This window comes from Streptomyces sp. NTD91 (assembly GCF_059510455.1).
This window is the reverse complement of sequence record NZ_JCAJZW010000052.1, coordinates 1-51432: the sequence shown is the minus strand read 5'-3', so window position 1 is coordinate 51432 and position 51432 is coordinate 1. Positions and strand designations below refer to the sequence as shown.

The window sequence follows — 51432 nt, the reverse complement described above, 5'->3', positions numbered from 1 at the left end:
TAGGGGGTGAGGGCGCGCAGGTGGTCGCGCAGCCCGATGCCGTAGGCCGTCGGTGTGCCGTCGTAGGCGGAGATCAGGGACGGTCCGGAGGAGCAGTCCCAGGTGTTCCAGGTCCAGCCCAGATAGGACAGGTCGTGGTCGTCGAACCACTTCATGACCTGGTCGACGAACGAGTGCGCGCAGGTGTTCTCGCCGATCTCCCCGGCGACCAGCGGCACCCGGGCCGCCACCGGGGCGAGGGTGGAGTTCCAGCAGCTCTCGCTCGAGCAGGAGTTGAAGTTGTACACGTGGTAGGCGGCGACCAGATTGCCCGCGGGATCCGACGGCTCGTACGCGCTCCACTGGCTGAGGTCGTTGGAGTACGCGAGCCCGCCCGCCATGATGACGTTCTTCGCGCCGGCGCCGCGGACGCTGTCCACGAGGTCCTGCATGCCGGCGACCTCATAGGAGATCCCGGGGCAGGTCCCGCCGTCCCGCCAGCACTTCCAGGCGTCGGGCGCGCTGGAGGCCGCCCGGTCCGGATAGGGCTCGTTGAACAGGTCGAACACCGGCGCCGGGTCGTCCTTGAAGGTGCTCGCCACCGACGCCCAGAACGACGGGCTGTACTGCATGTCGGGCATCGGCTTCTGGCAGGTCGCGAGCACGTCGGAGCAGCCGGCCGAGTTGCCGGTGTACTGCCCGTGGGTCCAGTGCAGATCGAGGATCGGGGTCATGCCGTGCGCCTCGACGCGCGCCACCAGCTCCTTGACGGCGTCGATGTAGTTGGCGCCGCCGTACTCGGGTTTGATGTTGGAAAGGCCCAGCCAGCACTCCTCGTTGAGGGGGATGCGCACGGCGTCGGCCTTCCAGTCCGCGATCGCCGCGATCGCGGAGTCGTCGACCGGGCCGTCCCAGATGCCGCGGCCCTGGACGCACATGAACTCGCCGCCGGAGCGGTTCACGCCGAGCAGGCGGTGGACGGTGCCGCCGGCGTCCACGAGCGTGTTGCCCGAGACGTGCAGTGCGGGTGCGGTGCCGCCGCCCGACGGGGGCGGTGTGGTGGGCGGCGGGGTCGGTGTGGTGTCGGTGTTGCAGGTCGTGCCGTTGAGCTTGAACACGGTCGGCGCGGCGTTGGACCCCGACCAGGAGCCGAGGAAGCCGACGGTGACGCTCGCGCCCGGGCCGAGGGAACCGTTGTAGCTCTCGTTCCCTGCGGTCACGGTGGTGCCGGACTGGGACCATCTCGCGTTCCAGCCCTGGGTCACCTTCTGACGGTCGGTGAAGTCGAAGGTGAGGGACCAGTCGCTGAGCGCGGCCTGGTTGTTGGTGAGGGTCACCGAGCCCTGGAAGCCACCGGCCCACTGGTTGCCGACGGCGTACGCCACCGTGCAGGCGGGTGTGGCTCCCTGCGCCGACACGACCGGTACGACCGCGCTCCCGACGAGCGCGACCGCGCCGGCGGCGGCCAGAAGCACTGAAGGCGGGGGGTGTCGCATGAGCGACTCCTTGCAGCTGGGCGCGCCGTGACGGGCGCGTCGACCGACTGGAACCGCTCCCACTGGTGCGAAGGAAGGTAGCGCCAAGTAGCCGGGTTGCACAGGAGAGTTGCCGACTTTTCCGCACGCGCCGCCGTCAAATCCTTTCGACCCTTCAAGCACCTTGACCGCTCGCCGGGTCGGCTCCATCATGGGAGCGCTCCCACTGGTTCGAGCCTTGACCTCCCCGAGGACTCCCTCACGAGCAGCACCCCCACCGAGGAGGAACCGGCACATGGATCCCGGACGCAGACGCAGAGCCGTGCGGCGGTGGTGGACAGCCGTGGCGGCCGCGCCGGCCCTGCGACGTCTACGGCATGCACTGGATCGAGGACGTCGACAACGTCTACGGCTACGGCGACACGCCGGGCGGCACCTGCGAGGGCGGCCCGACGGCGAGCGGCCCGCGTATCCGAACACCTTCCAGCGCGGGTCCGACGACGATTTCCGTGGCCGCGTTCTCGGTCAGCCGGTTCGCCGGGGCTCGTTCTCCGTGGCCGGTTTCCGGAACGCGCGCACCGTGAACACCGGGTCGGGGCGGGGGCGGTCCTGGTCCGGGAGGCGGGACAGGCGCGCGGCGAACTCCTCGGTGCGCGGCTCGTCCGGTGGCAGCTGGGTGAACCAGCCGCGGCGCAGGTCCGCGACGGTGGTGCGGGGGCTGCGTCCCTGGCCGATGCCGGGGAACGAGGTGCGGCCGGCCGACCGTAGCCCGTGCCGGACGGCGTGTGCGACGACGGTGGCGGTGTCGTCCCCGGCGGGGCGGCGCGGGCGGGCGGCAAGGACGGCGTCGATGTCGCTGCCGACGTCGTGGGCCGCGGCCTTGTCGACGGTGGTGACGTAGACCCCGCCGGGCCGCAGTACCCGGGCGCACTCGGCGACGACGGCGCGGACGTCCTCGGGGTCCTGCAGCAGGTGCAGCAGCCAGACGCTGGTGACGGCGTGGAAGGTGCCGGTGCGGAACGGCAGACGGCGGCTGTCGGCCCGTAGGACCGCGCCCGGCAGCCGCGCGCCCGCCCTGCGGACCATGGCGGCGGCGAGGTCGGCACCCGTCACCCGCAGCGCGGGGCGGTCGGCGGCCAGGCGGCGGGTGACGATGCCGGTGCCGCAGGCGATGTCGAGGAGGCGGCCCGGCGAGCCGGGTATCAGGTCGAGGACGGCTCGTGCGGCCGCCGCGGCGCGGGCCTCGCCGCCCCGGGACGCGTCGTAGGCGTCGGCTTCCTTGTCGTAGTCGAGCACGCCCCTCAGTGTGCGCCGTGGCCTGGGGCGACGTCCTCCACCCTGCGGGCGAGGGCGAAATCCTTCTCGGTGAGGGCGCCCCCGGCGCTGTGGGTGTGCACGGTGAGAGAGACGGTGTTGAAGCCGAGAGTGAGGTCGGAGTGGTGGTCCAGCTCGTCCTGCACGGCGGCGATGTGCATGACCAGCGCGGCGGCCGCGACGTGCGAGCGGAGGCGGTAGGCACGGGTGAGCCGGCCGACGTCGTCGACCGACCAGCCGGGCAGCTCGGCGAGCCGGTCCTCGATCTCCTTCTGCGACAGCGGTTCGACGGCCATGGCGCCGCTCCTTCCCGGTGATGCGACACGGACTCCCAGCGTGCCACAGCCGTGGCGGGACGGCTCCGGTGGATCACGCCGGGCCGAAGAGCCATCCGCGGATCCGCACCGCCCCGAGGTCGTCGGCGAGCACGGCGATCCTGGGCCGGCCCTCGACCCGCTGGATCCACTCGTGCGGAAGGGCGTGGTCGCCGTACTGCGCGCCGAGGAGGTTTCCGCAGATGGCACCGGTGGAGTCGCTGTCGCCGGAGTGGTTGACCGCCATCAGCAGCCTGGTCTCCAAACGGCCCGGATGCAGCGCGCAGAAGACGGCGACAGCCAGCGCCTCCTCGGCCACCCAGCCCGCGCCGAGCTTCTCGACGCGCTCCGGCGGCGCCACCGAGACGTCCCCGGCCTCGGTGACGGCGCGCTCCAGGGCCTCGGTCGTCTCCTCGTGACCCGGGTAGCGGGCCAGCAGCCGCATCGCGCGCAGGACCGCGCCCTCCATGGAGTCCCCGGCGACGAGGTTGGCGACGATCGCGGCCAGTGTGCCGGCCGCGTAGTAGCCGGTGGGGTGTCCGTGGGTGATCTGGGCGGCGCGTGCCGCCATCTGGAAGGCGACGTGGTCGTACTGGGCGACGAGGCCGAAGGGGGCCGAGCGCATGACCGCGCCGCAGCCCTTGGAGTCGGGGTTGACCTCGCCCGGACGGCCCTCGAGGGGCAGCCAACGGCCGGGGGCGTACCGCTGGGCGACGCCGGACAGGCAGGCGTTGCCGGGGGCCCGGCGGGCGTACAGCCACGGCTCGGTGACCAGGCCGTCCGGGGGGCCGGTCGGCACAGGTGCGCTTCCCGGGCCGGAATGGGACTGGGTGTGCAGCCAGCGCCCGTAGGCCTGGAGCATCATCTCGGGCCAGCGGTCGGAGATGTCCCCCGTGCTCGTGCGGTCGTGGCGTTCCCCCTTCCTTTCGAAGGCGTAGGCCTCGACGAGGGCCTCGGCCGTGAAGAGCGTCATCTGCGTGTCGTCGCTGATCAGTCCCACCTCGCCGTGCGGGCCGGCGACCAGGTCGGTCACCCCGTGGGGGCCGTGGGCGGCACGGATCCGGTCGACGGTGTCGAACTCGACGGGATAGCCGAGCGCGTCGCCGATCGCCCCGCCCAGCAGGCAGCCGCGCACCCTGGCGCGGTACTGCGCCGCGCCGTCCCTGTCCCACGGTCCGTACATGCATGCACTCCTCGACTACGGTCGTACCCATGACCATTGTCGCGACCGGCAAAGCCGCCTTCCCCGCCGCCCCGTCCGACAAGGGCGTCGGCCCGCTGCTGCGCGCCTGGCGGGAGCGGCGCCGGGTCTCCCAGCTGGAACTGGCGCTGCGCGCCGACTCCTCGGCCCGGCACATCAGCTTCATCGAGACCGGCCGGTCCCGGCCGAGCGAGGAGATGGTGCTGCGGCTCGCCGAGCATCTGGACGTCCCCGTCCGCGAGCGCAACTCCCTGCTGCTGGCGGCCGGTTACGCGCCGCACTATCCGGAGACCCCGCTGGACGACCCGGCGCTGGAGGCGTTGCGCGACGGCATGGAACGCCTCATCCAGGGCTACGAGCCGTATCCGGCGCTGGTGGTCGACGCCGGTTACACGGTCGTCGCCGCGAACCGGGGCATCGCGATGCTGCTGGACGGCGTGCCGCAGACCCTGCTGTCGCCGCCGAACGCGATGCGGCTGACCCTGCATCCGCACGGCCTCGCGCCGCGCATCCGTAATCTGCGCGAGTGGCGTGGGCATCTGCTGGCGCAGATGGAGCGGCAGATCGCGCTGCAGCGCTCGGACCAACTGCGCGCCCTGTACGAGGAGGTGGCCGCCTATCCGGTGCCGCAGGACGCTCCGGGTGACGAACCGGCCGAGCCGGTGCCGTACTTCGCCCTGCCGCTGCGGATCGAGCACGACGGGCGCGTGCTGTCGTTCGTGTCGTCGATCTCCACCTTCAACACGCCGATGGACGTCACGGTAGCCGAACTCGCCATCGAGACGTTCCTGCCCGCCGACCCGGCGACCATCAAGTTCCTCCAGACACTCGTGGGTTGACCGCCGCCGTGCCCACCGTCCGACCCGTCCCCTCATGCCTGGCCGAATCGCTTCGGACCGGTGTGCGAAACGGCATCGCATGGCAGACTGCCGGGGTACTTCGGCGCGTGGGGAGGGCGTGGCGTGAGTGAGCGGCGGGCTGCGCCCACCGTGGGCCAGGTGGTGCTCGGGAAACGGCTGCAGGAACTGCGTGAGGCGTCGAACCTCAGCAGGGAGGAGGCCGCCCAGGTCCTCAGGGTGGCGTCGGCGACCGTGCGGCGGATGGAGATGGCCGAGGTCGCGCTGAAGATCCCCTACGTGCAGGTGCTGCTGGACACCTACGGGGTGCCCGAGGAGGAGGCCGCCGCGTTCGTGCGGCTGGCCGAGGAGGCCAACCAGCCGGGCTGGTGGCAGCGGTTCCACGACGTGCTCCCGGACTGGTTCAGCCTGTACGTGAGCCTGGAGGGCGCCGCCCGGATCATCCGCTCCTACGAGCCGCACTTCGTCCCCGGTCTGCTGCAGACCGAGGACTACGCGCGCGCGGTGCTGGCGGCGGGCACGATCGGGCAGACCTCGCCCGCCTCCGTGGAGCGGCATGTGTCGCTGCGCATGGAGCGGCAGCGGCTGCTGGACCGGGACGACCCGCCGCACCTGTGGGTGATCATGGACGAGACGGTGTTCAGGCGCCCGGTGAGCGTGCGCCCCGAGGTGATGCGCGCTCAGGTGGACCGGCTGCTGGAGTACGCCGAGCGGGACCGGGTCACGCTGCAGGTCGCCGAGTTCGCGGCCGGCCCGCACCCGGGGACGTACGCGCCCTTCACCCTCTTCCGGTTCGCGGAGCCGGAGCTGCCGGACATGGTGTTCACCGAGTATCTGACCGGCGCCCTGTACCTGGACTCCCGACGCGAGGTGGCCGCGCATCTGGAGGTGCTGGACCACATGACGGCCCGCGCCGCCTCGACCCAGCGCACGCGCACCCTGCTGCGGGAGTTCCGCATGGCCTTGTGACCGCACGACCTGGTGACAGCACATCCGCACCGACCTCAGGGGGAACAGCACAGATGACCGCCCGCGATGTCACGCCCGCGTCGATCGACACCAGCCGTCCACACCCCGCCCGGGTGTACGACTGGTGGCTGGGCGGCAAGGACAACTATCCGGTGGACGAGGAACTCGCACGCAGGATCCTCGCGGTGGACGACACGGTGGTGCGCGGGGCGCGCGCCAACCGGCGGTTCATGCACCGGGCCGTCCGTACGGCCGCCGAGGCCGGCGTACGGCAGTTCCTGGACATCGGCACCGGCATCCCGACCGAGCCCAACCTGCACCAGGTCGCACAGGGCGTGGCCGCGGAGTGCAGGGTGGTGTACGCGGACAACGACCCGATCGTGCTGCGGCACGCCGAGGCGCTGCTGCGCGGCACCGCCGAGGGCAGCACGGACTACGTCCACGCCGATGTCCGCGATCCCGGCACCATCCTGCGACTCGCCGGTGAGTCCCTCGACTTCGCCCGGCCCGTCGCCCTGTCCCTGGTGGCGCTGACCCATTACCTGGGTGACGCGGAGGACGACGTGTACGGGCTGGTCGAGCGGTACGTCGACGCGCTCGCCCCCGGCAGTTTCCTGATCCTGTCCCAGGTCACGCAGGACCTGAGCCCCGAGGGCGTGGCCCGGGCCGCCGAGCTGTTCCGCCGAAGCGGGACGCCCTTCCATCCGCGTACGCTCCCGGAGTTCTCCCGCTTCTTCACCGGCCTCGACCTGCTGGGCCCCGGTGTCATCCCGGTGTACGGCTGGCGTCCCGAGCCGGTGGACGTGGCAGCCCAGGCGGAGGGTGTCGTGCCGATGTACGCAGGGGTGGCGGTCAAGCACTGAGCAGTACGTGCCGGTTCGTGCGTCCGGCGGGGAGGCCGGGACCCCGGTGGCATCGGCCGGCCCGGGCGGACGGTGTCATCGCCGAGCACGGCGGGGGGTGCGGAGACGGTGAGGCGGTGCGTGGTCGCGCCGCCGGGCGGTGGGGACCCGTCCCGGTATCGGGTCCGCGCTGTGTGCGGCCGGCAAGCGCTCCGGCCCGGCGCGGGTGGAGATCGAGCCGGGCAATTGCCCAAAGTGCCTGACCGTCCGCGGCGATATCCAACCGGTCCCACGCGGGGAGCCCGGTTCCGTGGTGCTGAACCCGGCCCGGTGCGCGGCGTCGCCCCCCGAGGGGGCGGGGGCGGTGTCGTCCTCGCCCTCGTGGGTCGCGGGCGCCCCGGCAACGGCGATGCCGCGCCCCCGAGCGGGACGCGGCATCCGGCGTCGTACGGGGGTCAGGCCAGCTCGGCCGTCAGCGTGATGGTCGTACCGGACAGGGCCTGGCTGACCGGGCAGTTCTTCTTGGCGTCCTCGGCGGCGGAGGCGAAGCCCTCGGCGTCCAGGCCCGGCACCTCGCCGCGCACGGTGAGATGGATGCCGGTGATGCCCTCACCCGGCTGGAAGGTCACGTCTGCCTTGGTCTCCAGCCGGGTGGGCGGCGTGCCGGCGCCGGCCAGGGCGTGCGAGAGGGCCATGGAGAAGCAGCTGGAGTGGGCGCCGGCGATCAGCTCCTCGGGGCTGGTCTTGCCGTTCGCGTCCTGGGAGCGCGAGGCCCATGTGACCGGCTGCTGCGCGATGCCGGAGGAGTCGAAGGTGACGACGCCGTTGCCCTCGAGCAGGTTGCCTTCCCAGAGGGTGTGCGCGGTGCGCGTGGTGGCCACGGTGGTTCCTTTCTCGTGGGATCCCGTGACGTGAGGTCCGTTACGGGGTTTTCCGTGCCCCTATCCGATCACATCCGGGCTCGTCGCACTCTGAAGACGGGCCCACGCGACGTGAACGGCAGGCGACGTCCCTGCGGGATCGGACAGGCGTGCTCACGGCGTACCCGCAGGACGCCGCGCCGGCCGTCTGTGATATCCAGCACCGGTGCGCCGGGCGGGAAGTCCTCGGCCCGGTGCAGCGGGTTGACCAGGGCGGAGGCCGGCGGCCGGGCGAGGGCGTTGTCGACGGCCAGGTTGCCCGCAACCACCGCACGTCTCGCACGCCTTGTCCACCTCACGTCCCGGCCCTCGCCGCCCCCGCGACGGAAGGCCCCCCTGCGGCTTCGCCGGCCCACCGGGCCGGGCCCCACCTTGTCATACCGGGCCCGGCACGCCCGGAGCCGTACCGGACGCGGGCGGCCCCTGTGGGCTGGTGGGCCGGGTGTCAGCGGCCGTCGTAGCCGGCCGTCGGCATGGACAGCCGACGGTGCACGCGGGCCTTCATCTGCGCGTCGTACGACGGCTCGGCCCGTCCGACGGTCTCCACCCGGACGCCGCGGCGCGCGCACTCGGCGGTGAACGCCTCCACCGAGGACAGGGCCCTTCGCAGGACGCGCAGGCTGGGCGCGACGAACACGTCCACGCCGGGCCGGACTCCGTCCCACAGGGCGCCGTGGTCGAAACGCAGTCCGCCGACGAGGAGTTCGCGGGCGATGACGTATCCGTGCTCGGCGGCCCAGCGGGCGCACATGGCGTGCTGGCTGCGGGAGTCGACGAGGAAGGGGTCGTCCTCCAGTTCCTCCAGGGGGGCCAGGCTGGCGATGGCGATGACCCGCACCGGCGCGGATGCGGGCGCGGGCGTCTCGGAGGTACCCCGCGTCTGTCCCATGGCGTCCCCCTCACCTCCGGGTTTCGCCGCCGACCCTACTCCTGCCCGTAGGCTTCGGGGAGTCGCGTGAAGGAGGCGAAGCAGCGCGATGCCGCGTCTGGTGCGGCGGTTCCCCGCGCCCGCCTCACTCGAGCACCTGTGAAGCCCCGACCGGCAGATCCCACAGGTCCTCCCGCTCCAGCCCTGCCTTCTCCCACGCCGCCCGCACTCTGGTGAGCGGTTCCAGGACCGGCTCGGCGGAGAGGATGAAGGTGCCCCAGTGCATGGGGGCCATGCGGCGGGCGCCGAGGTCGAGGGTGGCCTGGACGGCCTCCTCCGGGTCGCAGTGGACGTCGCTGAGCCACCAGCGGGGGTCGTAGGCGCCGATGGGCATGAGGGCGAGGTCGATGCCGGGGTAACGGCGGCCGATCCGGGAGAACCAGTGGCCGTAGCCGGTGTCACCCGCGAAGTAGAGGCGCTGTCCGTCGGCGTCGGTGAGGACCCAGCCACCCCACAGACTGTGGCAGGTGTCGGTGAGGGTGCGCTTGGACCAGTGATGGGCGGGGACGAAGTCGAAGCGGACGCCGGACAGTTCGGCGCCCTCCCACCAGTCCAGCTCGGTGACGCAGGTGAAGCGGCGGCGCCGGAACCAGCGGCCGAGGCCCGCCGGCACGAACACCGGGGTGGCGCGGGGAAGTTGACGCAGGGTGGGCGCGTCGAGGTGGTCGTAGTGGTTGTGGCTGATGACGACGGCGTCGACACGGGGCAGGGAGCCCCAGGGCACGCCGACGGGGGTGATGCGGGCCGGGGTGCCGAGGATGCGGCGGGACCACACCGGGTCCGTGAGGACGGTGAGGCCGCCGATCCGCACGACCCAGCTGGCGTGTCCGGCCCAGGTGACGGCGAGGGTGCGGGTGTCGACACGGGGCAGCGGGGCGGGTGCCCACGGGAGCCGGGGGATGTCGGCCAGGCCCGCCGAGCCGGGGCGTACGGAGCCCTCGCGGGCGAAGCGGGCGAGGGCCTTGAGGCCGGGCAGCGGGGCGGTGAGCCGGTCGTGGAAGGTGCGCGGCCAGACGCGGCGTTCGCCGAGCGGGCGGGGCACGGCCGGCGGAGGGAAAGGGGGCGCCAGGGGGACCTGGGAGCTGCGGCGCGGCGCGGTCGTCGCGGCCGATGGGGCTGTCGCGGTCGCCGTCGTGGCGCTCGCCGGAGTCGTGCCGGTCGGCGAGGTGGTGGCCTTCGTGGCCGGTGCGGGCTCGTGCGTCTCGGGCTCATGCGTCTGCTGCGTCATCGAGGAGGCTCCCATCGCTGAGCGTCGTCGCGGAGATCGTCGAGGACCGACGTCAAGGAGATCAACGCGCGTTGCACGTGTGGCAGTTCCAACGGCGCGGGTGAGGTGAGACATTCCATGCGTTCGTCGTCCGTGCTTCCCAGCAAGGGGCCCGTGGCGAGGCGTACGCGCAGCGCCCCGAGGTCGTCGCCGAAGCGGTGGCCGCCCGGCGCGGGCATGCCGAGGCGGTCGGTGAGGAGGTCCTCCAGTTCCTGGGCGTCGCCGATGCCCTGTTCGGCGAGGGGTTCGCGCAACGGCCCGAGGTCGGCGTACAGATGGCGACCGGCCTGCGGCGGGCGGGCGAGCGCCCCGGCGGCGACGACGGCGGCGTGCGCGGCAGCGGCCACACGCGCGTGCAGGCGTACCACGGCCTCCCGGCGCTCGGTGACGGGCGGGGGTTCGTCGAGGGCGTACCCGGCGGCGGCGGCGACGGGTACGGCGATGCGGGCGCCGAGCGCGGTGAGGATGTCGAGCACGCGTGCGTGGAGCCGCCGTCCGGGTTCGGTGGCGGGGAGGCGAGCGACGGCGGCGGGCCAGCCGGGCGGGAGCAGGGACCCGGCGAGGTCGGTGACGACGGTGACCCGGTCGGGCGCCATCTCGGCGGGGCTGAGCAGGACGGTGTCCTCGGGGTGGTGCAGGCTGTCGCGCCAGGTCTCGTCGCTGACCAGGTGCAGGCCTTCGGCCGTGGCGGCCTCGACGGTCTCGTGCAGCAGTTCGGGCGGGGCCACGGTGGCGGTCGGGTCGTCGGCGACGGACAGCACGAGCAGCCGGGGGTCCCCGCCCTCCGCGCGGACCCGGCGGACGGTCTCCAGCAGGGCGTACGGGTCGGGGACGCCGCCACTCTCGGCGGGGGTCGGCACGTGGTAGGCCGGCCTACCGAGGACCCGGGCGTACGGCGCCCACCAGGCGGCGCAGGGGCGCGGGACGAGGACGTCGCCGCCGTCCGAGGCCAGCGCGGCGGTGAGGGCCAGCAGCAGTGCGGGAGCGCCGGGTCCCGCGGCCACCTGGTCGGGGACGGTGGGCAGTCCGCGCCGGGTCCAGTAGCCGCAGGCCGCCTCCAGGAGTGCGGGGGCACCGCCTACGGGCTGGGCGTCGGCGCGGCTCGCGGCCGCGGCCAGTACGGCGGTGAGTTCGGGCAGGACCGGAAGACCGTCGCCGGGCAGGGGCGGGCCGTAGCGGACGGGGCCGTGGTCCTCGGGGTCCGTCCGCCGCATGTCCGCCTCCGCGCGGTCGTGGTGCCGGGTGCCGCCGGTCCGGCGGGGGGCCGGGGCGGGCTGTGTCGTCGTGGGCTGCTGTGGGGGATGTGGGGCGTCGGTGGTCTGTGCGGCTTGCTCGGCGTCGGTCCTGGGCTGTGGAGCCGGTCGGCGCGAGGGCCTGTCGGTGCCCTCGGGAGGGTGTGTACCCGCCGGGCGACAGTGCAAGGGGGTGACGGACGTCCTCCGGCTCACACGTCCGCGGACCGGCTCACCGCGGAGCGCCAGCGGCCGTGCAGCCGGTAGCCGGCTGCGCCGCAGGCCGCGGCGATGAGGGTCACGCCGGCGGCAAGGGCCGGGACCGAGTCGGTGAGGCTGCCCCCCGTACCGGCCTCGACCCCGTGCCGCAGGGTGGGCGGCTCGCACCTGTCGCCGCCGTGGCCCTGCGCGCAGCCGCGGCCGGCGTCCGAGCACGCCCCGGAGCCGGTGCAGTCACGGCCGTCGCCCTCGCACCGGCCGGCCTCACGGCACGGCGTCCGGCCGGCGCACGACTGCCCCGGTAGGCACGTGCCGGTGCCGTCACGGCCCGGAGAGATGCCGCCCTGACCCGGGACGGTGCCGTCACGGCCAGCGGTGAGGCCGTTCTGACCCGGGACGGTGCCGTCACGGCCAGCGGTGAGGCCGTTCTGACCCGGGACGGCACCGACACGGCTCGGGGCGATGCCGTTCTGACCCGGGACGGCACCGACACGGCCCGGGGCGATGCCGTTCTGACCCGGGACGGCACCGACACGGCCCGGGGTGATGCCCTCGCGGACCGGGGGGAAGGTGTCACGGCTGGGGGTGGCGCCCGGAAAGGACGGGGCGACTTGCGGGGACGGAGCGACGCCATAACCGTTCGGAGCGACGTCCGGTGCCGAGTCGTCACGGGTGGGCGTGACCCCGTCGAGGCTCGGGGCGCCCCCTGCACCGCTCGGAGCGGCGGGGTCCTCCGGGGCGCCGCCGGGGAGGGCGGCGTCGGGGAGGGCGGCGTCGGGGAGGGCGGCGTCGGGGAGGGCGGCGTCAGGGAGGGCGGCGTCGGCAGACCCCCCGCACTGCTGGGGTGCGGCACACGGTCCGGGGACGCTGTCCGGGATGACGCCCACGACGCTCGGGGTCGGGGGCGGCGCGCCCGGATCGAGGATGGCGGCCGAGGCGGGCCCCGCGAGGGCGAGCACGGCACCGGCGGCGAAGGCGACGGACAGGGCACGGGCGGTGCTGCGGCGCATGGGAAGGGCTCCTCGGCAGGCACGGCGGGCGGCTATGGCGGGCGGCGGCACACCGGACGCCGGTACGGCGGTGCGTCGGGCGTCGTCGCCGGTACGGCGGGGACGGCGGTGCCCGGGCACTGCCCGACGGCGTCGCGGGTGCGGGGCACGGGCGTGCCCTCGCTGCCATCACAGCCCGCGCGGCGGCGCTGCGCGCGCGGCCGGACCCCATTCGCGGGACAGCGGGGCCCAGCCGGGTGACGCACACCGCCCGCCGGTTTCGCCGCGGCGTCCCGCCCACCCCGCCGGGGCCGAACGGCACCGCACGCCCCCTTCCTCCGCACGGGCACCCGGCGTCCCACCGCACGCTCCCGGCGCCGCACACCGGCCCGCAAACCCCCCGTCTCCACCCCTCCGGGAGGTTTTCCGTCTCCAGTGCAGGTGACTCGGTGTGTGCTGACCGGATCGTCCGCTCGCACCCCCATGGGGAGGTCCTTTCATGAGCACCAAGGTCTCCGACCACATCCTCGAGCGCCTGCGGGCCTGGGGCGTGGAACAGGTCTTCGGGTATCCGGGTGACGGCATCAACGGGCTGCTCGCCGCATGGGGACGTGCCGAGGACCGGCCGCGGTTCATCCAGTCGCGGCACGAGGAGATGTCCGCGTTCGAGGCCGTCGGGTACGCGAAGTTCAGCGGCCGTATCGGCGTGTGCGCGGCGACCTCGGGGCCGGGCGCCATCCATCTGCTCAACGGCCTGTACGACGCCAAGCTCGACCACGTGCCGGTGCTGGCGATCGTCGGCCAGACCAACCGGACCGCGATGGGCGGTTCCTACCAGCAGGAAGTCGACCTGCACACCCTCTACAAGGACGTCGCCTCGGACTTCGTGGAGACGGTGACGGTACCGGAGCAACTGCCGAACGTCCTGGACCGGGCGGTCCGCACCGCCTACGCCCGGCGCTGCCCCACCGCGCTCATCATCCCCGCCGACGTGCAGGAACTGGACTACTCGCCGCCCACGCACGAGTTCAAGATGGTGCCCTCCAGCATGGGCATGAGCGAGTACACCATGACCCCGACGGACGAGGCGCTGCGCCGGGCGGCGGACGTGCTGAACGAGGGCGACAAGGTGGCGATCCTGGTCGGCCAGGGCGCGGCCGGCGCGGTCGCCGAGGTGCAGGAGATCGCCGAACTGCTCGGCGCGGGCGTCGCCAAGGCACTCCTCGGCAAGGACGTCCTCAGCGACGAGCTGCCGTACGTCACCGGCCCCATCGGGCTGCTGGGCAGCCGGCCCTCGTACGAGCTGATGCGCGACTGCGACACCCTGCTGACGATCGGGTCGTCCTTCCCGTACACCCAGTTCATGCCGGACTTCGGCAAGGCGCGCGGGGTGCAGATCGACATCGACGCGCACATGATCGGCATGCGCTACCCGTACGAGGTGAACCTGGTCGGCGACGCGAAGGCGACGCTGCGGCGGCTGATCCCGCTGCTGACGGCCGACCGGGGCGGGCGCGAGTGGTACGACACGGTGTGCGCGAACGTGCGGCGCTGGCACGACACGATGGAGCGGCGCGCCCATCTGTCCGCGGACCCCATCAACCCCGAGTACGTGGCCCGCGCGCTGGATCCGCTGCTGCCGGACGACGCGATCCTGACGTCGGACTCCGGTTCGGTCGCCAACTGGTACGCGCGGCACATCACGATGCGCCCGGGCATGCGCGGTTCGCTGTCCGGGACGCTGGCGACGATGGGACCCGGTGTGCCGTATGCGATCGGCGCGAAGTTCGCGCATCCGGACCGGCCGGTGTTCGCGCTGGTCGGCGACGGCGCGATGCAGATGAACGGTCTGGCGGAGATGATCACGGCGGCGAAGTACAAGGACCGCTGGTCGGATCCGCGGCTGGTGGTGGCGGTGTGGAACAACCACGACCTGAACCAGGTGACGTGGGAGATGCGGGCGATGGAGGGCTCGCCGTCGTTCCTGCCGTCACAGGAGATCCCGGACGTGCAGTACGCGGCGTTCGCCCGCTCGCTCGGTCTCACCGGTGTCCGGGTGGAGAAGCCGGAGGGCGTGGAGGCGGGCTGGCGCGCGGCGCTGGAGGCCGACGGGCCGTGCGTGATCGAGTTCCTCACGGACCCCTCCGTGCCGCCGATCCCGCCGCACGCCACCTGGGAGCAGATGGAGGCGACGGCCACGGCGATCCTGAAGGGCGACGCCGAACGCAAGTCGATGATCAAACAGGGGCTGAAGGCGAAGGTGCAGGAGTTCCTGCCCGGCAAGGACAAGAGCTAGCGCCCTGGAGGAAGACATGCAGCGAGGCAGTGACCGGCTCAACGTCCACCGGGACGACGAGATGAAGCACGAGCTGAAGGGACTGCTGAGGTCCGGGCATCCGACGCGGGTCGAGGAGTGGCACGACCCCGAACCGGCCGCGGACGACGACCCGGAGGTGTGGAGCGGCCCCGTGGGCGGCCTGGGATCGCCGGCGTCGCTCGAGCGGGTGCGGTCGGAGCTGACACGCGCCCTGAACAGGGGCTCGTTCCCGGCGACCGCGCGGGACGTGGCCCGGATCCTGCGCAGGCAGAACGCGCCGGGCACGCTGGTCGACGCGGTGGCCCGGCTGCCGCAGTCGGCGCGTTACGAGAACGTCCAGCAACTGGCGGAGGCGCTGGCGGGCGGCGCATGAGGCGGGGCCAGGCGGCCGAGATCTCAGAGGGTGTCGCTGTCGACGCCGACGTGGCGACCGTCCGGTTCCTGCTGTACGGGCTGCTGCCCGGCTGGTTCGCGCCGGGGCTCGCCGACTGGGCGATGCACCGGCGCACCCGGATCGAGGACACGGCGGGGACGAAGGAGTCCGTCATCCACGCGCTGATGATGGCCGAGGTCGGCGTGCCGATCACGCTGACCCTGCGCTACCGGGTCAATCCCCGGCTGCTGACCGTGCTGCTGGCGGGCGCGCTGGTGCACGAGGCGACGGCGTGGTGGGACGTGCGGACGGCCGTCGACAGCGACCGGGAGGTCAGGCCGGCCGAGCAGCACATCCACAGCTTTCTGGAGTCGCTGCCGTTCGGTGGGCTCGCGTCGCTGGTGTGTCTGCACGCCGACCAGGTGCGGTCGCTGGCGCGGGCAGGGCGCGGGGATCCGGACGCCTGGCGGCTGCTGCGGCGCCCGCGCCCGCTGTCACCGGGCTATCTGGCGGGCATCGGGGTGGCGATCTGCCTGTGCGTGGTGCTGCCGTACGGCGAGGAACTGCTGCGCTGCCGGCGGGCCGCCCGGGAACGGAAAGGAGAGCGAGGATCATGCGTATCGCGTTCTTGGCGGCACCGGAGGGTGTCGAGCAGGTCGAGCTGACCGAGCCGTGGAAGGCGGCCTCGGACGCCGGGCACGAGCCGGTGCTGGTGTCGACGAAGCCGGGGAAGATCCAGGCCTTCGACCATCTCGACAAGGGGGACACGTTTCCCGTGGACGAGGTGGTGGGCGAAACCTCGGCCGGGTCGTTCGGCGGTCTGATGCTGCCCGGCGGGGTGGCCAATCCGGACTTCCTGCGGATGGACGGCAAGGCCGTGGCGTTCGTGAAGGAGTTCTTCGAACGGGGCCGCCCGGTCGCGGCGATCTGTCACGCGCCGTGGACGCTGGTGGAGGCGGATGTCGTACGGGGGCGGGTGCTGACCTCCTGGCCGAGTCTGCGGACGGACATCCGCAACGCGGGCGGCACCTGGGTGGACGAGCAGGTGAAGATCTGCGACCACGGCCCCAACCAGCTGGTGACGAGCCGCAAACCGGACGATCTGAAGGCGTTCTGCGACGCGTTCCTGCACGTGTTCGCCGGGGAGCCCGGCTGAGCCGCCGTATCCCATGAGGGCCGGCCCGCACGGGCCGGCCCCCTTTTTCACGCCCGGGTCCAGGCGCCCGGGTCCTGCCACGCCCGGACCCGCGGGCCGGCCGCGGACGGTGCGCCTCAGGTGCCGGACGTCCCCGGAGTCACCGCCTCGCCGCAGCGGCGTTCACGGGCGCCCTCACGGGTGCGGCCCGCGCTGACCAGGCGGCGCGGGTTGCGGCGAAGATACTCGCCCTCCAGCTGCGCCATGCGCTCGTTGTGGGTCCGCAGCGCGTCGTTCGAGCCGTACAGGAGGGTGTCGTGGCGCGTGCGGTGGATCGTCTCCAGCTCCTTCATGAGCTGCTGGTCGTCCAGTCGGCTGGGGTCGACTCCGGTCATTGGTACCCCGCTCGTCGTGTCCGTGTCCTGGGTCCCGGTCCGGGTACCCTCCCGGCGGGCGCTGCCCCCGAGCGGTTTCCGCCAGGGATCCATGGAGCTCGCGTTCCTGAATCCACTGTACGAACATCCGGGGTCCTGGGCCTCCGCTCACGGCGACAGGCCCCCCACGCCGGGACGGCGAGGGGGTCATCAGGGTGTCCCCACCCGGGGCCCGGAGGAACGGCGGGGCGCACCAGGGTGCGCTGCCGCGGGTGACGCCCTGCCGGAGCCGGCCGCGGGACCCCGTGGTCGGCCGGCCCGTCACCTGCCCTGCGCGGCGGCGGCCGCCGACGGGCTGCCGCAGGTGGTCAGGCGGCGCGCGGGCACGGGCCGGCCGAGCCGCTGATCCGCCCGGTCGCGCCCGACACGCACCGCGAGGTGCGGATCGCCGAGGACCCCGACCAGCCCGCCGCCCGCTGGAACGACCCGAAGGCCGTCGGCGAGCGGAGGACGGGGCGGGCCCGCGCCGACGGCGCGCGCTGGTCCGGGCGGCCGTGATGATCGACGCGCCGGTCCTGTCGCTGCCTCCGGTGCCGGCGGACACCGGCGACGACGAGGCGGGCGGCCCGGGCACGCCGCTGCGCCGGAAGTGACGTCCCGGCGGCCCCGGTGAACCGGGTGGGCCCGCGAACGGTCCGTCCGCCCTGTCGGGGTGGGGTCAGCGGGCCCGCTCGACCCTGCGTTCGTCCCAGACCGGTTCCGGCGTCTCGCGGACGCGCCCGTCGCTGCCGAAGACCAGGTAGCGGTCGAAGGAGCGGGCGAACCAGCGGTCGTGGGTGACCCCGACAACCGTGCCCTCGAAGGCCTCGAGGCCCTCCTGCAGGGCCTCGGCGGACTCCAGGTCGAGGTTGTCGGTCGGCTCGTCCAGCAGCAGGGCGGTGGCGCCGGCCAGTTCCAGCAGCAGGATCTGGAAACGGGCCTGCTGTCCGCCGGAGAGCCGGTCGAAGGTCTGCTCGGCCTGGCCGGTCAGCTCGTAGCGGCGCAGCCGGGACATGGCGGCGCCGCGGTCCTGGGAGTGCTCCTTCCACAGGATGTCGAGCAGGGTGCGGCCACGGAGTTCTGGGTGCGCGTGGGTCTGCGCGAAGTGCCCCGGTACGACGCGTGCGCCCAGCTTCCACTCCCCCGTGTGCGCGACGTCCTCGCCGGCCAGCAGCCGCAGGAAGTGGGACTTGCCGGAGCCGTTGGAGCCGAGAACCGCGACCCTCTCGCCGTAGAAGACCTCCAGGTCGAAGGGGCGCATCAGGCCGGTCAGTTCGAGTCCGGCGCAGGTGACGGCCCGTACACCGGTGCGGCCGCCCCTCAGGCGCATGGTGATGTCCTGCTCGCGGGGCGGCTCCGGCGGCGGGCCCGCCTCCTCGAACCTGCGCAGCCGGGTCTGGGCTGCCGCGTACCGGGAGGCCATCTCGTGGCTGACGGCGGCGGCCTGCCGCAGGTTCAGGACCAGTTTCTTCAGCTGGGCATGCTTCTCGTCCCAGCGGCGGCGCAACTCCTCGAAGCGGGCGAAGCGTTCCCGGCGGGCCTCGTGGTAGGTGCCGAAGCCGCCGCCGTGCACCCAGGCGTCGGCGCCGGCCGGGCCGGGCTCCACGGAGACGATCTTCTCGGCGGCGCGGGCGAGGAGTTCCCGGTCGTGGGAGACGAACAGGACGGTCTTGCGGGTCTCCCGCAGCTGCTCCTCCAGCCACCGCTTGCCGGGTACGTCGAGGTAGTTGTCCGGCTCGTCCAGCAGCAGCACCTCGTCGGTGCCGCGCAGCAGCGCCTCCAGCACGAGGCGTTTCTGCTCGCCGCCGGAGAGGGTGCGCACCTGGCGCCACTGGGCCTTGTCGTACGGCATTCCGAGCGCGGCCGTGGTGCACATGTCCCACAGTGTCTCGGCCTCGTAGCCGCGCGCCTCGGCCCAGTCGGCCAGGGCCTGCGCGTACGCCAGCTGGGCGGCCTCGTCGTCGACGGTCACGAGGGCGTGCTCGGCCTCGTCGACCGCCCCGGCCGCCTCGCGGATGCGGGGCGGCGCGACGGACACGAGCAGGTCCCGTACGGTCGTCTCGTCCCGTACGGAGCCGACGAACTGGCGCATCACGCCGAGGCCGCCGCTGACGGTGACGGTGCCGGCGTGCGGTTTCAGCTCGCCGGAGAGCAGCCGCAGCAGGGTCGTCTTCCCCGCGCCGTTGGGTCCGACCAGAGCGACGGTGGAGCCTTCGCCCACCCGGAAGGACACATCCCCGAGCAGGGTCCTCCCGTCGGGGAGGTGGTACTCGAGGTGCGCGGCTTCCAGATGTCCCATGGGCAGGGATTCTCCGGGCGGCGCAGGTGAGGGGCAAGCCGTTATCGGGCGGGGCCGCCGAAAGCACTCCCCCCTGCCGCCCGGACGTGTCCACCGGGTCGGCTGGACGGTGGTGCCCGCCCGGGGCAGGGCCTCCCAGCGACGGCGCGGGCGCCGCTCGCGGCGGCGTCGGCCTCACGGCGCCGGACCGGGCCGGGGCCGCCACGCCGCGGGACGCCCACGAGGATCGTGCGCCTGTACCGGCGGCGTCGCCCCGCTCGAGCCGACGCGCCGGTGGTGGGCCGGGCGCGCAGCAGGGGGCGTACAGGGCGTCGACGTCCTCGTCGGCGAGCGTCTTTGACGGCGCGGCGCCCTGCGCCTCGCAGAGCGGCGTCGGCGCGGGCCCGGTACGGCGGCGTCCAGCAGGTGGCGGGCACAAGGAACGGCCGCTTCAGGGTAACCGGACCCCATGACCCCTGACCTGGATCTGACCACGCGCATGACGAGCCGAAGCCCGCTGTGCCGGCTGCTGGAGCTGGACGGCCGCCTGTTCGAAGCGGCCGCCGCCCGGCACTGGCCCGGCGCCGAGCGGGTGCTGCCCCGCCTGAGCCGGGCGGCGGGCCACGGGGTGCTGTGGTTCGCGACGGCCGGCGCCATGGCCGCGATCCGCACCCCGAGGGCCCGCCGTGCCGCCGCCCGCGGCCTGGCCTCGCTCAGCGTGGCCTCGCTGGCCATCAACACGATCGGCAAGCGCTCGGTGCGCCGGGCGCGGCCGATGCTGGACCCGGTTCCGCTGGTGCGGCAGCTGAAGCGGCAGCCGATCACGACGTCCTTCCCCTCCGGGCACGCGGCGTCGGCGGCCGCGTTCGCGACCGGGGTGGCACTGGAGTCCCCGGCGTGGGGCGCGGCGGTGGCGCCGGTGGCGTTGTCGGTGGCGGCCTCCCGGGTGTACACGGGGGTGCACTTCCCGAGCGACGTGGTGGCGGGGGCGGCTCTCGGCGCGGGCGCGGCCTTCCTGGTACGGCGGCTGGTGCCGACCCGTGCGCAGGTGCGGCGCGGGGCCCGGGCGCGGGCCGAGGTGCCGGCGCTGCCGGAGGGCGAGGGTCTGGTGATGGTCGTCAACCGGGCCTCGGGGACGGCGGACCGGGTCCGTGCCCTGCACGACGCGCTGCCGCGGGCGGAGATCGTGGAGTGCGCGCCGGACGACGTCGGCGACGAGCTGGCGAAGGCGGCGGCCCGGGCACAGGTGCTGGGCGTGTGCGGGGGCGACGGCACCGTGAACGCGGCCGCCGGGGTCGCGCTGCGGCACGGCCTGCCGCTCGCGGTGCTGCCCGGCGGCACCCTGAACCACTTCGCCCTGGACCTGGGCGTGGAGGACGAACGCGACCTGGCCCGTGCGGTCCGGCACGGCGAGGCGGTGCGGGTGGACGCGGTCCGGTATGCCACCGACGGCGGCGAGGGCGTCGTCCTGAACACGCTGAGCCTGGGTGTCTATCCGGAGCTGGTGCGGGTGCGTACCCGCTGGTCGCACCGGATCGGCGGCTGGCCGGCGGGGCTGCTGGCCGCCCTGCGGGTACTGCGCGCGGACCGGCATCCGCTGGAGGTGGAGCTGGACGGAGAACGGCGGCCGCTGTGGCTGCTGTTCGTGGGCAACGGCGTCTACCACCGGATGGGGCTCGCGCCCGGTCGCCGTACGGATCTCGCGGACGGCCTGCTGGACGTGCGGGTGGTGCACGGCGGCCGGCGGCCCGCGCTGCGGCTGCTGGCGGCGGCCGCGGCGGGCCCGCTGACCGGCTCCTCCGGGCACAAGGCGGTGCAGGCGCAGCGGCTCCGGCTGACCGGTGTCACACCGGGCACGCCGCTGGCGTACGACGGCGAGGTGACGTCCGCGTCGGGCGAGGTGACCGTGGAGAAGCTGCCGAAAGCGCTGACGGTCTACCGCCCCCTCACGGCCGCCGACTGACGTCGCGTCGGCAGGCCGACCGACGATGCGACGGTCCAGCATGCAAAACGGTGGTCTCATCATTTGGCATGCGCGCGTACGGTGGGGTGCACCAGCGGGTGACGAGGGTGAAGGGGAACAGCCATGCCGAATGCGCGGGAGACCGCCGTCTACACGCACGGGCACCACGAGTCGGTGCTGCGGTCGCACGTCTGGCGGACCGCGGAGAACTCCGCGGCCCATCTGCTCGGCTCCCTCAAGCCCCACATGAGGATCCTGGACATCGGGTGCGGGCCCGGCACCATCACCGCCGACCTGGCGGAACGGGTCCCGGACGGCCATGTCACCGGGGTCGACCACGCACCGGACGTCCTGGAGCGGGCCCGGGCCACCGCTGCCGCGCGGGACCTGGCCAACGTGGACTTCGCGGTCGCCGACGTGCACGCCCTGGACCACCCGGACGACACCTTCTGCGTCGTCCACGCCCACCAGGTGCTGCAGCACGTCGGCGACCCGGTGCAGGCGCTGCGCGAGATGCGCCGGGTGACGAAGCCGGGCGGGTTCATCGCCGTACGTGACGCGGACTACGCGGCGATGACCTGGTATCCCGCGGTACCGGGCCTGGACGACTGGCTGGACCTGTACGAGCGGGTCGCCCGCGGCAACGGCGGCGAGCCCGACGCCGGGCGCCGGCTGAAGGCGTGGGCGCTGGCCGCCGGACTGACCGACATCACCGCCACCTCCAGTACCTGGACCTTCGCCACGCCCGAGGAGCGGGCCTGGTGGAGCGGTCTGTGGGCGGACCGCACCCTGGCCTCGGCCTACGCGGAGCGGGCGGTGGGCGGCGGTCACGCCACCGGGGAGCAGCTGGCGGCCGTGTCAGAGGCCTGGCGGGAGTGGGGCCGGCGGGAGGACGGCTGGTTCTCGGTCCTGCACGGGGAGATTCTGTGCCGTAAAGAGGCCTGATCCGCGAGATTCCATGCCGGGAGCAAGCCTGATCCGCGAAATTCGGGAAACTCGGATCTCAGGAGGTTCACACTATGGTTCCCATCCTTCTGGTACTGCTTCTGGCGCTCGTTCTTTTCGGGGTCGGATTCGCGGTAAAGGTTCTCTGGTGGATCGCCCTGGCAGTGCTGGTCATCTGGCTGCTGGGCTTCCTGGTCCGCAGCACCACCGCGGCGGGCGGCAGGGGTCGCTGGTATCGCTGGTGAGTGAGCGGACCGCGGTGGGCCGGGGTCTGTCCGCGTCGTCGCCCGAAGGGCGGCCGCGCGGCGTCAGGTGCGCTGAGAGTGCGTGCAGGGCGTCGCGCGGCAGACGGGAATTCTCGGACAGGCCCTACTCGCGGGGAAGCAGCGGTCCGAGCGGCCCGAGGTCCAGGTTCAGGTCCTCGGGCCGCAGTCCGTAGCGCTCGCACAACTCCTCCATGCGCTCCCCCAGGAGCATCAGGGTGAGCCCGATCCGCTCCTCCTGTTCCTCCGTCAGCTCACCGGTGTCCACGCGGCGCAGGGCCTGCCGCTCCATCAGCTGCCGGAGCAGTTCCACCACCGTGAGCACCAGCTTCACCAAGTCACGATCGACGGACTCGGGGTCCAGGTCGAGCCGGTTGCGCGGGGTCACGGGCCCTCCTCGTGGTGGCCGCCGGGAAGCTCGAAGGGCGAGGGGACCGATGCGTTCACCGAGCTGATCAGCGCGTTCAGATCGATCCGCACCAGGTCGACGTCCGCGATCCGCAGGGTGATGTCACCGGTGATGACGACGCCGCCCGCGAGCAGTCGGTCCAGGAGGTCGACGAGTGCGATCTCGCGCCGTTCGACAACGGTCACGGCGCCGCCTCCCCCACGAAGGAATAAGCAGCCCAGGGACCGGTCAGTTCCACCCGGATTCCGGGTTCCTCGTCCTTTGTGCGGTCCACGAGTTCCACGAATTCCTCGCAGTGCTTACGGGGCACCAGATAGGCCGCATTGAGGACGTTACGGCCGGGCTCTGCGGACAGCGCGGAATTCTGCGGGGGGTGCAGCCGGGAATCCTCGGCGTGCCGGGAAAGACGTTCGTGCAGCGAGCGGGCGAACGCCTCGGCCCGCTGCCACCGCTCCTCCTGCGCGTGGGTGCTTTCGCGGCGCCGGCGCAGATAGTCGCGACCGCTCGCGGGCCGCGCGGCCGGCTGCGAGGCGGGTTCGCCGGGCTCGGCCTCCAGATACAGCTTGACGCCCCACTCCACCCGGCCCTCCAGCCGGTCCAGGGTGCTCCGGAAGTCGTCCTCGCGGGCCTCGATCATGGTGCGCACCCCGCTGCAGTCCCGGAAGACGGTCCCGAGCCGGAGCGGCAGTGGTGTGGTGACGGTGGTGAGCGCGTCGATCACCCCCTGGTGGGCACGGGCGGTGGCGGACAGCCAGTCCAGGTCCTCCAGGTGGGCCTTGAGAGCCTCCTCGCCGAAGTCGGCCTCCGGGACCTGGCTGACGACCGCGACCAGCCCGTGGTGGTGCAGCAGCGCCGGCGGCGCGCCCCCGACACCGGAGAGCTGTGACTGCAGCGGCGTGGCGAAGGGGCGGCAGACGGCGTACACGTAGCGCAGTCCTGTCATGGCGCCTCCTTCGGTGCGCGGTCATGCTCCTTTTGCGCGTGGCGCCGTTCCACGGGCGCACTGCTGCCCGACTCCAGCTCCTGGAGCCGGTCCAGCCGCTCCCTCAGCTCGGCGTTCTCCCGGGCCAGCTCGTCGCGGCGGGCCCGGGAGGACAGCGCCGGGTCGCTCTCCCACCAGTCGATACCCATCTCCTTGGCCTTGTCCACCGAAGCGACGATCAGCCGGAGTTTGATGGTGAGGAGTTCGATGTCGAGCAGGTTGATCCGAATGTCGCCCGCGATGACGATGCCCTTGTCGAGCACCCGTTCGAGGATGTCGGCGAGGTTGGCCCCCGAGCCCTGCCCGTAGGGCTCGGGGAACCGGCCCGGCGCCGCCCGGCTCGGTGTCGTCATCGACGGCTCCCGCGCTCGGCGTACCGGGGCTCTTCCTCCTCGTACTCCTCTTCCTCCTCGTCCTCGTAGGGCTCCTCGTCCTCGTCCGCGTACTCGCCGGCCTCGTCGGACTCGTCCTCGGTGCCCTCCTCGCCCTCTTCCTCCTCGTCCTCGTCCTCGTATTCGTCCTGGTCCTCGTCCCCGGCGCCCTCGGCCTCCTCCTCGCCGGTGGGCTCCTGCGACTCCTCGGCCTGCTGTTCTTCTTCCTCGGCCATGGCGTCCTCGTGGCTGCGGACCACCTCGCCGTCGCGGATCTCGCCGCGCCAGCCCTCGTCCGCCTCGCCCTTCATGGTGATGAAGCGGGCGAAATGCTTGAGGTCCAGCCGGGTCCGGCGGCCCTGGGCGCGCCAGATATTGCCGGTCTTCTCGAACAAGCCGCTCGGGTAGTACTCCATGACCAGCAGGACGCGGGTGAGGTTGTCCCCGAGCGGGTGGAAGGTGACCACGCCCTTGGTGGTGCCCTTCGCCCCCTCCGAGGTCCACTCGATGCGCTGGTCCGGGACCTGCTCGGTGGTGGTGGCCTTCCAGCTGCGGCTGGACAGGAAGATCTTCGCCTGCCAGTCGGAGTGCGTGTCGTCGGCGCGGCTCGCGTTCTTGACGCCCTTGGCGAAGTTGCCGAAGTCCTGGAACTGGGTCCACTGGTCGTAGGCCGTGCGCACCGGCACGCCCACGTCGACGGACTCCATGATGACGGTCGGCTTGTTGCCTCCGCCCTTCTTCTTCCCCTTTCCGCCGCCCCCGAGGCTCTTGACCGCGTCCATCACGTTCTCCTTGGCGCGCGAGGCCCCGAGTTCCAGCGCCGTACGCAGCGGGCCCTTGCCCTCGGCGAGCTTGCGCCCGCCGTCGAGGGCCAGCTTGGCGAAGCCCGGGCTCTTGCCCTCCGCGATGTCGTTCAGCTTGCCGGTCGTCTCGCCGAGCTTGCGGCCGAGGCCGACCAGCACGCGCTGAGCCTGTGCGCCGAGGTACTCCTGCGCCTCCGCCTTCAGGCGGTCGGCGGCCTCGCTGTGGGCGAGGTCCGTGAGCGGGTTGGCCTTGTCCGTGACGGCGCCGGTCGCCTTGCCGGCCGCGCCGGTGGCCGATCCGAGTGCGTCGGTCATCGGTCGTCACCGCCCTTCGCCTGCCGGGAACGGGCGCCGCGTGCGGCGCCCGCGGCCCCTGCCGTCTGCTTCGAGGCCGCTTTGCGGGCCGCACCGGTCTTCTTGGGCGCCGTCTTCCGGGCCGCGGCGCCGCGCTCCCCGGCCTTCCGGCCGGGCGCGTTCTTCTGCGCGGCCTTCTTGGCCGGACGCTCCCGACGCCGCTCGTCCTCACGGCCTTCGTCCGCGCCACCCGATCGCTCGCCCGTGCCGCGCTCACGCTCGGCGGACTCCTTGCGGCTCTCCTGCCGGTCCTCGTCCCCGCCCGACTCCTGCTCCTCCTCGGAGCCGGTACCGGGCGCCGCCCCGGAGAGCTGGCCCCGCACCTGTTCGGTGCGGCTGTGCAGCCGGTCGGCGAGCGCCGTCATCTGCCGCTCGACCATGGCCCCGGAGGCGGCCTTGCCGACGCCCCTCAGGTCCTGGCGCAGCTGGTCACCCATCTCCTTGAACTGCGGGTTGTCGCGCAGCTGCTGGTTCACCAGCTCGGCCACGCCCCGCGGCGTCAGGTTGAGCTTCTTGCCGGCCACGACGGAGCCGACCGCCATGGCCATCTTCAGTTTCTTGGTGCGCCCCAGGAGGTATCCGGCCCCCAGGGCGAGGCCCAGTGCCATACGGTTCATCGTGTCGTCCCGTCGCCAGTGTGGTCGCCGGAGTGCAGGGCGATCTCCAGCCGGTCGAGCAGTTCGTCCTCGCGCCGGTCGAACTCCTCCTCGGTGATCTCGCCCGCCTCCAGCTGTTCTTCGAGGCGAGCCAGCTCGGCCCGTACGGTGGCGGGGTCGTAGTAGATCCGTTCCGCCTCACGGAGCACGTGCCTGATCGCCCACGCGCTCCCGCGCACCGGTGCGAACGGCAGCAGCAGGACCTCGCCGATCAGTCCCACGGTGTCACTCCCTTCCGTCCGGGTCCGTACGGGCCCGGGCGCGTCACGGTGCGCCGTGCCCGGCGCCGGCCGTGTCCGTGCTGCCGGCGGGCTCGGCGGGGCCGGGCTCGACGAAGCTGTACGGCGGCAGCGGCCCGTTGACGCGCAGCTCCAGGTGGGGGTGGCTCTTGCGAACCGCCTCCACGGCGGCGAGGAAGTCCTCGGCCGCGTGGCGGGGGACCAGGAACGACACGTTCGTCAGCCAGCCGGTGGACTCCGGCCCGGCGGCCACCGCGGCGGCGGACGGCCCCAGCAGGTTCTGCACCTCGGCGGCGTCCTCGGCCTCCATGGCCTTCACGGCGGTGGCGACCATCTCGCCGAGCCGCACCTTGTCCTCGTAGCTCCCGCCGCCCGCCTTCCGGTTGGCCTCGGCGAGCGCGCGCAGTTCGGCGTTCTCGGCCATCACCCGGTGGAGGACGGCGTCCTCGACGTGGCTGGCCTTGACGTTGTACTCGACCTTGCCGTCCAGTTCGCGCAGTCGCTCCCCATAGTGCTCGGCCCGCTCCGTCAGCACCTCGGCGACGGTGTCGTCGTCCGGGGAGACGCTGCCGAAGCGCATGGGGAGCACACAGCCGGCCGCGCCGGTCTCGCCGAGCACGTTCTGGTGGGCGAGGAGGTCACGGCGCTTGGGGCGCAGGTCCTCCGGGGCGTCGCTGACCACGGCCGCCAGGTCACCGGCGGTGATCACACGCACGGGGCGGGGCGGCTCCCCGACCCCGGTCATACCCTCGGGGAGGGCCGGGTGCGAACGAGCAGTGATTCCGTAGACGTACGTGCTCACTCCTGCTCCTCCTTACGGCGCACCTGCTTGCGAGCGCGCGGCCGCTCGGCCTCCTCGCGTTCGCCGCGGGCCTGCTTGAAGGCGTCCGAGATGGTCTCGGCGGCGCCGGACAGGGCTCCCTTCGACTTGCCGCGGGCACCGGACTCGGTGACCTCGCCCACGATCTCGGGCAGCCCGGGGCTCTTGCTGGGGCCTGCCTCCAGGTCGAGGCGGTTGCACGCCTCGGCGAAGCGCAGATAGGTGTCGACGCTGGCCACCACGACCCGGACGTCGATCTTCAGGATCTCGATACCGACCAGGGAGACACGCACGAACGCGTCGATCACCAGTCCCCGGTCCAGAACCAGTTCCAGTACGTCGTAGAGGCCGCTGGTGCCGCCTCCACCTCCGGTCTGTTGTGCCGGGACAACGGTCATACCGGCCGTTCCTCCTCGTCATCGGTCGGGTCGCGGGGTCCTCGTGGGAGCGGGCAGGCAGGCGGCGGCCCTAGCGGCCGCCGGACCGGCGCGCGTCGGAGCGCCCGCGTTCATATCGCTGAACGCGCCGGTAGCCGGTGAGCCGGCCCTCCTGGTCGAGATCGACCTGGTAGCTCGCCATCAGGCTCATGGTGTCCGGCACCCGCGCCAGTTCGAGGACCTCCACCTCGAGCGCCCATCCGTCCTCGGTCTGCTCGAAGGAGGTCACGGATTCGGGGGCGAGCCCGGTGAGTTCGGCGAGCTGGGCACGCGCCCCGCGCAGCACCTCCATGGGTGCCGGGCGACGCTCGTCCGTCTCGCTCCGCTCGTCCGAGCCGTGCGGTTCCTGTGTGTTTCGGTCTTCCTGTGAAGTCCGTGAATGGGATGTGTTCTTTGTGTTCGACATGGCCACCTCCCTCTGCGGGTGGCCCCTCATCTCCTGGCCAAACCTTCAGGAGCGGATGTCCTGAAGGCGCCGCCGTGCCGGGCCCGGGGAGCGGCCCCGGCCCGGCACACCGCCCCAGGGGTCGTTGCCGGCCTGCTCGACGGCGTCGGCGATGGTCCAGCGGCGTGCGTCGAGCCCGGAGTCGTCCAGCTGCTCCCACGACAGCGGTACGGCGACGGGCGCGCCGGGGCGGGCACGGGCGCTGTACGGGACGACGGCGGTCTGGGCGTGGGCGTTGCGCTGCACGTCGATGTAGAGGCGGTCGCCGCGGTCCTCCTTGCGGGCCGCGGTGGTGAGCCGTTGCGGGTGCCGGGACACCAGCAAGTCGGCGACGCCGCGGGCGAATTCGCGGATCTCGTCGAAGCCGGCCCGGCCGTCGAGGCGGACCACGACATGGAGTCCGCGCGAGCCGGTGGTCATGCAGGCGGCGGGCAGTCCCAGCTCGTCCAGCAGCTCCTTGAGCAGGCCGGCCGCCGCGCGCACCGCGGGGAAGTCGCCGCCGGGGGTCCCCCCGGGCCCTTCGGGCGCCGGTGAAGGGTCGAGGTCGAAGACGAGCTGGTCGGGGTGGTCGACGCCGCCGGCCCGGTCGGTGCGCGACCGCCAGCGGTGCAGGGTGACGCAGGCCTGGTCGGCCAGGTAGAGGAGGGTGGCGGTGTCGCCGCAGACGGCGTGCGTGACCGTGCCGCCCTCCTTGGCGACCTCGGCGCGGGTGATCCAGTCCGGGTAGTGCTCGGGGACGTTCTTCTGCATGAACCGCTGGGCGTCGATGCCGTCCGGGCACCGCTCCAGCATCAGCGGACGGCCCCGCAGGTGCGGCAGCATGGCCGGTGCGACGGACCGGTAGTAGTCGGCGAGGTCGCCCTTGGTGTACTCCTTCGCGTCTCCGTGGCCGGGAAAGAGGACCTTCCCCGGCCGCTGGATGCGCACCGTGCGGCGGCCCGCCCGTATGGACCGCGCGGCCTCGCTCATCGCACGACCGCCTCCTCGACCAGCAGCTTCGCCGCCGCCGTGATGCCCACGGCGTCGATGCCCGCCGCGTGCAGCTGCTCGTCGGGCGCGGCCGAGCCCGGCATGGTGCGCACCGCGAGCCGGACCAGCCGGGGCACGGGCCGCCCGTCGCCGAAGACCTCCGCCACGGCGTCGCCGAGACCGCCCTCGGCGCGGTGGTCCTCCACGGTGATCAGGCAGCCGGTCTCGTCGGCAGCCCGGCGCAGCGTGTCCGCGTCGACGGGCTTGACCGAGTACAGGTCGATCACCCGCACCCGGATGCCGTCCTCGGCGAGCCGGTCGGCCGCGGTCAGCGCCTCGGGCACGGTTACCCCGGCCGCGACAACGGTCAGCCGGTCCTCCTCGCTGGCGCACAGCGTCTTGCTGCCGCCCACCGGGAACTCCTCGTCGGGGCCGTAGATCACCGGGGTCTTGCCGCGCGAGGTGCGCAGATAGCGGATCCCGTCGAGGCCGGCCATGGTCGCGACCAGCCGGGCGGTCTGGTTGGCGTCGCACGGGTACAGCACGGTCGAGCCGTGCACGGCGCGGAACATCGCCAGGTCCTCCAGACCCATCTGCGAGGGCCCGTCCTGGCCGATCGCGACGCCGGCGTGCGAGCCGACCAGGTTGATGCCGGAGCCGCTGACGGACGCCATCCGCACGAAGTCGTGGGCGCGGGTGAGGAACGCCGCGAACGTCGAGGCGTACGGCAGCCAGCCCCGGACGGCCATGCCGACGGCCGCCGCGACGAGCTGTTGTTCGGCGATGTAGCACTCGAAGAACCGGTCGGGGTGGGCCTTGGCGAACTCCTCGGTGCGGGTGGAGTCGCCGACCTCGCCGTCCAGGACCACGACATCGCCGCGGGCGCTGCCGAGCGCGGCGAGGGCCGCGCCGAACGCGTCCCGGGTGGCGACCTGGTCGCCCTGGTCGTAGCGCGGCAGCTGGAGCGCCTCGGTGGTCAGGTCGCGCAGCGCGGCGGCGGCCGGCGGCTCGTGCACCCGCACGTGCAGGGCGCGCGGCCCACCGAGTTCGGCGACGGCCTCCTCGGCGTCCGGCAGCGGCTTGCCGTGGTGGCCCTCGAGATCCTCGACGGCGCCGACGCCCTTGCCCTTGAGCGTGCGGGCGAGGATCGCCACGGGCTGCCCCATCGTGGACAGCGCCTCGCCGTAGGCCCGGTCGATCTTGTCGACGTCGTGGCCGTCGATCTCGACGGTGTGCCAGCCGAAGGCCTGGAAGCGGCGTGCGTAGGCGTCCAGGTCGTGGCCGTGCCGGGTGGGTCCGCGCTGGCCGAGCCGGTTGACGTCGACGATCGCGATCAGGTTGTCCAGGTGCTCGTGCCCGGCGTGTTCCGCGGCCTCCCACACCGAGCCCTCCGCCAGCTCACTGTCGCCGCACAGCACCCACACCCGGTATCCGGTGCGGTCCAGGCGCTTGCCGGCCAGGGCGATGCCGACGCCGACCGGCAGGCCCTGGCCGAGGGATCCGGTGGCCGTCTCCACCCAGGGCAGCCGCCGGGGCGTGGGATGCCCCTCGAGCCGGCTGCCGAGCTTGCGGAAGGTGAGCAGCTCGCCGTCCTCGATCGCGCCGGCCGCCTTGTACACGGCGTACAGCAGGGGTGAGGCGTGCCCTTTGGAGAGCACGAACCGGTCGTTGGCGGGATGCGCGGGGCGCTCGAAGTCGTAGCGCAGATGGTGGGCGAGCAGCACGGCCAGCAGATCGGCGGCGGACATCGAGGACGTGGGGTGTCCGGATCCCGCGGCGGCGGAGGCCCGCACACTGTCCACGCGCAACTGCTGTCCGAGTTCGGCGAGTTCGTCGGTGTTCATGGATCTCCTTGCGGTGAGTTCGGGAGGGTGCGGCCCCGAGGGGGCCGGGCAGCAGGTCACGGGCCGCGGGGTCACTCGTCGGCGGGCTCCCCGGGGTCCGGGGGACGGGTGCGCCTGACGGGGCCGGAGGCAGGGTGGTCGCCGGGCTCGCGCCGGGCGGCGCGCGGCTCGCCGGTCCGCTCCGGCTCCGCGGCCCGCTCGTACTCCTCCGCCCCGTGCGGTCCGCCCGCCGTCCGCGGTCCGCCGGGGACGCGCGGCAGCTCCGGAGAGGCCGTGTCCAGGGGCACCGACCAGGACCGTACGAGACCCAACTGGACGCTCTGGCGGGGCAGTACGGCGTCCAGGAGCCAGTCCGCGGCCACCCGGATCCGGTTGCCGGGCAGCGCGGCCAGGTGGTAGCCGCGGGTGACCGCGCCGGCCGCCGGGCCGGACAGTGGGAAGCCGAAGGGGTTGGCGGCGGCCCGCACCCCGCCGAGGTCGACCGCGAAGCCCAGGTCGCGATGGCGGTAGGGCCGCCGGCGCCTGCCGAGACCGAGCGAGGCGGCCACGTTCTCCCCGGCCACCCGGCCCTGCCGCCAGGCGTGCTGGGCGGTCATCGGGGTGAACGACCCCGGGTGCTCCAGATCGGGTACGGCGGCCGCGTCCCCGCAGGCGAACACGTCCGGTCGGCCCGGCAGCCGCAGATACGGATCGACGATCAGCCGGCCCCGCTCCAGCGGCTGCCCCACCGCCTCCACCAGCGGATCGGGCCGTACCCCGACACACCACACCAGCGTCCGCGACGGGACGAACTCCCCGTCGGTGAGCAGCGCGCCGTCATGGGTGGCCTCCTTCACGGAGGTGCCCGTCCGCACGTCGACGCCCCGCGCCCGCAGCACCCGGCCGGCCGTGCGGGAGAGCCGCTCGTCCAGCTCCGGCAGCACGCGCGGCGCCACGTCCAGCAGGATCCAGCGCGGCCGGACGGGCAGCGGATGCCTGCGTGCCAGGCGGTCGGTGAGCAGTTGCATCTGCGCGGCCACCTCGGTGCCGGTGTAGCCGGCGCCGACCACGACGAAGGTGCAGCGGGCCGCGCAGATCTTCGGGTCGTCCTCGGTGGCGGCCAGCTCCACCTGCCGGGTCACGTGATCGCGCAGGTACAGCGCCTCGGGCAGGCCGCGGAAGCCGTGCGCGTGCTCGGCGACCCCGGGAACGGGCAGCAGCTTGTTGACGCTGCCGACGCAGAGCACGAGCCGGTCGTAGCCGAGGGTGCCGATGCCCCCCTCGGGATCGGAGTAGTGGACGGTGCGGGCGTCGAGGTCGAGGTGGTCCGCCTCACCGAGCACCATCCGCACCCCGTGCAGGGTGCCCGGCAGTGACACGGTGACCCTGCGGGCCTCCAGGCTGCCGGCGGCGACCTGGGGCAGCAGCGGCAGGTACAGGAAGTAGTCGGTCGGGTTCAGCAACGTGACGTCGGCCCGGTTCCGGGTCAACCGGGCCAGTGTGCGGGCGGCCCGGTACCCGGCGAACCCGGCGCCGACGATCACGACATGAGGTCGGCTCACGGTGCGCCTCCGGCGGTGTGGCTCGTCCGAGGCCTTCCGCGTAACCGGGGCCGGGGCACCCAAACGCCGGGCGGGTCACCCGTACGCCGGTCGCAGCACCCGAACGCCGCGCCGCGCGGCCCCGCCGGCCCAGCGTTTTGTGCCGTGCGCCCCGGTTACCCGGGTCCGGACCCGATCACACCGGGACCGGCCCGCCACGCGGAGGTGCTTTCCATGCCCGAGTACGGCTATTTCCTGGCGAGCGAGGAGCACGGCCCGGCCGCGCTCGTCGAGCAGGCCCGGATGGCCGAGCAGGCCGGGTTCCGCGCGCTGTGGATCTCCGACCACTTCCACCCGTGGAACGACGCGCAGGGGCAGAGCGCGTTCGTGTGGTCCGTGATCGGCGCCCTGTCGGAGGCGGTGTCCCTGCCCATCGAGACGGCCGTGACCTGCCCGACCGTGCGGATGCACCCGGCGGTGACGGCGCAGGCCGCGGCGACCGGGGCGGTGCTGACCGAGGGCCGTTTCCGGCTGGGCGTGGGCACCGGCGAGGCGCTGAACGAGCACATCCTGGGCGACCGCTGGCCGCCGGTGCACGTGCGCCTGGAGATGCTGGAGGAGGCCGTGCACGTGATGCGGCGGCTGTTCACCGGCGAGGAGGTCAACCACCGGGGCACCCACTACACCGTGGAGAACGCCCGCCTCTACACCGTCCCGGACGAGCCGGTCCCCATCGACATCTCCGGCTTCGGCCCGAAGGCTACGTCGCTCGCCGCCCGGGTGGGCGACGGGTACGTCACGATGGTGCCCGAGGCGGACATGGTCACCCAGTTCCGCAAGGGCGGCGGCGGGGCGAAGCCCGTCAGCGGCGGGGTGAAGGTCTGTCACGGCACCGACCGCGAGGAGTGCGTCCGTACGGTGCGCTCCCTCTGGTACACCGAGCTGCTGCCCGGGGAGATGGCGCAGGTGCTGCCGTCGCCGCGGCACTTCGAGCAGCTGCGGGAGCTGGTCACCGAGGACATGGTGCGGGAGAAGGTGGTGTGCGGGGACGACGCCGACCAGCACGTGGCCGCGTTGACGGGGTACGCCGACGCCGGGTTCGACCGGGTGTACGTGAACCAGATCGGGGCCGACCAGCAGGGGTTCTTCGACTTCTACCGCACGAAGGTGCTGCCGCGGCTGCCGTGACGAGGGAGCCCTGCGCACTCCCGGCGGGTCCAACTAGGCTCTGGCGCATGGAGATTCTGGGCGCCTCACTGCGTATCTGCGTCGACGACCTCGAGACCGCGATCCCCTTCTACGAGCGGCTCGCCGCCGGCAGAGCCCTGCGGTTCGAGCGCGGTGGGGTGCAGGTGGCGGCGATCGGATCCTTTCTGCTGATGAGCGGGCCAAAGGAGGAGCTGGACATCCTGCGCAAGGTGGCGGCGACCATCGCGGTGAAGGACGTCGAGGAGGCCCACCGGCTGCTGACGGACCTCGGCGCCCGGATCCTCGCGGGTCCGGTGGCGACACCGGTGGGCCGCAATCTCCTCGCGATGCATCCGGACGGCGCGGTCTTCGAGTACGTCGACCAGCGCGGCTGAGCGGTCAGGGCACGTCGGGCCGCATCCGGAAGTCGTAGCGGGCCGGCAGGGGCTCGTCGGTGAGCCGCGACCACAGCCCGCCCAGCACCTCCTCGCCCTCCCGCAGGTCGGCCACCTCGAGCCCGGCGTCGAAGACCGCCCGAGCCTCGGCGGGCCGGCCCTCGGCGAGCAGCAGCTCGGCCTCCAGGAGCCGGAAGCGGCCGCGCCCGCGCACGGAGGGCAGCAGCCGGTCCCACAGGGCGCGGGCGTCCGCCGTCCGCCGTACCCGAAGCAGCGCCTCGAGGGCCTCCCGGCCGAGCGCGGCCACGGCGGCGGTCCACGCCTCGCCGTCGTCGCGCCGTTCGCGGCACAGGTCGCCGAAGGCGTCCGCGTACCGGTCTGCGGCCCGCTCGTGGTGGCCGGACTCCCGGTCGGCGACGGCCAGGCAGCGCAGCAACGGCCACAGGGAAGGGGCGAGTTCGAGCGCGCGCTCCCAGCTGCGGACCGCCTGGGCGCGGTCGCCGGCGTGCCACTGGGCGACACCGAGGTGGTACTCGGTGTGCGGGGTGGCGGGCGCCGTCTCCAGCATGTCCCGCCAGTGCGGGGCGACGAGGGTCTCGCCGGGCGGCCGTACCCGGCGCGGCTCCGGCAGTGAGCCGGTGCGCAGCAGTTCCCGCCAGGGCGCCTGCGCCTCGCCGAGGGTGGACTCGGGGAACGGGGTGCCGGGCAGCTTCCAGTCGGCGCGCAGCACCTCGAGGGCGCCCCAGCCCGAGCCGTCGGCCAGGATCTCGCCCGGCTCCGTGTCGGCGCACGGCTGCCACGTCGCGTACGCCTCCTCCACGCGGGCGCGGGGAAGGGCGGTCTCCAGGTGTTCCTCGGCGCCCCGGACCACCTGGCCCCACTCCCCCTCGGACGGGGCGTCGAGCGGGCCGTACGCCTCCAGCCAGGACACCTCGCTCTCCGCCTCCAGCCGGACGTGTTCCAGTTGGGTGCGGGCGAGTCCGGCCTGGATCTCGCAGTAGCCGCCGGTGCCGGGTGCGGTCAGCCACTGCTGCCAACGGCGGCCGCCGGGCAGGTGGCCCCACACGAAGAGCTTGCGGCCGCGCAGGGTGTCGGTGGAGGTCTGCACCAGCCCGTGGCCCTCGGCGTCCAGCGCGGCGATCCAGCGGCGGTGGCCGTCCGGCACCTCGTAGAAGTGGTCGCCGGCGTAAGGGCTGTTGAGGGGGTACGAACGGTCGATGCCGTCGTACGACGGGACGGGCACCCGGCGCAGGCGGCGTTCGTAACCGAACTGCCAGGCCTCGGCGGCGGGGGCCAGGATCCGGCGCTCCTGAGGCACCGCGATGTTGGACCACCAGTAGGTCGGTACCGGCCGCTCGTGCGGGTTGCGGACGCGGACGCCGACGTAGAGGAAGTCGGAGCCGTCGGGCAGCCACAGGTCGACCTGGAAGGGCAGGTCGCGCAGCCGCTCCCACTCCCACAGGCGCAGCATCTCCCCGCCGTCCGGGGCGGGGACGCGGGCGGCGTGCAGGGGTGCGCAGGACAGGGCGGTGTGGCCGGTGGCGCCGATGTTCCATTCGACGCCGCCGGAGTACCAGGCGCCGTTGAGGGCGAAGTTGGACGGCTGGAACACCGGGTTGGCGTAGAGGAGTTCGCGTCCGGTCGGCAGGTGGACCAGGGAGGCGATGCGGCCGCCGAGGCCGGGCAGGACGGTGGCGCGCAGCCGGCCGTTCTCGATCACCAGGGCGTCGAGGGCGCGGGGCTCGCGGGTTCTGCCGCAGCCGTCGCGGACGCGGACCGGGAGCAGGCTGCGCAGCGGCTCGTAGCCCAGCTGGCGGGCCATGTCCCCGGGCGTGCCGTCCCGGTCCCGGTCGTCGATGCGGTGGACCTCGTCCAGGGGGCGCAGCGGAGGCAGGGGGTTGTCCGGGCCCAACTGCGCGGCGGGCAGCGTCAGTACCTCACGTCGGATCCTCGTCACGACGACCATGGAACCCGGCGCGGGTCGTCTCGGCCAGGGGACGTGCCGGTCAGGATTGCGCAAAGGCGGGGGAACCGGACTCCTCGGCGGGCGGTGTCAGTCGCGCATCTCGGCGGTGATCGCCCAGCGTTCGTGGTCGCGCCAGGCACCGTCGATGAAGAGCATGGCCGGGGAGAAGCCCTCCAGCCGGAAGCCGGCGCCGCGCGCCAGCGCGATGGAGGCGGTGTTGTCCGGCTGCACGTTGATCTCCAGGCGGTGCAGCCCGAGCGGGCCGAAGGCGTAACCGATGACCAGGTCGAGGCCCTCGCGCATCAGGCCGCGCCCGGCGGCGTGCGCGAAGACGCCGTAGCCGAGGGCGCCGCACTGGAAGCCGCCGCGCACGATGTTGTTGATGTTGATGAATCCGGCGATGTCCCCGCTGTCCTTCTCGCACACCAGGAAGCCGGCCCTGGCCGGGTCCTCGATCAGCGGGCGCGCGTAGGCGGCGTAGGCGGCGTCGTTGTCCGGCGGGAACAGCCAGGGCCGGTGCAGGTCCTTGCTCTCACGGACCCGGGCGGTGAATTCGGGGCCGTCCTCGAGGGTGAAGTGGCGGACGGCCACGCGAGGGCCCTCGGCCAGGTAGTGGGGTGTGGTGTGCGGCATCGGGCCAGAGTACGGCGTCTGGCCCGCTCCGCTTTGGGAAAAACCATGGCCGCACGCCTGCGGCGGTTCAGCGCAGTGCAGGCTCGTCCAGGATCAACGTGCCAGCGCCGGCGTCGAGTTCCGCCGCCACGCCGAAGGGGATCGTCAGGGCGCCCGCGCAGTGGCCGAAACCGAACTCCTCCACCACCGGCACGCCCAGCCCGCCGAGCCGGTCGGCGAGCAGCGAGCGCACCTCGGCATGGGCCGAGCACTCCGCCCAGGAGCCCAGCAGCACCCCGCGCACCCCCTCCAGCCAGCCCGCGCGCAGCAGTTGGGTGAGATACCGGTCCAGCCGGTACGTCTCCTCGCCCACGTCCTCCAGGCAGAGCAGCCCGCCGGCCGCCGAGGCACGCGCGTGCGGGGTGCCCAGCTCCGCGGCGAGCAGGGACAGACAGCCGCCGAGTGTCACACCGCGGGCCCGGCCGGGCACCAGGGCGGTGCCGCCGGAGGCGATGGTGCGCACCGTCTCCGGGGCGAAGAGTGTGGCCCGCAGATGCTCCTGGGCCGAGGCGTTCTTGACGAAGTCGACACCGGCCGCCATCGGGCCGTGCAGCGTGGCGAGGCCCAGTCGGGCGGCGAAGGCCTCGTGCAGCGCGGTGATGTCACTGAAGCCGACGAAGACCTTCGGCCCCGCCGCCCGCATCGCGTCCCAGTCCAGCAGATCGGTCATGCGCTGCACGCCGTACCCGCCACGGGCGCACAGCACCGCGTCCACCGACGGGTCGCACCAGGCTTCCTGGAGGTCCGCCGCCCGGTCGGCGTCGCGGCCGGCGAGGTAGCCGAACTCGGCGTGCCGGTCCAGCACGTGGGGTGCCACGACCGGGTCCAGGTCCCAGCCGCGCAGCACGTCCAGCCCCGCCTGCAGCCGCTCCTCGGGCACCGGTCCGCTGGGAGCGACGACGGCCACCCGGGCGCCCGGGGCCAGCCGCCCGGGCCGGATCAGTTCCCTCACGTGTGCAGCTCCAGTCTCGGGACGCCGCCCACGTCCAGCTTGAACACCTGGGCGTACAGGGAGAGTTCGGCCTCCAGGGCGCGCACCATGGTCTCGGCCCGCCGGAACCCGTGCCCCTCCCCCTCGAAGGTGAGGTAGGCATGCGGCACGTCCCGGCCCGCGGTCCGGGCGAGGAAGCGTTCGCACTGGACGGGCGGGCAGATCACGTCGTCCAGGCCCTGGAGCAGCAGGAAGGGCGCGGTGAGCCGGTCGGCGTGGGCGGCGGGCGAGCGCTCGGCGTACCGGGCGGGCACCTTCGTGAACGGGCCGATCAGCGACTCCAGGTAGCGCGACTCGAAGTCGTGGGTCTCCCCCGGGCCCCAGGTGGTCAGGTCCAGGACCGGGTAGAGAATCGTGCCGCAGGCGTAGACGTCGGTGGTGGTCAGGGAGGCGGCGGTGGTCCAGCCGCCCGCGCTGCCGCCCCGGATGGCGAGCCGGGCGGGGTCGGCGGTGCCCTCGTCGGCGAGGGCCTGGGCGACGGCCGCGCAGTCCTCGACGTCGACCACGCCCCACTGCTCGCGCAGCCGCTCACGGTAGGCCCGGCCGTATCCGGTGGAGCCGCCGTAGTTCACCTCGGCGACCCCGATGCCGCGGGAGGTGAAGTAGGCGATCTCCAGGTCCAGCACGAGCGGCACGCGGCCGGTGGGGCCGCCGTGCGCCCAGATGACGTAGGGCGGCAACTCGTCGTCGGGAGCCGTGTGTTCGGGGTGGTGCGGCGGGTAGACGTGGGCGTGCACCTCACGGCCGTGCGGGCCGGTGAAGACGCGGATCTGCGGCTCGGGGTAGTACGCGGGGTCGACGGCGTCCCGGTGCCGCGCGCCGATCGCGCGGGCACGGCCGGTGACGGTGTCCAGCTCGACCACCTCGTAGGCGGTGCGGGGGCTGGCGCCGACCGCGATCACCCGGCTGCCGTGGGCCGCGAGATGGGCCGGGAACTCGGTCCACGGGCCGGCGGCGTCGACGATCTCACCGGATTCCGGGTCCAGGACGCCGAGCACGGCCGACCCCTTGCCGTGGACGACCGCGATCAGTCCGTTGTCGAGCGGCGCGAACCAGCGCAGCCCGAGCTGCCAGAGGGGGCCGCCGAACTCCTCGTCGCGCGGGCACAGGGGGGCGCCGTCGCGGTAGAGGTTCCACCAGCCGCTGCGGTCGCTGCTGTGGAGGAGCCGGCCGTCCGCGTCCCACTCGACCTGTGCGACCGCCTCGTCCGGCCCGCCGGCCACGGTCCGCGCGTCCCGCAGGGTGCCGTCGTCGCCGATGTCGGCCACGAGCAGTTCCGTGCCGTCCCACGGCATCCGCGGATGGTCCCAGGCGAGCCAGGCGGCGCGACGGCCGTCGGGGGCGAGGCGTGCCCCGGTGACGAACCGGTGCCGGTCGTCGGTGAGTTCGCGCACGGCGCCCCGGTCCTCGGCGGCCGAGCCGTCCAGCGGCACGGCGGCGAGGACGCGCCGCAGGTCACCGGGGTCGTCCCCGGTGAACTCCTCGAGGACGCACCAGACTTCGCCGCGTTCCAGGTCCACGCGCGGGTCGGCCCAGCGCAGCCCGCCGCCCACGGCCGACACCGGGGTGAGCGGGCGCGGCTCGCCGCCGGGTTCGTACCGGTAGAGCCGCTGGTCGGTGAAGTGCACGAAGACGACGAGGGGGTGTTCGCCTTGTACCGCGCCGGCCCAGGGCCGGCCGCCGTACTCGATGAACCGGCTGCGCACGTTCCAGGGCGCGGGCAGCACGGACTCCTCCGTGCCGTCGGCGCGGCGCCGGATCAGCGCGCGGCGGCCGCCCTCGGCCGGCCGGGGTTCGGTCCACCAGGTCTCGTCCCCGACGAAGCCGGTCCACTCCGGCCGGCCGTCGTGCGCGGCGGCCAGGGCCGCGTCGACGGGCGACGGCCACGATCCGTACGGCGTCCTGAACATCTCGTCCCCCATTTCCCTAGGCCGTCCGCAGGAAGCGGTCGAGCACCCGCACGCCGAAGTGCAGCGCCTCGACGGGCACCCGTTCGTCCACGCCGTGGAACAGCGCCTGGTAGTCGAGGCCTTCGGGCAGCTTCAGCGGGGCAAAACCGTATCCGGTGACACCGAGCCGGGAGAACTGCTTGGCGTCCGTGCCGCCCGACATGCAGTACGGCACCACGTGCCCCTCGGGCGCGAACTCCTCGACGGCGGCCCGCATCTTCGCGTAGGTGGGCGAGTCCACCGGCGCCTGGAGAGCCACCTCCCGGTGCGCGAACTCCCAGCTCACCTCCGGGCCCGTCAGCTCGTCCAGGGTGGCGGTGAACTCCTCCTCGCCACCGGGCAGATAGCGGCCGTCGACGTGGGCGACGGCCTCGCCGGGGATGACGTTCAGCTTGTAACCCGCGTCCAGCATGGTGGGGTTGGCACTGTTGCGGACGGTCGCCTCGACCAGCTTCGCGGCCGGACCGAGCTTCTCCAGCAGCCGGTCCATGTCCCGGAAGTCGGGCTCGATGCCGTACAGGGCGGCGAGTTCGGCGAGCGCACAGCGGACGGTCGGGGTGAGCCTCAGCGGCCACTCGTGCTCGCCGATGCGGGTGACGGCGGCGGCGAGCCGGGTCACCGCGTTCTCCTTGTTCACCTTGGAGCCGTGTCCGGCCCGGCCGCGCGCGGTGAGCTTGAGCCAGCCGGTGCCGCGCTCCCCCGCCGCGATCGGGTACAGCTGCCGGCCGGCGCCGTCGTGGAAGGTGAAGGCGCCGGACTCGCTGATGCCCTCGGTGCAGCCCTCGAACAGCCCGGGATGCTCGTCGGCGAGGAAGCCGGAGCCGTCCTCGGCGCTGGCCTCCTCGTCGGCGGTGAAGGCGATGACGAGATCCCGGCGGGGCCGAACGCCCTGCCGGGCCCAGGACCGGACGACCGCGAGGATCATCGCGTCCATGTTCTTCATGTCGACGGCGCCGCGCCCCCACACCACCCCGTCGCGGATCTCCCCGGAGAAGGGGTGCACGCTCCAGTCGGCGGCCTCCGCGGGCACCACGTCGAGGTGACCGTGGACCAGCAGGGCGTCGGCGGACGGGTCGGTGCCCTCGATCCGGGCGACGACGTTGGTGCGGCCCGGGGTCCGTTCCAGCAGCAGCGGTTCCAGGCCGGCTGCGGCCAGCCGCTCGGCGGCGTACTCGGCGGCGGGCCGCTCCCGGCAGTCCCCGCCGCCCCGGTTCGTGGTGTCGATGCGGATCAGGCCCGAGGTGAACTCCACGACCTCGTCCAGGGCCTGCCGGTCGGTCTGCCCGTCAGCCATACTGCTCCTCCACGGCGGCGGAGACCACGGTGGTGACCGCCTTGAACGTCCGGATCCCCTCGTACATCGTGGCGCTCGTGTACGCCACCTTCCGCTCGCCGATCCGCGCGACGCCGGGCACCACGGTCGAGGCCGTCGCCAGGTGCTCGGCGTCGAACTCGACGGCGACGGTGAACGGCCCGGCGTCGACGGGTTCGTGGCGCACCGCCAGCCGAGCGGCCTCCTTGGCGGCGGCGCGGATGTCGGCTGCCGTACGCGCCGGCGTCCGGCACACCGCCGCGTACCGGGACACATGGTCCTTCACCGCGATCTTCAGCGCCTGAGGCGCGTACCCCAGCGCGTCCTCGCAGGCCACGTCGTCCCCGGTGACGAGCACGACGGGGACGCCATACTCGGCGACGACGCGCGCGTTGAGCAGGCCCTCGCTGGCGCGGACGTCGTTCAGCCACACGCCGGTGATCTGGTTGGCGAGGTAGGTGTGGGCGAGGACGCCCTCCATGCCGGCGCCCGCGTGGTAGCCGACGAACGCGATGCCGTCGACGTCGCCGTGCTGCACCCCCTCCACCATGGACAGCGCCTTGTGCCGCCCGGTGAGCATCTCCACCCTCTCGTCGAGCCGCTCCAGCAGCAGATTGCGCATGGTCCAGTGGGCCTCGTTGACGAGGACCTGCTCCGCCCCGCCGTCGAAGAAGCCCCGCACTGCGGCGTTCACGTCCGAGGTGAACATCGACCTGCACCGCTCCCACTGCGGCGTGCCCGGCAGCACGTCGGCCGGCCAGGTGACGCCCGTGGCCCCCTCCATGTCGGCACTGATGAGGATCTTCATGCCGCGCACGTTACGCGCCGAGCGGGAAGCGGGCTACCGTCCGCGCTGTCGCGTCGGATTCCGGCTCACTTGCCGCCCGCCTCGACCTGACCCGCAGCGAAGGTGACACAGCCGCCGGCACGGCTTCGGTCGATGGCCGTCATCGGAGAGTGGAATCCGCACCACGAGCCGTGGTCCACACTTCCTCGCCCCTGCGGGAGGCAGCCGGTGGTCGAAATCCGTGAGCACTCTGCCGTCCGCGTCGACGATGTCGACTCCCTGCCTCCGGACATGTCCGGACAGCGCGCGTTGCTGCCGTCGACCAGTTCGGGGCCGAGGGGATCCTCCCCGCCTTCCGGTCACATGCGTCGTACACCCGCACGCTGACGGGGACGGCGAGGAACCTGAGCCCCCGGCTCTCTCGGCGGCCGAGGCCGGCACCCTGCACCGACCCCGCGATCGCCTCGGGCCCCCGTCGCTGCTTGCGGGGACGGCAGGCCCGCCCGTGTCCACGCCATGGGGCCGTCCGGCGGGGCCTGTCATGCGCCGGCCAGGACGAACCAGTGGGCCGGCAGGTCTATGCGGGTGCCGTCGGTCAGATGCTCGGTCTGCGGCAGAACCGTCTCGCCCTCGGCGAGGATCTTCAGACCTGCCTCGCCGAGGAGCCGCGGGATCTCCGGGTCGTCGGCGTCGGCCGGCTTGAGCCCGTGCCGGAAGACACGCTGCAGCTTGGGTCCCGGGCCGCCCTCCTGGGACGCGGCGAGCCCGAGCACGCCCCGGGAGGCGGAGGTGAGTTCGACGACGAACGCGCGGCCCTCGGTGCCGATGAGTTCGGCGACGGCGGCGGCGACCGCCGGCCGCGCCTCGGGCTCACTCTGGTGGATGACGGCCCGCATGTAGACGTTGACGTCGCCGAGCCGCTCGTGCAGGGCGCGCACCGCCTCGGCGTCCGTGAGGTCGAGTTGCTGGAACTCCGCGGAGCCGTCCGGCGTGGCACGGCGGGCGTGCTCGACGGCGGCGTGCGAGAGGTCGACGCCGACGGCGCGGGCGAACCGGGTGGCGAGATAGCGGGTCTGGCTACCGTTGCCGCAGCCGAGGTCCACGATGGTGCGGGCCGGGTCCGCGTGGGGCAGCAGCAGGGCGCTGTGCGGTTCGGCGGCGAGGGACGCATCGCAGTCCCAGATCGCCTCCCCCGCGTCGTCGGAGGTCTCGCTCCAGTAACTCTCCCAGTTGCTGCGGTACTTGTCCGAGACGTTCATACGATCTCCCCACGGTTCGGTTCCGTGATCGGGATATCGCGGCGGACCGGAGCGGGGCAAGGGGCCGGAGGCCACCTTCACCTGATGTACGGACGACGGACGACCGAGGAGGGACGCGCCGTTTCCGGCCCGCACGCCCCCCGCCGGTCAGCCCCGTCCGGTGCTCTTGGCGAGGGCCTGCTCGAACCAGACGGTCTTGCGGTGCCCGGCGGCGCTGGCGCCCCACTCCTGGGCCAGCCGGCTGACCACCCGCAGGCCGCGGCCCGCCTCGTCGTACGGTCCGGCGGCGAGCATCTCGGGCAGGGCCGGTTCGTCGTCGGTGACCTCGAACAGCAGCGCCTCGGCGCGGACCACGCGCAGTCCGACGGGCTCGCGCACGGCGTGCCGTACGGCATTGGTGACGACCTCGCTGACCAGCAGCTCGGCGGTCTCCACGGCCCGCGGCAGCCCCCATTCCAGCAGCCGTTCGCGGACCAGGCGGCGGGCCCGGGCGACCTCGCCCGGATGCGCGTCCAGCCGCCATTCGGCGACATGGTCGCCCGGGATGCCGTTGAGGCGGGCCATGAGCAGGGCGACGTCGTCCTTGCGGCCGCCGCGCGTGTTCAGGGCCCGGATGATGGTGTCGCAGGCGTCGTCCATCGAGGCGGCGGGATGGGCGGCGGACTCGCAGAGGGCGGCGAGGCCCTCGCCTATGTCGGAGCCGCGCACCTCGACCAGGCCGTCGGTGCACAGCACCAGCCGGTCGCCGGGCGAGACCCCGACCCGGGTGGCCTCGAAGGGGACGCCGCCGACGCCGATGGGCGCGCCGGTGGGCAGGTCGAGCAGTTCGCTGCTGCCGTCCTCGGCGCGCACCAGCACGGGCGGGATGTGGCCGGCGTTGGCGAGGTGCAGTTCGCCGCGGATCGGGTCGTAGACGGCGTACACACAGGTGGCGAGGTAGTTGTCGCCGAGCCGGCGGGCCAGGTCGTCGAGGTTGCGCAGCAGCTGGGCGGGCGGGGTCTCCATGGTGGCCATGGTCTGCACGGCGGTGCGCAACTGGCCCATCATCGCGGCCGAGTTGAGGCCGTGGCCCATCACGTCGCCGACCACGAGCGCGGTGCGCGAGCCGGGCAGTTTGATGGTGTCGAACCAGTCGCCGCCGATCCGGCCGAGCCGGGTGCCCGGCAGATAGCGGGTGGCGATGTCGCAGCCGGCCATCCGCGAGGTGACCTGCGGGAGCATGCTGTCCTGCAGGGTGTCGGCGACGTTCTCCTGGTAGGTGTACATACGGGCGTTGTCGAGCACGAGTCCCGCCCGGGCGGCGAGTTCGGCACCCGTGGTGCGGTCCATGTCGTCGAAGGCCGGACGGTCCGGTCTGCGCATCAGCACCATGAAGCCGAGGACGACGTTGCGGGCCTTGAGCGGCACGATCAGCAGGGACCGCCCGCCGATGAGCGGCCTGAGGTCGCGCTTCTCGAACTCGCCGGCGATGCGCTCGGACAACTCCTCGGTGACCCTCGGGATCAGCACCGGCTCGCCGGTGCTCATGCACTGGTAGAACGGTGTGTGCTCGGGGAAGGCGAAGGCCTCGCCGACGGGCACGGTGTCGTCCCAGCGGCCCGGTTCGTCGTTGTGCTCGACCCACACCCGGAACATCACGGTGCTGGAGTCCGGCGGTCCGTCCGGGAAGCCCTCGCCGGCGAGGACGGCGGCGCGCAGATGGGTGCCGGCGAAGTCCGCGAAGCGGGGCACGGCGGCGCTGGTGACCTCGCGGATGGTCTCGCCGAGGTCGAGGGAGGAGCCGATGCCGGAGCTGACCTCGTTGAGGAACTCCAGCCGCTCGCGCGCGGCGGCGTACTCCAGGTCCTGCTCGGCGCCCTCGGGGACGACGACGGCCGGCGCCGTCCGCTGCTGGGGTACGACCGCCTCGGTGCGCTTGCGCCCGGGCCGGCGGGGCACACCCCAGTACGGAGTGACGGGCACCCGGTCGAACTGGCTGAACTCCAGTACCGGATAACCCAGTTCGAGCACCTGGGAGACGATGCGGCCACTCAGTCCGGGGCCCATGTTCGGCAGGATCTCGGGCAGCCGGCGTGCGAGCTCGCCGGAGGCGGGCAGTTCGGTGTGGCGGGCGAAGCCGGGCGAGATGCGTTCGGCGGTCTCGTCGTCGTAGCCGCGCTCGTCGCGCAACCGGGCGGCGTCGGCGGCGAGCACGAGCATCCGGGACGGGCCGGGGCCGACCAGCGGATAGGCCCACCACAGCACGTCGAGCCGCCCGCCGTCGGGCCGTTCGCCGTGCGGGACGACGCGGGCGCGGCCCGCGGTGGGGTAGGCGGTGCGGCCGCCGAGCGAGGCCTCCAGGTCGGGGCCGAGCCCGTCGTACTCCTCGTAGGCGTCCGGCATCGCGCCGTGCAGTTCCTCGGGGAGGGCGCCGGAGACCGGCAGCAGGTCGGCCGCCGGGCATCCGACAGCCTCCTCCCTGGCGGCGCCGAACAGACGCCGCGCGCCGCTGCTCCAGTGGGACACCAGACCGTCGCGGTCGACGACGACCACGGCCAGCGGAATCCGGCCCGCCGCCGCGTCGCCGGCGCCGCTCCCGGGAGGTGTGTCCCGCTCGCTGCCACGGTCCATGGCCCAGGCCCTCTCTCCCCACGGCTGTACGCAAAACGATCTGTGCCGCCCGCCACTACGGTACGGCGGCGGTCGGTCGCGATGTGTGGCAATCCTGGAATTCGTTTCACCGGATCGCACCGACGCGCAGCTCGGAGCCCTGGCGGCCGCCGCCGCCCGGTTCCGCTCAGTCCTCGTGCCCCAGTTGCAGGTCCCGTTCGGTACGGCCGCCGCCCGCGACCTGCAGCACGGTGGCGACCGGCGGGTATCCGGCGGCGATGACGGTGTACTCGCCGGAGGACAGGTCGACGAACCGGAACGTTCCGTCCGCTTTGGTGGTGAGGGTGTCCACGACGTTCCCCGCGGCGTCGAGGAGCGTCACGCGCGCGTCCTCCACGGGCCGTCCGCCGCTCGCCCGGACGGTGCCGCGCAGCACGGCGCCGCCCGCGAGCTCGACGTCCTGCCGGGTCTCGCGGGAGGCCTGCACGGTGACCGGGAGGGCGGCCGGGCGGAAGGCGGGGGCGCTGGCGGCGAGGGTGTACTCGCCGGCGACCAGTTCGGTGATGACGTAGCCGCCCTCCCGCCCGCTGCGGGTGGCGGCGACGACCTCGCCGTGCACATTGGTGAGGGTGACGGTGGCGTCACGTACGGGGCTGCCGTCGGCGGTGACGACACTGCCGGCGAGTCGTCCGGCGCCGCCGAGCACCACGTCCAGCTCGACGGGCCGCTCGCCGACGGTGACCGAGACGGCCTGCGGCTGATGGCCGCCCGCGGCGGCGATCAGCACGTACGACCCGGAGCCGGGCGTGCTCAGCGCGTACCGTCCGTCGTCGCCGCTCGCCCCGCGGCCGATCTGCTGCCCGGCGACGTCGATGAGGGTGAGCGCGGCACGGGGCACCACGGTGCCGTCGGGGTGCTGGACGGTGCCGCAGACGGGGATTCCGGCGGTGTGGGACGAACGCGCGTGCGGGATCGCGGCGTTGAGGGTCTCGGACTCGGTTTCTGCGGTGTGGTGGGACACCAGGGGTTTCTCCTTGAGGAAGAAGGCGATGAGCAGGCCGAGGACGAGCACCGGGACGAGGTAGAGGAAGATCCGGGGCATCGCGTCGGCGTAGGCGCGCACGTAGGCGTCGCGCAGGGCCGGGGGCAGCGCGTGGACGAGCTGCGGGGTGATGGACTCGGGGTCGGGCAGCGCCGCCCCTGCGCGCGGTGGCAGCTCCTTGCGCAGCGAGGAGGCGAGCCGGTCGGCGAAGAGGGTGCCGAAGACGGCGGCGCCGACGCTGCCGCCGATCTGCCGGAAGTAGTTGTTGGCGCTGGTGGCGGCGCCGAGGTCGGCAGGCCGTACGGAGTTCTGCACGGCGAGGACGAGGACCGGCATCACCATGCCGATGCCGGCGCCGAGGACGGCCATCCAGATGCTGTAGTGCAGCCGGGGCGTGTCCACTGCCAGCCGGGACAGCAGCCACATGCCGACGGCGGAGACGGCGCCGCCGAGCACGGGATAGATCCTGTAGCGGCCGGTGTGGCTGATGAGCTGTCCGCCGACGACGGAGGCGCCGACGATCCCGGCCATCATGGGCAGCATCAGCAGCCCGGACTCCGTGGCGCTGGCCCCGTCGACCATCTGCAGGAAGGTCGGCAGGTAACTGGCGGCGCCGAACAGGGCGACGCCGATCACGAGGCCCACCAGACCGGAGACGTTGAAGACGGAGTCGCGGAACAGCCGCAGCGGGATGAGGGGTTCGGCGGCGAAGCGTTCGGCGACGAGGAAGAGGACGACCGCGGCGAGCGCGCCGGCGCCCAGGCCGATGATCTGCCGGGAGCCCCAGGTGTACTCGGTGCCGCCCCAACTGGTCAGCAGGACGAGGCAAGTGGAGGCGGCGGCGAGCAGCAGCGCGCCGAGGACGTCGAGCCGACCGCGGCTCGCGGGCTTCGGGAGTTTCAGGACGAGGGTGACGACGGCGAGGGTGACGAGTCCGAACGGGACGTTGACGTAGAAGCACCAGCGCCAGGAGAGGTGGTCGGTGAAGTAGCCGCCGAGCAGCGGACCGGCGACCGAGGCGAGGCCGAAGGCGGCCCCGATCAGGCCCATGTAGCGGCCGCGCCGCCGGGGCGGCACGATGTCGGCGATGATCGCCTGCACCCCGATCATGAGCCCGCCCGCGCCGACGCCCTGGACCGCGCGGAAGGCGATCAGCTGGTCCATGGACTGCGCCCGGCCGGCCAGCGCGGAGCCGAGGACGAAGACGGCGATGGCGAACTGGAAGACGCCCTTGCGGCCGAAGAGGTCGCCGAGCTTGCCGTAGAGCGGCAGGCCGATGGTGGAGGTGAGCAGATAGGCGGTGATCGCCCACGACATCCGGTCCAGGCCGTGCAGTTCCCCGACGACCTTCGGCAGCGCGGTCGCGACGATCATCTGGTCGAGCGCGGCCAGCAGCAGGGCGAGCATCAGCCCGAAGAACACCAGCCGGACCCGGCGCGGGCCGGGCCGGCCGGAGGACGCGGGGGCTTCGGGCGCGGCGGCGGTCCGCTCCGCGGCCGGTGCGACCACCGGCTCCTGCTCCACGAGTGTCGTGCCGCCCACGTACCGCTCCCCTCGTCACACCTGTCACAATTCCCGCATTGAGCGTCAACTGTGAACAACTGCGGCGAGTCACGGCATCGTGCCGGCCCAGGGGGAGATCCACTCGAACCAGTGAAGGGGCGCAACACCCCTTCACCGATGGAGTCTTGGGGTTACTTCTCGACCTCGGCGGCGAGCTTGGCGAGCACGGCGTCGTAGATCCGGCCGAGACCCTTGGGGGCGAAGGTCTTCTCGAAGAAGCCGCCGATGCCGCCCGCACCCTTCCAGGTGGTGGTGACGACGACCCGGGAGCCGTCCTCGCCGGCCGGGGTGACGCGCCAGGTGGTGACCATGGAGGAGTTGCGGTCCTTCTCGACCAGCTCGCCCTCGGTGGGCTCGCTGACCTCCATCAGGCAGTCACGCACCCGCTTGCTGGTGGCCTGGAGCTTCCAGTGCACGAGGGTGCCCTCGCCGTCGCCGCCCTCGCGGACCTCGTACTCGCTGAAGTGTTCGGGCAGCAGCTTCTGCCGTGTGCCGCGGTAGTCGGCGAGGGCATCGAACACCTTCTCCGCGTCCGCCGCGACGACCCGCTCCGTAGTGGCCTCGACCTGCGCCATTGCGTTCCTCCAGGACCTGGTTTCTCGGGGTTGGGGCAAGCCAACCACCCCGGCGCCCGGCCGCCCAAATCGGGGGGTGCCGTCCGGCGCTCCCACCAGGGGCCGCACGATCATGGGAACAGATGTTCTATTCTGGGGGCGCAGTGCTACCGAGGAGGCGTCATGCGCTGGGAGAACCTCACAGGGGACGGCGAACACGGGCGGGCCGAGACCGCGCTGTTCGGCGCGGACGCCGTCACCACCCGCACCTTCGACACGCCCGAGTTCCGCGGGATCACCTTCCACGAGGTCCGGGCGCGCTCGGTGCTGAACCGGGTGCCGGGCGTCTCGCGCATGCCGTTCGAGTGGACCGTGAACCCCTACCGGGGCTGCACCCACGCGTGCGTGTACTGCTTCGCCCGCAGGACACACGGTTACCTGGACCTCGACACCGGTATCGGCTTCGACACCCAGATCGTGGTCAAGGTGAACGCGCCCGAGGTGCTGCGCCGCCAGCTCGCCTCCCGACGCTGGCAGGGCGACCACGTGGCGATGGGCACGAACGTCGACTGCTACCAGCGCGCGGAGGGCCGCTACCGGCTGATGCCGGGCATCATCTCCGCCCTCACCGAGCACGCCAACCCGTTCTCGATCCTCACCAAGGGCACCCTCGTCCTGCGCGACCTGGACCTGCTGGTCCGGGCCGCCGAGGTGACCGACATCGGCATCTCGGTCTCCGTCGGCTTCCTCGACACCGAACTGTGGCGCACGGTGGAGCCGGGCACGCCCGCGCCCGAACGCCGCCTGGACGTCGTACGCGCCCTCGGCGAGCGCGGCATCGGCTGTGGGGTGCTGATGGCGCCGGTGATCCCGTTCCTGAGCGACCACCCGGCCCACCTGCGCGCCACCGTACGCGCGATCGCGGCGGCCGGGGCCACCTCCGTCACACCCCTGGTGCTGCATCTGCGGCCCGGCGCGCGGGAGTGGTTCATGGCCTGGCTCGCGCAGCACCATCCGCACCTGGTGCGCCGCTACGAGCGCCTGTACGCGGAGGGCGCCTACGCGCCCAGGTGGTACCAGCGCCGGATCACTCGTCAGGTGCACGAGCTGGCCGAGGAGTACGGCATCGGGCCCACGCGTCCGGGCCCGGCCCGCCGGCTCCGCCCGGCGGAGCCGGCCGAGGTCCCGGCGGTGATCGAACCGACCCAGCTCACGCTCATGTGACGGTGCCTCAGGTGCTCTCCGGCGAGGGCGTTCGAGCGCTTCGGGCACCCCGAACGGGTCAACTCCGCCCGGCGCGCGTGGCCCAGAACCCCGATTCCGGGACGATGCGGCGAGACATGTGACCTTCACGGTCCGCCGACACCTCTGTCCCGGGAGGACGCATGAGAACACGCGCAGCCGTGCTGTGCGCAGCCGCCGCCGTACTGGCGGGCTCGGTCACCGCCCTGCCCGCGCGGGCCGCCCCGGCGGCGCACCTCAGCTGGAGGAAGTGCGGCACCACCGCCTACCCGAAGCTCCAGTGCGCGTTCCTGAAGGTGCCGCTGGACCACGCGCACCCGTCGGGCCGGCAGATCACGCTCGCCCTCTCCCGCGTCCCGCACACCGCGCGGACCTCGCAGGGACCGCTGCTGGTCAATCCCGGCGGCCCCGGCGGCAGCGGGCTGACCCTGGCCGCGTTCGTCGCCTCCGCGCTGCCCAGGAGCGTGGCGGCACAGTACGACGTCATCGGCTTCGACCCGCGGGGGGTCGGCCGCAGCCGCCCGGCCCTGGACTGCGCGCCGGGCCACTTCCGGACGGTACGCCCGGACACCGTGCCCGCCACGGCCGCGCTGGAGCGGACCAACCTCGCGCGCGCCCGGTCCTTCGCCGCCGACTGCGGACGCCGTTACGCCGACGTGCTGCCCTACATGGGGACGGTCAGCGCGGCGCGCGACATGGACTCCGTCCGCGCGGCCCTCGGCGCGCCGCGGATCAGCTACTTCGGCTACTCCTACGGGACCTACCTCGGCGCGGTCTACGCCAAGCTGTACCCGCGGCGGGTCCGCCGTCTGGTGCTGGACTCGGTCGTCGACCCTACCGGCGTCTGGTACCGGGACAACCTCGGGCAGGACTACGCCTTCAACGACCGGCACCGCGCGCTGATGGCCTGGATCGCCCGGTACGACTCCGCGTACCACCTCGGCAAGGACCCCGAGCGGGTCGAGGCGAGGTGGTACGCGATGCGGGCGGCCCTGGCGAAGAAGCCGGCCGGCGGCAAGGTGGGCGCCGCCGAACTGGAGGACACCTTCATCCCGGGCGGCTACTACGACGGCTACTGGCCCTATCTCGCCCAGGCGTTCGCGGCGTACGCGCGCGAGAAGAACGCCGCGCCGCTGGTGGAGGCGTACAGGAACTTCGGCGCCGTGGACGGCTCGGGGGACAACGGCTACAGCGTCTACACGGCGGTGCAGTGCCACGACACCTCCTGGCCCGGCAACTGGAACCGGTGGCGGGCCGACACCTGGGCGGTGTACGGCAGGGCACCCTTCATGGCCTGGAACAACGCCTGGTACAACGCACCGTGCGCGTTCTGGCCGACGGCGCCGCGCGCACCGCTGAACATCGCCAACGCGAAGCTGCCGCCGGTGCTGCTGTTCCAGGCGACCGAGGACGCGGCCACGCCGTACCCCGGCGGGGTCAGGGTGCACCGGCTGCTCGCCCGCTCCAGCCTGGTGGTCGAGGACGGCGGCGGCAACCACGGCATCACGCTGAGCGGCAACGCCTGCCTGGACAAGTACCTCGCCGGGTATCTGGCGGACGGCCGGGTCCCGCGCGGCTCGGGCGCGGCCGTCGCCGACGCGGTCTGCCCGAAGTCGCCGGATCCGAAGCCACTGGTGGCGAAGGTGGTGTCGATGTCGTCACGCGGCTCGGCCCTGCACGGGCTGCTGGGCTTCCGCCGCTAGGGCGTGTTTCGAAAGTGGCGTCGTCCGCCCGGAGGGCGGGGTCCGCGGCGTCTGGTGCGGTGCATCGCAAGGCGGAGGATCGTCCTCGTACCGGGCGTACGTGGACGATCCCGACAACGCGGCGAGGTGCCGTGCCAGACGCCGCGGACCAGACGGGACTTTCGAAACACGCCCTAGG

47 protein-coding genes and 3 pseudogenes are annotated in these 51432 nt (G+C 73.1%); 15 read left to right on the top strand and 35 right to left on the bottom strand.

The window, feature by feature from the left end; translation table 11 throughout:
• Positions 1 to 1475, bottom strand: a 1475-nt coding sequence (locus AC5WRT_RS34170) for a cellulose binding domain-containing protein (RefSeq protein WP_496100910.1), incomplete at its 3' end; no start/stop codon positions are given.
• A gap of 344 nt (positions 1476 to 1819) precedes the next feature.
• Between AC5WRT_RS34170 and AC5WRT_RS34165 the strand changes: the two are divergent.
• Positions 1820 to 1956, top strand: a pseudogene (locus AC5WRT_RS34165) (glycoside hydrolase family 48 protein); the annotation flags it as partial.
• Between the two features lie 23 nt (positions 1957 to 1979).
• Here AC5WRT_RS34165 and AC5WRT_RS34160 read toward each other — a convergent pair.
• The 3 genes from AC5WRT_RS34160 to AC5WRT_RS34150 all read right to left on the bottom strand — a co-directional run bounded on the left by AC5WRT_RS34160 (position 1980) and on the right by AC5WRT_RS34150 (position 4265).
• On the bottom strand, positions 1980 to 2750 hold the full coding sequence (locus tag AC5WRT_RS34160) for a class I SAM-dependent methyltransferase (RefSeq protein ID WP_496097994.1): 771 nt from the start codon (positions 2748 to 2750) through the stop codon (positions 1980 to 1982).
• A 5-nt stretch (positions 2751 to 2755) separates the two neighbouring features.
• A complete protein-coding gene (locus AC5WRT_RS34155; protein ID WP_496097995.1) occupies positions 2756 to 3064 on the bottom strand; it encodes a 4a-hydroxytetrahydrobiopterin dehydratase in 309 nt (102 codons plus the stop codon).
• Between the two features lie 73 nt (positions 3065 to 3137).
• Positions 3138 to 4265 carry an ADP-ribosylglycohydrolase family protein gene (locus AC5WRT_RS34150; protein ID WP_496100909.1) on the bottom strand — a complete coding sequence of 376 codons (1128 nt, stop codon included), beginning with the start codon at positions 4263 to 4265 and terminating at the stop codon, positions 3138 to 3140.
• Positions 4266 to 4294: 29 nt separating this feature from the next.
• On the opposite strand from AC5WRT_RS34150, the gene AC5WRT_RS34145 reads away from it, so the two are divergent.
• From AC5WRT_RS34145 to AC5WRT_RS34135, 3 genes are all read left to right on the top strand, one after another.
• On the top strand, positions 4295 to 5122 hold the full coding sequence (locus AC5WRT_RS34145; protein ID WP_496100908.1) for a helix-turn-helix domain-containing protein: 828 nt from the start codon (positions 4295 to 4297) through the stop codon (positions 5120 to 5122).
• 123 nt (positions 5123 to 5245) lie between these two features.
• The gene (locus tag AC5WRT_RS34140; protein WP_496097998.1) at positions 5246 to 6109 is read left to right on the top strand and encodes a Sco1979 family transcriptional regulator; all 864 of its coding nucleotides are present in this window, start codon (positions 5246 to 5248) and stop codon (positions 6107 to 6109) included.
• Between the two features lie 53 nt (positions 6110 to 6162).
• Complete coding sequence (locus AC5WRT_RS34135) at positions 6163 to 6972, top strand: SAM-dependent methyltransferase (RefSeq protein ID WP_496100907.1); 810 nt, start codon at positions 6163 to 6165, stop codon at positions 6970 to 6972.
• A 434-nt stretch (positions 6973 to 7406) separates the two neighbouring features.
• Here AC5WRT_RS34135 and AC5WRT_RS34130 read toward each other — a convergent pair whose 3' ends face one another.
• The 6 genes and pseudogenes from AC5WRT_RS34130 to AC5WRT_RS34105 form a co-directional block, all read right to left on the bottom strand.
• Positions 7407 to 7832 (bottom strand): OsmC family protein, encoded by a 426-nt coding sequence (locus tag AC5WRT_RS34130; RefSeq protein WP_496098000.1) that lies wholly within the window; start codon positions 7830 to 7832, stop codon positions 7407 to 7409.
• A gap of 68 nt (positions 7833 to 7900) precedes the next feature.
• Positions 7901 to 8080 (bottom strand): annotated as a pseudogene (locus AC5WRT_RS34125) (hypothetical protein); the annotation flags it as partial.
• A gap of 236 nt (positions 8081 to 8316) precedes the next feature.
• A complete protein-coding gene (locus AC5WRT_RS34120) occupies positions 8317 to 8760 on the bottom strand; it encodes a hypothetical protein (RefSeq protein ID WP_496100906.1) in 444 nt (147 codons plus the stop codon).
• A gap of 124 nt (positions 8761 to 8884) precedes the next feature.
• Positions 8885 to 10027: an MBL fold metallo-hydrolase gene (locus AC5WRT_RS34115; RefSeq protein WP_496100905.1), complete on the bottom strand. Its 1143-nt coding sequence runs from the start codon at positions 10025 to 10027 to the stop codon at positions 8885 to 8887.
• Positions 10024 to 11280 carry an aminotransferase class I/II-fold pyridoxal phosphate-dependent enzyme gene (locus AC5WRT_RS34110; RefSeq protein ID WP_496098003.1) on the bottom strand — a complete coding sequence of 419 codons (1257 nt, stop codon included), beginning with the start codon at positions 11278 to 11280 and terminating at the stop codon, positions 10024 to 10026. The genes AC5WRT_RS34115 and AC5WRT_RS34110 overlap by 4 nt, the downstream gene beginning before the upstream one ends.
• A gap of 230 nt (positions 11281 to 11510) precedes the next feature.
• Positions 11511 to 12527, bottom strand: a complete 1017-nt coding sequence (locus AC5WRT_RS34105; protein WP_496100904.1) for a ribosomal eL19 family protein — start codon at positions 12525 to 12527, stop codon at positions 11511 to 11513.
• A gap of 478 nt (positions 12528 to 13005) precedes the next feature.
• On the opposite strand from AC5WRT_RS34105, the gene AC5WRT_RS34100 reads away from it, so the two are divergent.
• From AC5WRT_RS34100 to AC5WRT_RS34085, 4 genes are read left to right on the top strand one after another with little or no spacing between them, the layout of a single operon-like run.
• Positions 13006 to 14802, top strand: coding sequence for a thiamine pyrophosphate-requiring protein (locus AC5WRT_RS34100; protein WP_496100903.1), 1797 nt, complete (start codon positions 13006 to 13008; stop codon positions 14800 to 14802).
• Between the two features lie 16 nt (positions 14803 to 14818).
• On the top strand, positions 14819 to 15196 hold the full coding sequence (locus AC5WRT_RS34095) for a DUF2795 domain-containing protein (protein ID WP_496098006.1): 378 nt from the start codon (positions 14819 to 14821) through the stop codon (positions 15194 to 15196).
• Positions 15193 to 15861, top strand: coding sequence for a diguanylate cyclase (locus AC5WRT_RS34090; protein WP_496098007.1), 669 nt, complete (start codon positions 15193 to 15195; stop codon positions 15859 to 15861). Before AC5WRT_RS34095 ends, AC5WRT_RS34090 begins: the two co-directional genes overlap by 4 nt.
• The gene (locus tag AC5WRT_RS34085; RefSeq protein WP_496098008.1) at positions 15810 to 16352 is read left to right on the top strand and encodes a type 1 glutamine amidotransferase domain-containing protein; all 543 of its coding nucleotides are present in this window, start codon (positions 15810 to 15812) and stop codon (positions 16350 to 16352) included. Before AC5WRT_RS34090 ends, AC5WRT_RS34085 begins: the two co-directional genes overlap by 52 nt.
• A gap of 116 nt (positions 16353 to 16468) precedes the next feature.
• Here the strand turns inward: AC5WRT_RS34085 and AC5WRT_RS34080 are convergent.
• Positions 16469 to 16853 (bottom strand): annotated as a pseudogene (locus AC5WRT_RS34080) (DUF6158 family protein).
• A gap of 570 nt (positions 16854 to 17423) precedes the next feature.
• Entirely contained in the window at positions 17424 to 19043 is a 1620-nt protein-coding gene (locus AC5WRT_RS34075; protein ID WP_496098009.1) for an ABC-F family ATP-binding cassette domain-containing protein, read from the bottom strand.
• Positions 19044 to 19491: 448 nt separating this feature from the next.
• On the opposite strand from AC5WRT_RS34075, the gene AC5WRT_RS34070 reads away from it, so the two are divergent.
• The 3 genes from AC5WRT_RS34070 to AC5WRT_RS34060 all read left to right on the top strand — a co-directional run bounded on the left by AC5WRT_RS34070 (position 19492) and on the right by AC5WRT_RS34060 (position 22175).
• Positions 19492 to 20985: a bifunctional phosphatase PAP2/diacylglycerol kinase family protein gene (locus AC5WRT_RS34070; protein WP_496098010.1), complete on the top strand. Its 1494-nt coding sequence runs from the start codon at positions 19492 to 19494 to the stop codon at positions 20983 to 20985.
• 123 nt (positions 20986 to 21108) lie between these two features.
• Positions 21109 to 21930, top strand: a complete 822-nt coding sequence (locus AC5WRT_RS34065; protein ID WP_496100902.1) for a class I SAM-dependent methyltransferase — start codon at positions 21109 to 21111, stop codon at positions 21928 to 21930.
• Positions 21931 to 22004: 74 nt separating this feature from the next.
• A complete protein-coding gene (locus AC5WRT_RS34060) occupies positions 22005 to 22175 on the top strand; it encodes a hydrophobic protein (protein WP_496098012.1) in 171 nt (56 codons plus the stop codon).
• Positions 22176 to 22299: 124 nt separating this feature from the next.
• On the opposite strand, the gene AC5WRT_RS34055 is transcribed toward AC5WRT_RS34060, so the two are convergent.
• The 13 genes from AC5WRT_RS34055 to AC5WRT_RS33995 all read right to left on the bottom strand — a co-directional run bounded on the left by AC5WRT_RS34055 (position 22300) and on the right by AC5WRT_RS33995 (position 32063).
• Positions 22300 to 22581: a gas vesicle protein K gene (locus tag AC5WRT_RS34055; protein ID WP_496098013.1), complete on the bottom strand. Its 282-nt coding sequence runs from the start codon at positions 22579 to 22581 to the stop codon at positions 22300 to 22302.
• The gene (locus tag AC5WRT_RS34050) at positions 22578 to 22787 is read right to left on the bottom strand and encodes a gas vesicle protein (RefSeq protein WP_496098014.1); all 210 of its coding nucleotides are present in this window, start codon (positions 22785 to 22787) and stop codon (positions 22578 to 22580) included. Before AC5WRT_RS34050 ends, AC5WRT_RS34055 begins: the two co-directional genes overlap by 4 nt.
• The gene (locus AC5WRT_RS34045; RefSeq protein ID WP_496100901.1) at positions 22784 to 23545 is read right to left on the bottom strand and encodes a GvpL/GvpF family gas vesicle protein; all 762 of its coding nucleotides are present in this window, start codon (positions 23543 to 23545) and stop codon (positions 22784 to 22786) included. The genes AC5WRT_RS34050 and AC5WRT_RS34045 overlap by 4 nt, the downstream gene beginning before the upstream one ends.
• Positions 23542 to 23937, bottom strand: a complete 396-nt coding sequence (locus tag AC5WRT_RS34040; RefSeq protein WP_496100900.1) for a gas vesicle protein — start codon at positions 23935 to 23937, stop codon at positions 23542 to 23544. Before AC5WRT_RS34040 ends, AC5WRT_RS34045 begins: the two co-directional genes overlap by 4 nt.
• A complete protein-coding gene (locus AC5WRT_RS34035; protein WP_496098017.1) occupies positions 23934 to 25073 on the bottom strand; it encodes an SRPBCC family protein in 1140 nt (379 codons plus the stop codon). Before AC5WRT_RS34035 ends, AC5WRT_RS34040 begins: the two co-directional genes overlap by 4 nt.
• Positions 25070 to 25729 carry a DNA primase gene (locus tag AC5WRT_RS34030; protein ID WP_496098018.1) on the bottom strand — a complete coding sequence of 220 codons (660 nt, stop codon included), beginning with the start codon at positions 25727 to 25729 and terminating at the stop codon, positions 25070 to 25072. Before AC5WRT_RS34030 ends, AC5WRT_RS34035 begins: the two co-directional genes overlap by 4 nt.
• Positions 25726 to 25989: a gas vesicle protein GvpG gene (locus AC5WRT_RS34025; RefSeq protein ID WP_496100899.1), complete on the bottom strand. Its 264-nt coding sequence runs from the start codon at positions 25987 to 25989 to the stop codon at positions 25726 to 25728. Before AC5WRT_RS34025 ends, AC5WRT_RS34030 begins: the two co-directional genes overlap by 4 nt.
• 43 nt (positions 25990 to 26032) lie before the next feature.
• Positions 26033 to 26809: a GvpL/GvpF family gas vesicle protein gene (locus tag AC5WRT_RS34020; protein ID WP_496100898.1), complete on the bottom strand. Its 777-nt coding sequence runs from the start codon at positions 26807 to 26809 to the stop codon at positions 26033 to 26035.
• Positions 26806 to 27225, bottom strand: coding sequence for a gas vesicle structural protein GvpA (locus AC5WRT_RS34015; protein ID WP_496098021.1), 420 nt, complete (start codon positions 27223 to 27225; stop codon positions 26806 to 26808). Before AC5WRT_RS34015 ends, AC5WRT_RS34020 begins: the two co-directional genes overlap by 4 nt.
• A gap of 70 nt (positions 27226 to 27295) precedes the next feature.
• Positions 27296 to 27670 carry a gas vesicle protein GvpO gene (locus tag AC5WRT_RS34010; RefSeq protein ID WP_496098022.1) on the bottom strand — a complete coding sequence of 125 codons (375 nt, stop codon included), beginning with the start codon at positions 27668 to 27670 and terminating at the stop codon, positions 27296 to 27298.
• 45 nt (positions 27671 to 27715) lie between these two features.
• The gene (gene ligD, locus AC5WRT_RS34005) at positions 27716 to 28678 is read right to left on the bottom strand and encodes a non-homologous end-joining DNA ligase (RefSeq protein WP_496100897.1); all 963 of its coding nucleotides are present in this window, start codon (positions 28676 to 28678) and stop codon (positions 27716 to 27718) included.
• Positions 28675 to 30522, bottom strand: coding sequence for a transketolase (locus AC5WRT_RS34000; protein WP_496098024.1), 1848 nt, complete (start codon positions 30520 to 30522; stop codon positions 28675 to 28677). The genes ligD and AC5WRT_RS34000 overlap by 4 nt, the downstream gene beginning before the upstream one ends.
• A gap of 71 nt (positions 30523 to 30593) precedes the next feature.
• Positions 30594 to 32063, bottom strand: coding sequence for an NAD(P)/FAD-dependent oxidoreductase (locus tag AC5WRT_RS33995; protein ID WP_496100896.1), 1470 nt, complete (start codon positions 32061 to 32063; stop codon positions 30594 to 30596).
• A gap of 213 nt (positions 32064 to 32276) precedes the next feature.
• Between AC5WRT_RS33995 and AC5WRT_RS33990 the strand changes: the two genes are divergently transcribed.
• Positions 32277 to 33230 carry an LLM class F420-dependent oxidoreductase gene (locus AC5WRT_RS33990; protein ID WP_496100895.1) on the top strand — a complete coding sequence of 318 codons (954 nt, stop codon included), beginning with the start codon at positions 32277 to 32279 and terminating at the stop codon, positions 33228 to 33230.
• Between the two features lie 47 nt (positions 33231 to 33277).
• Complete coding sequence (locus AC5WRT_RS33985) at positions 33278 to 33625, top strand: VOC family protein (protein ID WP_496098027.1); 348 nt, start codon at positions 33278 to 33280, stop codon at positions 33623 to 33625.
• Positions 33626 to 33629: 4 nt separating this feature from the next.
• Here AC5WRT_RS33985 and AC5WRT_RS33980 read toward each other — a convergent pair whose 3' ends face one another.
• The 10 genes from AC5WRT_RS33980 to AC5WRT_RS33935 form a co-directional block, all read right to left on the bottom strand.
• Positions 33630 to 35591: a DUF5107 domain-containing protein gene (locus AC5WRT_RS33980; RefSeq protein WP_496100894.1), complete on the bottom strand. Its 1962-nt coding sequence runs from the start codon at positions 35589 to 35591 to the stop codon at positions 33630 to 33632.
• An 87-nt stretch (positions 35592 to 35678) separates the two neighbouring features.
• Positions 35679 to 36224, bottom strand: a complete 546-nt coding sequence (locus AC5WRT_RS33975; RefSeq protein ID WP_496098029.1) for a GNAT family N-acetyltransferase — start codon at positions 36222 to 36224, stop codon at positions 35679 to 35681.
• A gap of 67 nt (positions 36225 to 36291) precedes the next feature.
• Positions 36292 to 37215 (bottom strand): S66 peptidase family protein, encoded by a 924-nt coding sequence (locus AC5WRT_RS33970; RefSeq protein WP_496098030.1) that lies wholly within the window; start codon positions 37213 to 37215, stop codon positions 36292 to 36294.
• Positions 37212 to 39164, bottom strand: a complete 1953-nt coding sequence (locus AC5WRT_RS33965; RefSeq protein WP_496100893.1) for a prolyl oligopeptidase family serine peptidase — start codon at positions 39162 to 39164, stop codon at positions 37212 to 37214. Before AC5WRT_RS33965 ends, AC5WRT_RS33970 begins: the two co-directional genes overlap by 4 nt.
• 16 nt (positions 39165 to 39180) lie before the next feature.
• Complete coding sequence (locus tag AC5WRT_RS33960) at positions 39181 to 40497, bottom strand: M20/M25/M40 family metallo-hydrolase (RefSeq protein WP_496098032.1); 1317 nt, start codon at positions 40495 to 40497, stop codon at positions 39181 to 39183.
• Positions 40490 to 41323: a M55 family metallopeptidase gene (locus AC5WRT_RS33955; RefSeq protein ID WP_496098033.1), complete on the bottom strand. Its 834-nt coding sequence runs from the start codon at positions 41321 to 41323 to the stop codon at positions 40490 to 40492. The genes AC5WRT_RS33960 and AC5WRT_RS33955 overlap by 8 nt, the downstream gene beginning before the upstream one ends.
• 518 nt (positions 41324 to 41841) lie before the next feature.
• Positions 41842 to 42561: a class I SAM-dependent methyltransferase gene (locus tag AC5WRT_RS33950; RefSeq protein WP_496098034.1), complete on the bottom strand. Its 720-nt coding sequence runs from the start codon at positions 42559 to 42561 to the stop codon at positions 41842 to 41844.
• 147 nt (positions 42562 to 42708) lie between these two features.
• A complete protein-coding gene (locus AC5WRT_RS33945) occupies positions 42709 to 45171 on the bottom strand; it encodes an ATP-binding SpoIIE family protein phosphatase (RefSeq protein ID WP_496098035.1) in 2463 nt (820 codons plus the stop codon).
• Positions 45172 to 45337: 166 nt separating this feature from the next.
• Positions 45338 to 47734, bottom strand: a complete 2397-nt coding sequence (locus AC5WRT_RS33940; protein ID WP_496100892.1) for an MFS transporter — start codon at positions 47732 to 47734, stop codon at positions 45338 to 45340.
• Between the two features lie 152 nt (positions 47735 to 47886).
• Positions 47887 to 48330: an SRPBCC family protein gene (locus AC5WRT_RS33935; protein WP_496098037.1), complete on the bottom strand. Its 444-nt coding sequence runs from the start codon at positions 48328 to 48330 to the stop codon at positions 47887 to 47889.
• Positions 48331 to 48492: 162 nt separating this feature from the next.
• Here AC5WRT_RS33935 and AC5WRT_RS33930 point away from each other — a divergent pair, with 162 nt between their 5' ends.
• Both AC5WRT_RS33930 and AC5WRT_RS33925 read left to right on the top strand, forming a co-directional pair.
• A complete protein-coding gene (locus AC5WRT_RS33930; RefSeq protein ID WP_496098038.1) occupies positions 48493 to 49533 on the top strand; it encodes an Rv2578c family radical SAM protein in 1041 nt (346 codons plus the stop codon).
• A gap of 161 nt (positions 49534 to 49694) precedes the next feature.
• On the top strand, positions 49695 to 51254 hold the full coding sequence (locus tag AC5WRT_RS33925; protein ID WP_496100891.1) for an alpha/beta hydrolase: 1560 nt from the start codon (positions 49695 to 49697) through the stop codon (positions 51252 to 51254).
• The last annotated feature ends 178 nt before the right edge of the window (positions 51255 to 51432 follow it).

Excerpts from the sequence above, each read along its gene's own strand:
- AC5WRT_RS34155 (WP_496097995.1), bottom strand. The coding sequence starts at position 3,064 with ATGGCCGTCGAACCGCTGTCGCAGAAGGAGATCGAGGACCGGCTCGCC.
- AC5WRT_RS34150 (WP_496100909.1), bottom strand. The coding sequence starts at position 4,265 with ATGTACGGACCGTGGGACAGGGACGGCGCGGCGCAGTACCGCGCCAGG.
- AC5WRT_RS34145 (WP_496100908.1), top strand. The coding sequence starts at position 4,295 with ATGACCATTGTCGCGACCGGCAAAGCCGCCTTCCCCGCCGCCCCGTCC.
- AC5WRT_RS34135 (WP_496100907.1), top strand. The coding sequence starts at position 6,163 with ATGACCGCCCGCGATGTCACGCCCGCGTCGATCGACACCAGCCGTCCA.
- AC5WRT_RS34120 (WP_496100906.1), bottom strand. The coding sequence starts at position 8,760 with ATGGGACAGACGCGGGGTACCTCCGAGACGCCCGCGCCCGCATCCGCG.
- AC5WRT_RS34115 (WP_496100905.1), bottom strand. The coding sequence starts at position 10,027 with ATGACGCAGCAGACGCATGAGCCCGAGACGCACGAGCCCGCACCGGCC.
- AC5WRT_RS34110 (WP_496098003.1), bottom strand. The coding sequence starts at position 11,280 with ATGCGGCGGACGGACCCCGAGGACCACGGCCCCGTCCGCTACGGCCCG.
- AC5WRT_RS34105 (WP_496100904.1), bottom strand. The coding sequence starts at position 12,527 with ATGCGCCGCAGCACCGCCCGTGCCCTGTCCGTCGCCTTCGCCGCCGGT.
- AC5WRT_RS34100 (WP_496100903.1), top strand. The coding sequence starts at position 13,006 with ATGAGCACCAAGGTCTCCGACCACATCCTCGAGCGCCTGCGGGCCTGG.
- AC5WRT_RS34095 (WP_496098006.1), top strand. The coding sequence starts at position 14,819 with ATGCAGCGAGGCAGTGACCGGCTCAACGTCCACCGGGACGACGAGATG.
- AC5WRT_RS34090 (WP_496098007.1), top strand. The coding sequence starts at position 15,193 with ATGAGGCGGGGCCAGGCGGCCGAGATCTCAGAGGGTGTCGCTGTCGAC.
- AC5WRT_RS34085 (WP_496098008.1), top strand. The coding sequence starts at position 15,810 with ATGCGTATCGCGTTCTTGGCGGCACCGGAGGGTGTCGAGCAGGTCGAG.
- AC5WRT_RS34075 (WP_496098009.1), bottom strand. The coding sequence starts at position 19,043 with ATGGGACATCTGGAAGCCGCGCACCTCGAGTACCACCTCCCCGACGGG.
- AC5WRT_RS34070 (WP_496098010.1), top strand. The coding sequence starts at position 19,492 with ATGACCCCTGACCTGGATCTGACCACGCGCATGACGAGCCGAAGCCCG.
- AC5WRT_RS34065 (WP_496100902.1), top strand. The coding sequence starts at position 21,109 with ATGCCGAATGCGCGGGAGACCGCCGTCTACACGCACGGGCACCACGAG.
- AC5WRT_RS34060 (WP_496098012.1), top strand. The coding sequence starts at position 22,005 with ATGGTTCCCATCCTTCTGGTACTGCTTCTGGCGCTCGTTCTTTTCGGG.
- AC5WRT_RS34045 (WP_496100901.1), bottom strand. The coding sequence starts at position 23,545 with ATGACAGGACTGCGCTACGTGTACGCCGTCTGCCGCCCCTTCGCCACG.
- AC5WRT_RS34040 (WP_496100900.1), bottom strand. The coding sequence starts at position 23,937 with ATGACGACACCGAGCCGGGCGGCGCCGGGCCGGTTCCCCGAGCCCTAC.
- AC5WRT_RS34035 (WP_496098017.1), bottom strand. The coding sequence starts at position 25,073 with ATGACCGACGCACTCGGATCGGCCACCGGCGCGGCCGGCAAGGCGACC.
- AC5WRT_RS34030 (WP_496098018.1), bottom strand. The coding sequence starts at position 25,729 with ATGAACCGTATGGCACTGGGCCTCGCCCTGGGGGCCGGATACCTCCTG.
- AC5WRT_RS34015 (WP_496098021.1), bottom strand. The coding sequence starts at position 27,225 with ATGACCGTTGTCCCGGCACAACAGACCGGAGGTGGAGGCGGCACCAGC.
- AC5WRT_RS34010 (WP_496098022.1), bottom strand. The coding sequence starts at position 27,670 with ATGTCGAACACAAAGAACACATCCCATTCACGGACTTCACAGGAAGAC.
- ligD (WP_496100897.1), bottom strand. The coding sequence starts at position 28,678 with ATGAGCGAGGCCGCGCGGTCCATACGGGCGGGCCGCCGCACGGTGCGC.
- AC5WRT_RS34000 (WP_496098024.1), bottom strand. The coding sequence starts at position 30,522 with ATGAACACCGACGAACTCGCCGAACTCGGACAGCAGTTGCGCGTGGAC.
- AC5WRT_RS33990 (WP_496100895.1), top strand. The coding sequence starts at position 32,277 with ATGCCCGAGTACGGCTATTTCCTGGCGAGCGAGGAGCACGGCCCGGCC.
- AC5WRT_RS33985 (WP_496098027.1), top strand. The coding sequence starts at position 33,278 with ATGGAGATTCTGGGCGCCTCACTGCGTATCTGCGTCGACGACCTCGAG.
- AC5WRT_RS33980 (WP_496100894.1), bottom strand. The coding sequence starts at position 35,591 with ATGGTCGTCGTGACGAGGATCCGACGTGAGGTACTGACGCTGCCCGCC.
- AC5WRT_RS33975 (WP_496098029.1), bottom strand. The coding sequence starts at position 36,224 with ATGCCGCACACCACACCCCACTACCTGGCCGAGGGCCCTCGCGTGGCC.
- AC5WRT_RS33965 (WP_496100893.1), bottom strand. The coding sequence starts at position 39,164 with ATGTTCAGGACGCCGTACGGATCGTGGCCGTCGCCCGTCGACGCGGCC.
- AC5WRT_RS33960 (WP_496098032.1), bottom strand. The coding sequence starts at position 40,497 with ATGGCTGACGGGCAGACCGACCGGCAGGCCCTGGACGAGGTCGTGGAG.
- AC5WRT_RS33955 (WP_496098033.1), bottom strand. The coding sequence starts at position 41,323 with ATGAAGATCCTCATCAGTGCCGACATGGAGGGGGCCACGGGCGTCACC.
- AC5WRT_RS33950 (WP_496098034.1), bottom strand. The coding sequence starts at position 42,561 with ATGAACGTCTCGGACAAGTACCGCAGCAACTGGGAGAGTTACTGGAGC.
- AC5WRT_RS33945 (WP_496098035.1), bottom strand. The coding sequence starts at position 45,171 with ATGGACCGTGGCAGCGAGCGGGACACACCTCCCGGGAGCGGCGCCGGC.
- AC5WRT_RS33935 (WP_496098037.1), bottom strand. The coding sequence starts at position 48,330 with ATGGCGCAGGTCGAGGCCACTACGGAGCGGGTCGTCGCGGCGGACGCG.
- AC5WRT_RS33930 (WP_496098038.1), top strand. The coding sequence starts at position 48,493 with ATGCGCTGGGAGAACCTCACAGGGGACGGCGAACACGGGCGGGCCGAG.
- AC5WRT_RS33925 (WP_496100891.1), top strand. The coding sequence starts at position 49,695 with ATGAGAACACGCGCAGCCGTGCTGTGCGCAGCCGCCGCCGTACTGGCG.